41 protein-coding genes and 4 pseudogenes are annotated in these 44,088 nt (G+C 72.6%); 16 read left to right on the forward strand and 29 right to left on the reverse strand.

Features of this window, described 5'->3' with window-relative positions; genetic code table 11:
- From AOQ53_RS11460 to AOQ53_RS11475, 4 genes and pseudogenes are all read right to left on the reverse strand, one after another.
- Positions 1–419: pseudogene (locus tag AOQ53_RS11460) on the reverse strand (hypothetical protein); the annotation flags it as partial.
- On the reverse strand, positions 416–1,483 hold the full coding sequence (locus tag AOQ53_RS11465; RefSeq protein ID WP_059416909.1) for a tetratricopeptide repeat protein: 1,068 nt from the start codon (positions 1,481–1,483) through the stop codon (positions 416–418). The pseudogene AOQ53_RS11460 and the gene AOQ53_RS11465, both read right to left, overlap by 4 nt.
- Positions 1,484–1,651: 168 nt before the next feature.
- Positions 1,652–2,329, reverse strand: a complete 678-nt coding sequence (locus AOQ53_RS11470; protein ID WP_059416910.1) for an AIM24 family protein — start codon at positions 2,327–2,329, stop codon at positions 1,652–1,654.
- Positions 2,330–2,405: 76 nt separating this feature from the next.
- Positions 2,406–3,860, reverse strand: coding sequence for a CAP domain-containing protein (locus AOQ53_RS11475; protein WP_059416911.1), 1,455 nt, complete (start codon positions 3,858–3,860; stop codon positions 2,406–2,408).
- A gap of 177 nt (positions 3,861–4,037) precedes the next feature.
- Here AOQ53_RS11475 and AOQ53_RS11480 point away from each other — a divergent pair.
- Both AOQ53_RS11480 and AOQ53_RS11485 read left to right on the forward strand, forming a co-directional pair.
- Positions 4,038–4,505, forward strand: a pseudogene (locus AOQ53_RS11480) (glycosyl hydrolase family 95 catalytic domain-containing protein); the annotation flags it as partial.
- A 40-nt stretch (positions 4,506–4,545) separates the two neighbouring features.
- On the forward strand, positions 4,546–5,790 hold the full coding sequence (locus tag AOQ53_RS11485) for an SGNH/GDSL hydrolase family protein (RefSeq protein WP_059416913.1): 1,245 nt from the start codon (positions 4,546–4,548) through the stop codon (positions 5,788–5,790).
- Positions 5,791–6,069: 279 nt separating this feature from the next.
- Here the strand turns inward: AOQ53_RS11485 and AOQ53_RS11490 are convergent, their stop codons facing one another.
- The 5 genes from AOQ53_RS11490 to AOQ53_RS11510 form a co-directional block, all read right to left on the reverse strand.
- Positions 6,070–9,042 carry a helix-turn-helix transcriptional regulator gene (locus AOQ53_RS11490; RefSeq protein WP_059416914.1) on the reverse strand — a complete coding sequence of 991 codons (2,973 nt, stop codon included), beginning with the start codon at positions 9,040–9,042 and terminating at the stop codon, positions 6,070–6,072.
- A gap of 75 nt (positions 9,043–9,117) precedes the next feature.
- Positions 9,118–9,471, reverse strand: coding sequence for a UBP-type zinc finger domain-containing protein (locus AOQ53_RS11495; protein ID WP_059416915.1), 354 nt, complete (start codon positions 9,469–9,471; stop codon positions 9,118–9,120).
- Positions 9,468–10,913, reverse strand: coding sequence for an ATP-binding protein (locus AOQ53_RS11500; RefSeq protein WP_059416916.1), 1,446 nt, complete (start codon positions 10,911–10,913; stop codon positions 9,468–9,470). Before AOQ53_RS11500 ends, AOQ53_RS11495 begins: the two co-directional genes overlap by 4 nt.
- Complete coding sequence (locus AOQ53_RS11505) at positions 10,910–12,586, reverse strand: FAD-dependent oxidoreductase (protein WP_059416917.1); 1,677 nt, start codon at positions 12,584–12,586, stop codon at positions 10,910–10,912. Before AOQ53_RS11505 ends, AOQ53_RS11500 begins: the two co-directional genes overlap by 4 nt.
- 106 nt (positions 12,587–12,692) lie before the next feature.
- Complete coding sequence (locus tag AOQ53_RS11510; RefSeq protein ID WP_059416918.1) at positions 12,693–13,046, reverse strand: VOC family protein; 354 nt, start codon at positions 13,044–13,046, stop codon at positions 12,693–12,695.
- A gap of 61 nt (positions 13,047–13,107) precedes the next feature.
- On the opposite strand from AOQ53_RS11510, the gene AOQ53_RS11515 reads away from it, so the two are divergent.
- A complete protein-coding gene (locus AOQ53_RS11515) occupies positions 13,108–13,989 on the forward strand; it encodes a universal stress protein (RefSeq protein ID WP_059416919.1) in 882 nt (293 codons plus the stop codon).
- Positions 13,990–14,073: 84 nt separating this feature from the next.
- Here AOQ53_RS11515 and AOQ53_RS11520 read toward each other — a convergent pair whose 3' ends face one another.
- From AOQ53_RS11520 to AOQ53_RS11530, 3 genes are all read right to left on the reverse strand, one after another.
- On the reverse strand, positions 14,074–15,306 hold the full coding sequence (locus tag AOQ53_RS11520) for a DUF4032 domain-containing protein (RefSeq protein WP_059416920.1): 1,233 nt from the start codon (positions 15,304–15,306) through the stop codon (positions 14,074–14,076).
- A gap of 41 nt (positions 15,307–15,347) precedes the next feature.
- Positions 15,348–16,094 (reverse strand): MBL fold metallo-hydrolase, encoded by a 747-nt coding sequence (locus AOQ53_RS11525; RefSeq protein WP_059416921.1) that lies wholly within the window; start codon positions 16,092–16,094, stop codon positions 15,348–15,350.
- A gap of 113 nt (positions 16,095–16,207) precedes the next feature.
- Positions 16,208–16,831 (reverse strand): alpha-ketoglutarate-dependent dioxygenase AlkB family protein, encoded by a 624-nt coding sequence (locus AOQ53_RS11530; RefSeq protein ID WP_059416922.1) that lies wholly within the window; start codon positions 16,829–16,831, stop codon positions 16,208–16,210.
- A gap of 102 nt (positions 16,832–16,933) precedes the next feature.
- Between AOQ53_RS11530 and AOQ53_RS11535 the strand changes: the two genes are divergently transcribed.
- Both AOQ53_RS11535 and AOQ53_RS11540 read left to right on the forward strand, forming a co-directional pair.
- Entirely contained in the window at positions 16,934–17,569 is a 636-nt protein-coding gene (locus AOQ53_RS11535; protein WP_059416923.1) for a TetR/AcrR family transcriptional regulator, read from the forward strand.
- Positions 17,570–17,585: 16 nt separating this feature from the next.
- A complete protein-coding gene (locus tag AOQ53_RS11540) occupies positions 17,586–19,259 on the forward strand; it encodes an FAD-binding dehydrogenase (protein ID WP_059416924.1) in 1,674 nt (557 codons plus the stop codon).
- A gap of 23 nt (positions 19,260–19,282) precedes the next feature.
- Here AOQ53_RS11540 and AOQ53_RS11545 read toward each other — a convergent pair whose 3' ends face one another.
- Positions 19,283–19,633, reverse strand: a complete 351-nt coding sequence (locus AOQ53_RS11545) for a DUF488 domain-containing protein (protein ID WP_059416925.1) — start codon at positions 19,631–19,633, stop codon at positions 19,283–19,285.
- A gap of 150 nt (positions 19,634–19,783) precedes the next feature.
- Here AOQ53_RS11545 and AOQ53_RS11550 point away from each other — a divergent pair, with 150 nt between their 5' ends.
- Positions 19,784–20,227 (forward strand): DUF6098 family protein, encoded by a 444-nt coding sequence (locus AOQ53_RS11550; protein WP_059416926.1) that lies wholly within the window; start codon positions 19,784–19,786, stop codon positions 20,225–20,227.
- Between the two features lie 58 nt (positions 20,228–20,285).
- Here AOQ53_RS11550 and AOQ53_RS11555 read toward each other — a convergent pair whose 3' ends face one another.
- Positions 20,286–20,537 (reverse strand): WhiB family transcriptional regulator, encoded by a 252-nt coding sequence (locus AOQ53_RS11555; protein WP_059416927.1) that lies wholly within the window; start codon positions 20,535–20,537, stop codon positions 20,286–20,288.
- 102 nt (positions 20,538–20,639) lie between these two features.
- Positions 20,640–20,892, reverse strand: a pseudogene (locus AOQ53_RS46080) (saccharopine dehydrogenase C-terminal domain-containing protein); the annotation flags it as partial.
- A gap of 3 nt (positions 20,893–20,895) precedes the next feature.
- Here AOQ53_RS46080 and AOQ53_RS11560 point away from each other — a divergent pair.
- A pseudogene (locus AOQ53_RS11560) lies at positions 20,896–21,465 on the forward strand (TetR/AcrR family transcriptional regulator C-terminal domain-containing protein); the annotation flags it as partial.
- A 3-nt stretch (positions 21,466–21,468) separates the two neighbouring features.
- Here the strand turns inward: AOQ53_RS11560 and AOQ53_RS11565 are convergent.
- Positions 21,469–22,368: a LysR family transcriptional regulator ArgP gene (locus AOQ53_RS11565; protein ID WP_059416928.1), complete on the reverse strand. Its 900-nt coding sequence runs from the start codon at positions 22,366–22,368 to the stop codon at positions 21,469–21,471.
- Between the two features lie 66 nt (positions 22,369–22,434).
- On the opposite strand from AOQ53_RS11565, the gene AOQ53_RS11570 reads away from it, so the two are divergent.
- Together AOQ53_RS11570 and AOQ53_RS11575 are read left to right on the forward strand one after the other, a co-directional pair.
- Positions 22,435–23,052 (forward strand): LysE/ArgO family amino acid transporter, encoded by a 618-nt coding sequence (locus AOQ53_RS11570; protein WP_059416929.1) that lies wholly within the window; start codon positions 22,435–22,437, stop codon positions 23,050–23,052.
- A gap of 81 nt (positions 23,053–23,133) precedes the next feature.
- Complete coding sequence (locus AOQ53_RS11575) at positions 23,134–24,420, forward strand: MFS transporter (protein WP_059416930.1); 1,287 nt, start codon at positions 23,134–23,136, stop codon at positions 24,418–24,420.
- Between the two features lie 4 nt (positions 24,421–24,424).
- Here the strand turns inward: AOQ53_RS11575 and AOQ53_RS11580 are convergent, their stop codons facing one another.
- From AOQ53_RS11580 to AOQ53_RS11590, 3 genes are all read right to left on the reverse strand, one after another.
- Positions 24,425–24,880: a cyclic nucleotide-binding domain-containing protein gene (locus tag AOQ53_RS11580; protein WP_059416931.1), complete on the reverse strand. Its 456-nt coding sequence runs from the start codon at positions 24,878–24,880 to the stop codon at positions 24,425–24,427.
- A gap of 258 nt (positions 24,881–25,138) precedes the next feature.
- Positions 25,139–26,617 (reverse strand): aminotransferase class I/II-fold pyridoxal phosphate-dependent enzyme, encoded by a 1,479-nt coding sequence (locus tag AOQ53_RS47685; protein ID WP_059416932.1) that lies wholly within the window; start codon positions 26,615–26,617, stop codon positions 25,139–25,141.
- 69 nt (positions 26,618–26,686) lie between these two features.
- Positions 26,687–26,908, reverse strand: coding sequence for a hypothetical protein (locus tag AOQ53_RS11590; protein ID WP_059416933.1), 222 nt, complete (start codon positions 26,906–26,908; stop codon positions 26,687–26,689).
- Positions 26,909–27,214: 306 nt separating this feature from the next.
- Between AOQ53_RS11590 and AOQ53_RS11595 the strand changes: the two genes are divergently transcribed.
- The 6 genes from AOQ53_RS11595 (at position 27,215) to AOQ53_RS11620 (ending at position 31,396) form a co-directional block, all read left to right on the forward strand.
- Positions 27,215–27,649, forward strand: a complete 435-nt coding sequence (locus AOQ53_RS11595) for an ATP-binding protein (RefSeq protein WP_059416945.1) — start codon at positions 27,215–27,217, stop codon at positions 27,647–27,649.
- Between the two features lie 207 nt (positions 27,650–27,856).
- Positions 27,857–28,720 (forward strand): RNA polymerase sigma factor SigF, encoded by an 864-nt coding sequence (locus AOQ53_RS11600; RefSeq protein WP_059416934.1) that lies wholly within the window; start codon positions 27,857–27,859, stop codon positions 28,718–28,720.
- Between the two features lie 29 nt (positions 28,721–28,749).
- A complete protein-coding gene (locus AOQ53_RS11605; RefSeq protein ID WP_059416935.1) occupies positions 28,750–29,016 on the forward strand; it encodes a DUF5133 domain-containing protein in 267 nt (88 codons plus the stop codon).
- 112 nt (positions 29,017–29,128) lie between these two features.
- Complete coding sequence (locus tag AOQ53_RS11610; RefSeq protein WP_236711663.1) at positions 29,129–29,989, forward strand: ANTAR domain-containing protein; 861 nt, start codon at positions 29,129–29,131, stop codon at positions 29,987–29,989.
- Between the two features lie 104 nt (positions 29,990–30,093).
- Positions 30,094–30,933, forward strand: coding sequence for a DUF1206 domain-containing protein (locus AOQ53_RS11615; protein ID WP_059416946.1), 840 nt, complete (start codon positions 30,094–30,096; stop codon positions 30,931–30,933).
- Positions 30,934–30,961: 28 nt separating this feature from the next.
- Positions 30,962–31,396, forward strand: coding sequence for a hypothetical protein (locus tag AOQ53_RS11620; RefSeq protein WP_059416936.1), 435 nt, complete (start codon positions 30,962–30,964; stop codon positions 31,394–31,396).
- A 252-nt stretch (positions 31,397–31,648) separates the two neighbouring features.
- Here AOQ53_RS11620 and AOQ53_RS11625 read toward each other — a convergent pair whose 3' ends face one another.
- The 8 genes from AOQ53_RS11625 to AOQ53_RS11665 all read right to left on the reverse strand — a co-directional run bounded on the left by AOQ53_RS11625 (position 31,649) and on the right by AOQ53_RS11665 (position 41,109).
- Entirely contained in the window at positions 31,649–33,889 is a 2,241-nt protein-coding gene (locus AOQ53_RS11625; RefSeq protein ID WP_059416937.1) for an FUSC family protein, read from the reverse strand.
- An 84-nt stretch (positions 33,890–33,973) separates the two neighbouring features.
- Complete coding sequence (locus tag AOQ53_RS11630) at positions 33,974–35,344, reverse strand: NAD(P)/FAD-dependent oxidoreductase (RefSeq protein ID WP_059416938.1); 1,371 nt, start codon at positions 35,342–35,344, stop codon at positions 33,974–33,976.
- Between the two features lie 216 nt (positions 35,345–35,560).
- A complete protein-coding gene (locus tag AOQ53_RS11635; RefSeq protein ID WP_059416939.1) occupies positions 35,561–37,291 on the reverse strand; it encodes a PP2C family protein-serine/threonine phosphatase in 1,731 nt (576 codons plus the stop codon).
- On the reverse strand, positions 37,288–38,712 hold the full coding sequence (locus AOQ53_RS40830; RefSeq protein ID WP_078945271.1) for an ATP-binding SpoIIE family protein phosphatase: 1,425 nt from the start codon (positions 38,710–38,712) through the stop codon (positions 37,288–37,290). The genes AOQ53_RS11635 and AOQ53_RS40830 overlap by 4 nt, the downstream gene beginning before the upstream one ends.
- Positions 38,712–39,152 carry an anti-sigma regulatory factor gene (locus AOQ53_RS11650; RefSeq protein ID WP_059416940.1) on the reverse strand — a complete coding sequence of 147 codons (441 nt, stop codon included), beginning with the start codon at positions 39,150–39,152 and terminating at the stop codon, positions 38,712–38,714. The genes AOQ53_RS40830 and AOQ53_RS11650 overlap by 1 nt, the downstream gene beginning before the upstream one ends.
- A complete protein-coding gene (locus AOQ53_RS11655) occupies positions 39,152–39,571 on the reverse strand; it encodes an STAS domain-containing protein (protein WP_059416941.1) in 420 nt (139 codons plus the stop codon). The genes AOQ53_RS11650 and AOQ53_RS11655 overlap by 1 nt, the downstream gene beginning before the upstream one ends.
- Complete coding sequence (locus AOQ53_RS11660; RefSeq protein WP_059416942.1) at positions 39,568–40,455, reverse strand: STAS domain-containing protein; 888 nt, start codon at positions 40,453–40,455, stop codon at positions 39,568–39,570. Before AOQ53_RS11660 ends, AOQ53_RS11655 begins: the two co-directional genes overlap by 4 nt.
- Positions 40,456–40,707: 252 nt before the next feature.
- Complete coding sequence (locus AOQ53_RS11665; RefSeq protein WP_059416947.1) at positions 40,708–41,109, reverse strand: STAS domain-containing protein; 402 nt, start codon at positions 41,107–41,109, stop codon at positions 40,708–40,710.
- 341 nt (positions 41,110–41,450) lie between these two features.
- Between AOQ53_RS11665 and AOQ53_RS11670 the strand changes: the two genes are divergently transcribed.
- Positions 41,451–41,822 carry a hypothetical protein gene (locus tag AOQ53_RS11670; RefSeq protein WP_059416943.1) on the forward strand — a complete coding sequence of 124 codons (372 nt, stop codon included), beginning with the start codon at positions 41,451–41,453 and terminating at the stop codon, positions 41,820–41,822.
- A gap of 51 nt (positions 41,823–41,873) precedes the next feature.
- Here AOQ53_RS11670 and AOQ53_RS11675 read toward each other — a convergent pair whose 3' ends face one another.
- Entirely contained in the window at positions 41,874–42,308 is a 435-nt protein-coding gene (locus tag AOQ53_RS11675; RefSeq protein WP_010033269.1) for an ATP-binding protein, read from the reverse strand.
- A 116-nt stretch (positions 42,309–42,424) separates the two neighbouring features.
- The coding region (locus AOQ53_RS11680; RefSeq protein ID WP_059416944.1) for an AMP-dependent synthetase/ligase at positions 42,425–44,088 on the reverse strand (1,664 nt) is incomplete at its 5' end.

A 44,088-nucleotide genomic window follows, 5' to 3' on the forward strand; every position in this document is an offset into this window, starting at 1 on the left:
ACGAGTGTGCGGCAGCGGTGGAGGATCTGGTGAGGGGCGGTAAGGGGGTCGGGTGCGGCCGGGTGGCCGGGGCTGCGCGAGGGGTTGGAGCCGTGAACGTGGCCGGGGGCGCCCGTGTGCTCGGGGCTGCCCGAGGGGCTGGAGCCGCGTGCGTGGCCGGGAGTGCCCGGGTGGCTGGAGACGCCTGCCTGGCCGAGGGTGCCGCGCTGCCTGGAGGCGCCCGTGCGGCCGGCGTCGCCTGCATGGCCGGGGCCGGCCGCATCGTCCGAGTCGTCGAGGCCGCCCGCGTGGTCCAGGCTGCCCGTACGGTCGGCCGCGTGAAGGCCGCCCCCCTGGCGGCCGTCCGCGTGCTCCTGCCGCTCGTCGCGGGCGACCCCGCCCCGCCGCGCCGCCTCTACCGCCGTGGAGGAGGCCGTCACCGTGCCACCTCCGCCACCCTCGCCTCGACGAGCCCGGCATCCGATATGCCGAGTTCGTCGTACGCGCGGGTCACCATCTTGCGGGCGTGCTGGAGGCCGATCCGCTCCAGCGTGCCGGCGAGCTCGGACAGTTCGGCCGCCGTCTCGGCGCGGTCGCGGCCCAGCCGAGCCAGGCACTTGGCGAGCCCCAGGCGCGACAGCGCCTCCCCGCGCGGCTCGCTCATCTCACGGAACTCCGCGAGGGCCTGCTCGTACAGGGCGCGCGCCTCGGTGTAACGCCCGGCTCGGTACAGGACGTTGCCGCGCATCTTGTGGTTGTAGGCCAGCGCGCTGGACAGCCGCATCGCGCGGCACGTGGCCTCCGCCTCGCTCAGCAGCTCCAGGGCCCGCTCGGTGTCCCCCTCACGCACGGACACGACGTCGGCCAGACCGCGCAACGCCCAGGCGTGACCGCGCCGGTCGTCGGCGCGCGCGGCGATCTCGGCGGACTCCTCGAACAGGGCGTACGCGGTGTCGAAGTCCCCGGTGTTGCGGTGCATCTGCGCGATGCCCTCCAGCGCCCACACCGTGTGCCGCGCCTCCCCGCGCCGCCGGGCCTCGGCGAGTAACTGCTCGTGCAGCCGGCCGACGGCCTCGTAGTCGCCCTGGATGCGGCCGGTCTCGGCCAGGCCCGCCAGCGAGTAGCCGCGCACGACGATGTCCCCGCCTCGTTCGCCCAGGTCCGCCCCGAGTTGGAGCAACCGACGGGCCAGCCGGAACGCCCCGCGCTGGCGGGCCAGCGTGCCGCCGCTCCACAGCGCCCAGGCCATCGCCGCGACGTCCCCGGCCCGGCGGGCGGCCCGGTAACTCGCCTTCCACGCCCGGTCCGCGTCCTCGACCCGGCCCAGCCGACGGTGCGCCTCGGCCACCGCGAGTCCGGAACGCGCCGCCTCCCCGGGTTTCCCCGCGCGCTCGGCCGCCCTCAACTGCTCGGTGCCGGCGGCCAGGACGTCGGTCAGGGAGGAGTTGACGGACAGGGTGGTGAGCGCGCCCTGGTACTCCGGGGCGAATGCCTTGCCGTACATCGGTGCCTTTCGTCCATTGTGCGCACCGTGTATACACAGGGTGTATACACGGTGCGCAGGGAAGGGTGGAAACCTGCCCTGGCCACAAGGGCCAGGGCAATCACCTGTTGTGGATCAAGACGTCGACTGCACGGACGGGGTTGCCTGTGACGCGCAGATCACCGGGGCTCAGTGCTGACCGGCCTTCTGCGGTGTCGCCTCGCTCGGCCGCACGACGACGTATCCCTCGCCCTGGAGCGCCAGTTGCACGGCCTCCCCGGAGCCGCCGCGCAGCATGGAGCCGATGGACTGGGAGCGGTGCAGCGACGTCTGGAGGCCGGCCGTCCAGCCGACGACCGCGTCGGTGTCGACATACACCGGATACTGCGGAGAGACCGGGATGACCAGCGGATTGCCCTCGCACACCAGGCCCAGTTCACCGTGTCCCGTGAAGACGCTGTTGAACAGGCCGCCGCCGGTGATGCCGGCGCCCTTCACGGTAGCGATGCGGTAGGACAGCGTGGCGTCGAAGCACAGGACGTTACGGCCGTTGACCGTGAACTCGTCGCCGGGTTCGACTTCGACGATGAAGCAGTTCTGCGCTTCGTGGGCGAACCAGGCCTCGCCCTGCCCGCGCACGGCCATCAGTGGAAGTCCCTCCCCGGTGACCGCGCGCTTGAGCATGCCGCCCACGCCCTGACCCTTGCGCTCGAACTGGAGGTTGCCGCGGTAGGCGATCATCGCGCCCTGTCGGGCCAGCATCTCGCCGTTCACCGTGTAGCGGAGGCACTTGGCGTTCTCGACCGTCATACCCGGTGCGACGGCCGGCTGTGCCATGTGCCGGCTGGAAAAGAGGTCACCCTTCATATGCGCATCCTCGCCCGGAGCATCCCCCTCCGCCAAGATCGGGGCGAGTGTCGGCAGGGCGCGCGGTGGCGCGGTGTCAGCCGCCGAAGAGTTGCGTCCAGTACGTTCCCGCCCGGCCGCCGCCCGCGAAGCCGACGCCGAGGTGCGTGAAGCCGGGTTTGAGGATGTTGGCCCGGTGGCCGGGGCTGTTCATCCAGCCCTCCACCACTTCGGCGGCGGAGCGCTGGCCGCAGGCTATGTTCTCGCCGATGGAGCGCCGGGTGGAGCCCGCGGCCGCGGCCCTGTCCCAGGGCTGGCTGCCGCCGGGCGCGGTGTGCGAGTAGAAGGCACGGGCCACCATGTCCGCGCTGTGCGCCTGGGCGGCGGCGGTGAGCAGGTGATCGGCGGCCAGGGGCGGGAGCCCGGCCCGGGCGCGCTCCCGGTTGGTGAGGTCGGTGACGGCCGCCGCCGCGTCCGCCAGCCCGTCCGGTGTGAGGGGCCTGGCCCAGAGCGCGGTCCAGTACGTGTCGTCGGTGGGTCCGTCGTGGACGTGGGCCACTCCGGCGTGGGTGAACGACGGGTCGTGCAGGACGCGGCGGGCCCCGTCCGTGCGCAGACAGTACGCGACGAACTCGGTTGTGGTGCGCGGGCCGGACACCAGGTGCTCGCCGACGGTGAGGTACGCGTACCCGGCGCCGACGACCCGCTGGTAGACGGAGACGCCGTCCCGGCTCTCGACTCCGAGACGTCCGGACGCGGCCATGGCGGCGGCGTGGGCCCGCGCCGCGGACACGAGCCGCGGGTCGAGCGATACCGGTGGTGAACCGACGGCGGCGCGAGCGGAGTTGACCAGGGTGGTGAAGCCGTCCGGGTCGGGGGCGGACGGTACGGAGGCAGAGGCTCCGGGGGAGGGGCCGACGCCGATTGCGCTCCCGGTCAGGCGCCGCGCGGCCGGGGCCGGCATCGGCGCGTGGGTGGGGGTGAGAGCCGCTCGCTGCGCGCCGCTGTCGAGGGAGCCCGGCCGCGCGCCCGGCGCACCGGCCGCCGCCGAGTCCGGCCCGGTCGCGGGCGTGTCGTCCACGATGTCGACGCCGAAGTCCCTGGCGAGTCCCGCCAGTCCGTCGGCGTACCCCTGGCCCAGGGCCCGCAGCTTCCAGCGGTCGCCGCGCCGGTAGAGCTCCGCGAGCAGCAGGACCGTCTCCTGGCGGGGGTGCGGTGGGGTGAACCGGGCGAGCGGGCGGCCTGACGCGTCGGTGACGTGCAGCGTGGCGGAGGGCAGGCGGCCGAGGGCGGTTCCGGGCTCGGCGGGGCTGACGGCGACGGTGACCCGGGTGGCGCCGGTACGCAGCCTCGCCGGGTCCACGGTGAGCGCGTCGCCCCGCAGCGTCGCTCCCGGCGCGGCCGGCTGGTTGTAGAAGACGAAGTCGCCGTCGTCCCGCACCTTTCCGCCGTCGTCCGTGACGAGCGCGGACACGTCGAACGGGCCGGCCACCCGGATGGTCACCGCCCCGCCCGGAAGCGGCAGATTGCCGCCGGAGACCAACTCGTTCATCACGCCCCCCTGCTGTCGTCGTACCGGCCTCCCCGTGGGACGCGGATGCCCGGACAACGGCCGTGGCGGCGCGAGGGTTCCCCCGCCGGCCCCGGTCCACGACCAGGAAGCCGGCGTCCACCTGCGGCCGTCTCCAGCCCCTGCGCGCAGAAGTACGTCGACTCGCAGGCGCGGATGTTCGCATGGGCCAACGCCTGGCGCAGCGCCTGCTGGGCCCGGCTGAAGGACGCGGACAAGGCCTACCGGCTGATCGCGACCAACCTCCGCCCCTCGACAGGGGGCGGCAACGGCACCGCCTTCAACCTCTTCGACATCCACGAGGTGGAGCAGGGCCGGGGCATCTTCCAGATCGACGCCAACCTCGGCACCCCGGTCGCGATGATCGAGATGCTCGTCCAGTCGCGGCCGGGCCATGTGGAACTGCTGCCCGCCCTGCCCCCGGCCTGGGCGGACGAGGGCCGGGTGCGCGGAGTCGGCGTGCGCGGCGGCTTCGTCCTCGACCTGCGCCGGCGGCACGGCAGACCCACCGAGGCCACCCTGCACAGCGTCGGAGGCCGCACCACTACCGTGTCGTACGCCGGGACGGCACGAAGTGCCCGACTCGCTCCCGGTGACTCCGCGACGCTGCGGGATCTCGCCCCCTGACACCGCCCGCCCGTACACACCGGCCGAAGGAGCGCACACGATGCCACGCACCGCACGCCCCCGCGGCCGCACCGCCCTGGCCATCCTCTCCTGCTGCCTCTTGCTGGGCTGCGGTTCCGGCGGGACACCCCAGGGCGACGAGCCGGCCCCGCCGGCCGGCGCCCCGACGGGGACCGGGTACGGCGTGGTCACCTGGGCCTCCTCCGCCGACCGCATCGGCGCGGCGGCCGACGGCCGCGGCTACCGGCTGGTCGTGCACACCAGCGTCGGCGGCACCGGCCTCAGGGTGCGGCTGTCCAACGCCTTCGGGGACCAGCCGGTGACGTTCGACAACGTCCACGCGGGTCTCCAGCGCGAGGGGGCCGCACTCGTCCCCGGCAGCAACCGGCGCCTGACCTTCGGCGGCGCCCGCTCCGTCACGGTCCCCGCCGGCGGCATCGTCTACAGCGACCCGCTGCCCGGCCACGTCCCCGCCGCGAGCAAGCTCGTGGTCAGCCTCTACGTCCCCCGGGCGGGAGGAGCGCTCACCGGGCACTGGATGGCGATGCAGACGTCGTACACCACCGACGGCGACCACACCGCGGAGGAGAGCGGCGCCAACTGGGCGCAGCGGACCGGCTCCTGGTTCTACCTCGACGCCGTCACCGTGCGGCCGGGGACCGCGACGGGCGCCGTGGCCGCCCTCGGCGACTCGATCACCGACGGCTGGCAGTCCACGACCGACCTCGACCGCCGCTGGCCCGACCATCTTGCCCGCCGGCTGCGCACGTCCCCCACGACGGCCGTCGAGGGAGTGGCCAACGCGGGTATCGCCGGCAACAAGGTCCTCACCGACGGCCCCGGACAGAGCGCCCTGAACCGCCTCTCGCGGGACGCCCTCTCACTGCCTGGCCTGCGCACGGTGTTCCTCTTCCAGGGCGTCAACGACATCAAGGCCGAGCCCGGCGCCACGGCCGACGAGCTCATCGCCGGGTACCGCACGCTGGCCGACCGGGTGCACGCGGCCGGAAAGTGTGTCGTCGCCGCCACGATCGCCCCGTACAAGGGCTGGCGGGAATGGGACCCCGCCGGAGAAGCCGTGCGCCGGAAGGTCAACGCCTTCATCCGCACCAGCGGCGAGTTCGACGCGGTCACCGACTTCGACCGCATCCTGCGCAGCCCCTACGACCACGAGCGGATCCTCCCCGCCTTCGACGGCGGCGACCACCTGCACCCCAACGACAAGGGGATGCAGGCGATGGCCGACGGCGTCGACCTGGAGAGCCTCGACTGCGGAAGCCGCTAGGCGGTCCGCGAAGTCCCGCCTGCCCCGCGACGCCCGGCACGCACTCTCACCGCACCGGGCGGACGCCCGCGTACGACCAGTACGCGGACGTCCGCCCGGTACTCCCTCAAGCTCTTCGAGCAGGGGGTGCCCCCAAGCTCTTCGAGCAGGGGGTGCCCCAGAGCACGCACCGAACGCCGCAGGGCCCGCCCTCCGGGCGGACGACGGGACTTCACGGACACCCCCTAGCCCGGGTCGGGGGTACGCGAACACGTTCGCCCCTCCTGCGCGTCCGGCCGGTCAGCCGGACGCCGACGGCTCCGGGCTGATCAGACCCTCCCTGTAGGCGATCGCCACCGCCTCGCCGCGGCTCGACGCGCCCAGCTTGGCGAGGATGTTGGAGACGTGGACGCTCGCCGTCTTGCCGGTGATGAACAGCTCCTCGCCGATCTGCCGGTTGCTGCGGCCGAGCGCGAGCAGCCGCAGCACCTCCTGCTCGCGTGCGGTGAGCACCCCGGCGCGCTCGTCGGCGTCCGGCGTGTCCGCCAGGCGACCGCGCCGGACCAGGGCGTCCACCTGCTCCCGCAGCGGCGTGGCGCCGAGGCGGTCGGCGGTCTCCCGGACCTCGCGGGCCTCGGCCGCCGCCTCCTCACGACGCCCGGCCGCGACCAGGGCCTCGGCGTACCGCAGCCGGCAGCGCGCCTGCTCGTAGACGTCGCCGTAGCCGAACGCCGTCAGCGCCTTTGACCAGGCCGCGGCGTCCGGCCCCGAGACGGCCCGGATCCACTCCGCCTCGGCACGGGCCAGCCACGCCTGCCCCTCGGGGCCCTGGGGAGCGCCGTCCTCGCCGTGGGTGGCGGTGGCCCGCGCCAGCTCCACCAGTTCGGCCGCCGTGTCCGTCCAGCGGCGGGCCCTCGCCTCGTCACCGGCCGACCGTGGCTCGGCGGCCGCGTCGGCCACCGCGGACAACGCCAGGGCGGCGAGCCGGACCGTGACGTCCGGGCGGGCCCCCGCCTCGTCGGTGAGGGCCGCGACCGTGGACCGCGTCCACCGCACCGCGTCCCCGGGGTCACGGCGCAGCGCCGCGGCGTCGGTGAGCACGATGCCCGCGACCAGGGTGGCCATCCAGTCGAAGGGCCCCTCCAGCAGGGCACGCGCCCGGTCGGCGGCCGTCATGTCGCCCCGTGCCAGGGCGACATACAGCGCGGGACCGACCGTGTACCCGCCGGCGGCCGGCAGCAGCTCGGCATCGGCCGCCGCCGCCCGCACACACTCGTCCCAGCGGCCCAGCACATGCAGCACCACCAGCCGCAGGTACCGCATCTCCAGCGGATACGGGGACGACAGCAGCCCGGCGCGCCGGGCCCGGTCCAGGCCTTCCGTCAGCCAGGGCACGCACTCCGCCAGCGCACCGGACTCGTAGCAGCCCATGGCGAGGTTGAACAGGGCACGCAGCTCCACGGCCGCGTTGCCCGAGCTCCGGGCCAGCTCCCGGGCCCGCAGCAGCCGCTCACGGCCCTCGGCGCCGCGCCGCCCGCCTCCGTCGAAGACGGCCAGGGAGATCAGCAGGTCCGCCTGCGCGTCGGTCACCCGCAGTTCCTCGGCCACGCTCATGGCCCGCCGGGCGACCCGCAGCGCTGTCTCGTTCTCCCCGACGTGGCGTGCGGCCATGGCGTGCGTGGCCGCCGCCCACACCCAGGTACGCGACGGAGGATCCTCGGGGATCATCGCCAGGGCCTCGCTGCTGTAGGCGAACGCCGCCGTAAGGTGGTCCACGCTCAGCAGGTTCCCGGCAAGGGTGTAGCGGACCCGGGCGGCGAGTTCGGAGTCGGCGTCCTGGCCGAGGTCCGCCAGCGCGGACCGTGTGAGAGAGACCGCCCGGTGCAACTCCCCGGCGTGCGCGGCCGCCGCCGAGGCCCGCAACGTCAGCGTCACCCGGTCGACGCCTCCGCCCGACGGCCGCGCTTCGGCACCCACCGCCGGCCACAGGTCGAGGGCCGCTTCGAGATGCCGCTGCTCCTCGGCCGGCGCACCCACCCGCTGGGCGTGGTCGGCTGCCTCCAGGGATGCGGTCAGCGCCTCGGCGAGGTCATGGCTCTCCCGGTAGTGGTGGGCACGCTCGGCAGCGCTCTCCGCGGGCCGGTCCTGCCCGGCGAGCAGCCGGGCGAACGCGCCGTGCAGCCGCGCCCGCTCCCCGGGGAGCAGATCGGCGTAGACGGCCTCACGGGCGAGGGCGTGCCGGAAGGAGTACGTGTCGTCGTCCCCGGCGACGAGCAGCTGCCGCCCCACCGCCTCCCGCAGCGCCGACTCCAGCTCCTCCTCGGGCAGTCCGACCGCCTCCCGCAGCAGCGCGTGCTCCACCCGGCGCCCGGCGACGGCCGCGGTCCGCAGCACTTGCTGCGCCGTGTCGGACAGCTGCTCGAAGCGGATCAGCAGCACCTCGGCGAGCCCGCTGGGCACCCCACCGGACTCCGTGTCCGTCGCCGCGAGCAACTCCTCCGCGTAGAAGGCGTTCCCCTCGGCCCGCTCCACGATCCGCCGCACCGTGGCCTCCGCCAGCGGACGCCGTTCGAGCTGCCGCACCAGCCGGGCCACATCGGGATCGCCCAGCGGCCGCAGCTCCAGCCGCTCCACGGCGGGCAGCCGTATCAGCTCCGCGAGCAGCGGCCGCAGCGGGTGGCGACGGTGCAGGTCGTCCGCCCGGTACGAGGCGAACACCGCCAGCCGGTGCCTCAGAACACCCCGGCCGAGCAGAAACCGCAGCAGATCCCGCGACGACTGGTCGGCCCAGTGCAGATCCTCCAGCACGAGCAACAGCGGCGCGACATCCGCCACATCGGCCAGCAGGCCCGCCATCCCCTCGAACAGCCGCAGCCGCCCGTCGACGTCCCGCGCGGAATCGCTCCCGGCCCCCAGCATCCGTCCGACCACGGGATGGGCGGCCAGAGCGGGCGCGAACCGCTCGTCGGCGGCGAGCACCCCCAGGATCTCGGTGAACGGCAGATAGGGCAGACCGACGTCGCCGAGGTCGACGCAGTGCCCGGTGACCACGGTCATGCCCGCTTCGGCGGCCCGCCCCCCGACCTCATCCAGAACCCGGGTCTTGCCCACACCGGCGTCCCCGGCGATCAACACGGCCCGCGATTCACCGGCACGAGCACGTTCCAGAACGCCGGAGAGCCGGTCGAGTTCGGCTTCCCGCCCGACAACCGGCGTGATGAAGGAAATGTTCGGCACTCGACCAACTCTCCTGGGGGCGCGGGGCTGTGACATTGTGCGGCTCCGCCGCGTGGGCGCGATCAACCACATACAACCCGCAGCCGCCCCCAAACAGAAACCCCCGAACTCCTAGGCCCGCAAAACCCTCGCCCAATCATCCGGCACCCGCCCCGCAGGCCCCGGCGCCGGCTGATCCGCAGGATGACTCACCGGCGGAGCCAGCTCGGGCCCCGACTCGTACAACTCGTTCGTCGAGTAGTCCCAGTACCAGCCCTCGCCCGGCTCGAAGCTCTGCACCAGAGGATGCCCTGTCTCCCTGAAATGCCCCGTCGCATGCTTCGCGGGCGAACTGTCACAACACCCCACATGCCCGCACTGCGCACACCGCCGAAGGTGGAACCACCACCCCCCGGCCGTCTCGCACTCCGCACACCCGCTCCCGCTCGGCGGAACACCCGGGTCGATCCCGTTCTCACCCCTCATGCCGACTCCTCCTCGACCGCTGTCAGCGGAAGCAGCACCTGGAAACGTGTGTCCCCCGGCTCCGACTCCACCTGAATGCTGCCGTGATGCTTGTTGACCACGATCCGCCAGGAGATGTCGAGTCCGAGCCCGGTTCCCTCACCCACCGGCTTCGTCGTGAAGAACGGGTCGAAGATCCGGCCACGGTCCTCCGCCGGGACACCGACGCCCGTGTCCCGGAACTCCACCAGCAGCCGGTCGTGGTCCCGGGCCGTCCGTACGGTCAACGTCCCGTCCCCGCCCGCGCTGTTCATCGCCGAGACCGCGTTGTCGATCAGGTTCGTCCACACCTGGTTGAGCTCCGCCGGGTACGCCGGGATCCTCGGCAGCGTCCGGTCGTAGTCCTTGACGACCTTGATCCGCCGGCCGATCTTGCCCGACAGCATCAGCAGCGTGCTGTCGAGGAGTTCGTGCACATCGGCGTGCTGGAAGGGCGCCCGGTCGAGCTGGGAGTACTGCTTGGCCGCGTCGACGAGATGCGAGATGCGCGTGGTCGAGTCGTTGATCTCGTCCATCAACAGCTCGGTCTCGACGGTGTAGTTGAGCCACCCGATCGCGCTCGGCAGGAGCTCCTCGTCCACCGCCGCGGCCACCTGGTCCAGCCAGTCCTCGTCGAGACCGGCCTGGACGAAGGCGGGCGCGATCCGCCAGCCGTCCAGGATGCCGTGGTCGTCGAGCCAGTCGGTGAGCGCGTCCTCCCGGTCGGAGGCCTCCAGCGGACTCAGCGTCGGGGCCTTGGCGACCCGCTCGGCGGTGCGTTCCTGGAGGTCGATGAGGTTCGCCATGACCTCGGGGGAGTACGAACCCTGCGCGATGACCGCCAGCTTGTGCCGCATCTTGCCCACCCGCTCCCGCAGCGTCGCGGTCGCCCGCACGGCCGCCGCCGCGGGGTTGTTGAGCTCGTGGGTGAGGCCGGCGGACAACGAGCCGAGCGCCAGCAGCCGTTCGCGCTGCCCGATGGCCCGCTGGGTGTTCTTGGAACCGAAGAAAAGCCCCTCCAGCAGATGCACCGCCATCGGGAACCACTCCTGCATGATGCCCGCGAACGTGTCGGCGGGCAGCACGAAGAACCGCGTCGGCTCGGTGACGCGCATGGAGTTGTTGTAGACCTGCCGCACCCGGTCGCCCAGATACGCCTGCATGGACCCCGCGTACACCCCGCGCTGGGAGGTCCGGGCCACCTCCACGTCGTCGGCGCCGACCCGGCGGTACAGCACGACCGTGCCCTCGAGCAGCACGTAGAAGCAGGTGGCGGGTTCGCCCTCGGTGTACACGGGGCCGGGCTCGTACTGCTCCACGCGCCCCTCGGCGCACAGCCGTCCCAGCTGCTCGGGGGTCAGCTTCTCGAACAGGAACAGGGAGCCGATCTCCTGCGGGGCGCACGGCACGGGTTGCCCGCTCATGACTGCTCCAGATACCGGTGGACGAGCATCACGGCCATGGCTCCCTCTCCGACGGCGGACGCGACCCGCTTGGCGGACTCGGAGCGCGCGTCGCCCGCCACGAACACGCCGGGCACATTGGTCTCCAGGTGGTAAGGCGGCCGGTCCAGCTCCCAGCCCTCCGGCGGGCGGCCGTCGGGCGTCAGGTCGGGCCCGGTGAGGATGAACCCCCGCTCGTCACGCAGCACCGTGCCGTCCAGCCAGTCGGTCAGCGGGGCCGCCCCGATGAACACGAACACCCACTGCGCGTCGACCTGTTCGGTATGCCCGCTGTCCACGTCCCGCAGGGTGAGCCGCTCCAGGTGGCCGTCACCGTGTGCGGCCTCGACGACGGTGCGGCAGCGCACCTGGATGTTGGGGGACTCCTCGATCTGCTGGATGAGGTAGTGCGACATCGACGCCGACAGCGACGCACCGCGCACCAGCAGCGTCACCGACTTGGCGCCCCGGGACAGGTACATCGCCGCCTGCCCGGCGGAGTTGGCGCCGCCGACGATGTACACGTCCTGCCCCTGGCAGGAGGGGGCCTCCGTCAGGGCCGACCCGTAGAACACCCCGCACCCGGTCAGGTCCTCGCAGCCGGGCGCCTCCAACTGGCGGTAGGACACGCCGGTCGCCAGGATCACGCTGTGCGCGGCGATCGCCGAGCCGTCCGAGAACCGTACGATCCGGGCGGCGCCGTTGACCTCCAGCGCCGTCACCTCGCGCGCGGTGAGGATCTCGGCGCCGAACTTCGCCGCCTGCCGCCGTGCCCGGTCGGTGAGCTGGGCTCCTGACACGCCGTCGGGGAAGCCCAGGTAGTTCTCGATGCGTGAGCTCTGCCCGGCCTGCCCGCCGGTCGCGGACCGCTCCACGAGCACCGTCCGCAGCCCTTCGGAGGCGCCGTAGACCGCCGCGCCGAGCCCGGCCGGACCGCCGCCGATCACGACCAGGTCGTAGAAGTCGGCCGTCGGGGTCGTCGCCAGCCCGACCCGGCCGGCGAGGTCGACGGCCTCCGGCTCGACCAGCGGCGTCCCGTCCGGCGTGATCACCACCGGCAGCCGCATCCCGTCCTCACCGGCCGCGGCCAGCAGCCGCCGGCCCTCCGGTTCGTCGGAGGAGTACCAGCGGTACGGCACCTGGTTACGGGCCAGGAACTCCCGGACGTCCGAGGAGCGCGCCGACCAGCGGTGTCCGACGACCTTCGTGCTGGGCACGGGCCGGTGGTCGCCGGCCCGCCACGCCTGGAGCAGATCGTCCAGGACCGGGTAGAGCTTCTCCTCGGGCGGGTCCCACGGCTTGAGCAGGTAGTGGTCGAGGTCGACGACGTTGATCGCGTCGATCGCCGCGTTCGTGTCCGCGTACGCCGTCAGCAGCACCCGCCGGGCACCCGGGTAGACGTCCAGGGCCTGTTCGAGGAACTCGATGCCGTTCATCTGCGGCATCCGGTAGTCGGCCAGGATCACGGCCACGAGATCGCCGCGCAGCTTCAGTTCCCGCAGCGCGTCGAGCGCGGACTCGCCGGACTCCGCGCGCACGATCCGGTACGACGCGCCGTAACGCCGCCTCAGATCCCGCGCGACGGCCCGGGAGACCCCCGGGTCGTCGTCCACGGTCATGATGACGGTCCGCGCCGCATCGGCGGCCTGTGCCATACGTCCCCCACACCGGGCGGTCGACTCACGGCACGGCACCCCGGGGCACCGCGCCGACCTGCGCCCATCGTATGTTCGATCGCCGCGGCGCGCTCCGATACGGAGATCAGCTCCGGCGGGCCCCCGGCACGCAGAACTCGTTGCCCTCCGGGTCGGCCGGCGTCACCCACGACTGCTCGCCCTGTCCCACGTCGGCGTGCCGCGCGCCGAGCGCGAGCAGGCGGGCCACCGCGGCCTCTTGGTCGTCGGGCCGGAAATCGAGGTGGAGGCGGTTCTTGACCGTCTCGCTCTCCGGCACGGTCGTGTAGAGCAACCCCGGCAGCCGGTCCGGGGCGGGCCGGATCTCGAACTCGGCGGGTGCGTCGTTCACCACGGTCCAGCCCGGCGCCTCGGCCCACCAGCGGCCGAGGGCCACGGGATCGGCAGAGTCCACCATTACCTGCTCCCACCCCGCGGCCATGCGGGCAGGGTAGTGAAGACTGATCACCGTCGCAGTGACATTTTCACAAGGAGGCAGCCGGATGACACGCCCGATCACCGCAGGGTTCGACGGATCGCAGGAGAGCCTCGCGGCTCTCGCCTGGGCGGCCCGCGAGGCGGTGCGGCGCGACCGGCTGCTGCGCGTGGTGCACGCCTGGCGGTTCCAGCCGCAGGAGGCGCTCGAAGCGGGGATCGCCGGGGACGCGGACAGGCAGGGCGAGTTGGTGCACAGCGCGGTGACCGAGGCCGTCGGGACCCTCACCGAACGGCACCCGGACCTGGACGTGACCACCGACGTCGTGGAGGGCGCGGTCGTCGACACCCTGGTCGCCGCCGCTGCCGACGCCGAACTGCTGGTGCTCGGCTCGCGCGGGCACGGGCCGGTCGTCGGCTTCCTGCTGGGCTCGGTCGGCCAGCAGGTCATCGCCGAGACCACCCGGCCCGTCGTGCTCGTCCGGGCCGGTGACCAGCCCTCGGTCGAGGCCGCCGGGCGGGAGATCGTCGTGGGCCAGCAGGGCGACCCGCAGGACAGCGCCGACGCGCTGCGGTTCGCGTTCGAGACGGCTGCCGCGCGCGGGGCGACAGTCCGTGTCGTACGGGCCTGGACCCTGCCGCCCGTGTTCGCCTACAGCCCCGGCTCGCTGAAGCTCCTCGACGAGGCCGGGGGACTGGAGCCGTACGAGAAGAAGGCACTGGCCGCCGCGGTCCGGCCGTGGCGGGAGCGTTTCCCCGACGTGCCGGTGGAGGAGCACGTCGAGATGGGCAGCGCCGGGCAGGTGCTGCTGTCCGTGGCCGGGACGGCCCAGCTGATGGTCGTCGGCAGACGGGCGCACCGTACGGCCGTCGGCGCCCGGATCGGCTCGGTGGCGCACGGGGTGCTGCACCACGCGGACTGCCCGGTGGCCGTGGTCCCGCACCTGTGACACGGACGCGGCTGCCTCGGCCCGCCGACTGCGGTCCGCGGTGCCCGGGCCCCGTTCCTGGCAGCAGGCCCCGGCGCGCGTGCCTCACTCCGCCGTCGGCTGAAGCGTCTTGCGGGCCTTGGGGAGGATGTTCTTGATGTAGTCCTCGACCGCCGTTTCGATGCCGATGTCGTGCTGGGCCCGCTCGGACAGGTACCAGCGGTGTTCGAGGAGCTGGTGGTAGATCTCCGCCGGGTCCATGGAACCGCGCAGTTCGGGCGGCACGGCCCGCACGGTCGGCCGGAACACCTCCCGCACCCAGCGGTGGGCCAGCACCTCGGGGCGGGCACCGAGGGGATCGCCCGGGGCGTAGTCGTCCTGGGTCGCCATCCAGCTCTCCAGGTCGTTCAGCAGCCGCCGGGCCTGGTTCTCCTCGGTGTCCAGCCCGGTCAGGCGCAGCAGCTGGCGCTGGTGGTGGCCCGCGTCGACGACCTTGGGCACGAAGGTGACCGTGTCGCCGTTCGAGGCGTGCTCGATCTGCATCTCGGCGACGTCGAAACCGAGGTCGTTCAGGCGGCGGATCCGGCGTTCTATGTAGTGGTACTTCCCGGCCGGGTAGACGGAGGTGCGGGTCAGTTCGTCCCACAGGCCGCGGTAGCGGGCGCAGATCTCCATGCCGAACTCGACCGGGTCCACGGACGGGTGCAGCGCCCCGGACGCCTCCAGGTCCAGCAGCTCCCCGCTGATGTTCACGCGGGCGAGGTCCAGGTCGTACTCGCGCTGCCCGGAGCTGAGCTGCGGATGCAGGTCACCGGTCTCGGCGTCCACCAGATACGCGGCGTAGGCGCCCGCGTCGCGGCGGAAGAGGGTGTTGGACAGCGAGCAGTCGCCCCAGGCGAACCCGGCCAGGTGCAGCCGCACCAGCAGCACGGCGAGCGCGTCCATCAGCCGGTGCATGGTGGCCGGGCGCATGGTCGTCTCGAACATCGAGCGGTACGGCATCGACCCGCCCAGGTGCCGGGTGATCAGCACGCTCTCCAGCGGGGCGCCGTCCGCGTCGGTACGGCCGGTGACCACGGCCAGCGGATCCACCGCCGGGATGCCGATCCGGTCCAGGTCGCGCAGCAGCCCGTACTCGCGCTGCGCGGGCCGCTCGGCCAGCTCCTTGACGGCGATCACCTCGTCACCGGCCCGGGAGTAGCGCACCACGTGCCGGGAGATACCGCGCGGCAGCGGCACGAGGTACTCCTCCGGCCACTCCTCCAGGGGCAGGTCCCACGGCAGCTCCAGCAGAAGCGCGGGATGCTCCGGGTTGGTCGCGCTGATCTGAAGTGCCATGCGCCGGGTGTCCTTGTCTCGCCGCTGATCGTCACCTCAGATTAGAGGGCGCGCTCCCGGGCGCGGTGCGCGGCGTCCTTCACCGAGCCGCGGTGGACCGGACCGTGCCCGGGCAGCAGTAGCTCGTCCTCCAGCTCGGCGAGGACGTCCAGGGAGGCCACGGCACGCGGGCGCTCGTGGTGGAACATGTCCGGCAGCAGCTGCGGCCCGTCGACCCGCGAGGTGGGGTGCCCGCTGACCAGGGCGTCGCCGGAGACGAGCACGCCGGTGCCCGGCAGGTGGTAGGCGCAGTGCCCGTCGGTGTGGCCCGGCGTGTGCACCGGCACCGGCCGCCCGGGCAGGTCCAGGGCGCCCGTCTCCGGGAACGGCTCGGGGGCCGTGACCGGGTTGTGCGTCGTGCCGCCGGAGCGCAGCGCGTGCACCACCCACGGCAGCACACCCGGCCGCCAGCTGTTCCTCAGCACCGCCCCGACGGACACCTGGTGCAGGAACTCCCGGCGTGCGTGCGGTACTTCGGCCTCGTGCAGGTACACGGGCGTGCCGTACGTTGCGCGCAGGTACTCGGCCGAACCCAGGTGGTCGTTGTGCGCGTGCGTGATCAGCACCGCCGCGACCGCCTCCGGGGAGCTTCCCACCTGCGCGAGCGAGGCGAGGAGCTGCTCCCGGTCGCCGGGGTAGCCGGTGTCGACCAGCGTGACGGCGTCCCCCTCCGCGAGGATCACCCAGTTGGTGTTGGAGCCGTGCACCAGGTAGGTGCCGTCCGCGACTTGGTGTACGTCTGCCCGCATGATCGCCCCGCGTTGGTGTGGTCCCAGCCCGACGAGAGAAGGAAAGCAGACCCCACGGCAGGTGGAATGGCGGGGTCCGCCTCAACGGACCGGCGGGGCATGGCCGTTCGGGCTCAGTGCACGCCGTGCGGGCGGAACTGGATACTGATGCGCGGCTCCGTCGCGCGGGTGCTCTTGGGAACGGAGTGCTCCCAGGTGCGCTGGCAGGAGCCGCCCATCACGATCAGGTCGCCGTGGCCCAGTGGCCGGCGCACGGTGTCGCGACCGCCCCGCATCGGACGCAGCAGCAGGTCGCGGGGCGCTCCCACCGACAGGATGGCGACCATCGTGTCCTCGCGTGCACCCCGCCCGGTCCGGTCGCCGTGCCAGGCCACACTGTCCCGGCCGTCGCGGTAGTAGCACAGCCCGGCCGTGGTGAACGGCTCGCCCAGTTCCTCGCCGTAGTGGGCGCTCAGCGCGTCGCGCGCCTCGGTCAGGACCGGGTGCGGCAGCGGGTCCTCGGCGCCGTAGAAGGCGAGCAGCCGGGGAACGTCGACGACGTGGTCGTACATCGTGCGCCGCTCCGCCCGCCACGGCACCTCGGCGGCCAGCTGTTCGAACAGCACGTCGGAACCGCTGAGCCACCCGGGCAGGACGTCGAGCCAGGCGCCGAAACCGAGATGGGTGCGGCTGATCCCGTCGAGAGGTCCGAGCCGCAGCTCGTCCGTCTGGTCGAAGAGAGAGCCCTGGAGGTGCATGGCCCCAGGATACCTCGTAATCGAAAGTTTGTTCCATGAAAATGTGGGGCTTTCGATACATCGGTGTATCGAATACAGTCATGTATTGAAAGGAGGCCGGGCATGGTGGAGGGATCGACCGGGCGTGTGACCAGGCGCCGTGTCCGCACCCGGGCCAACCTCCTGGACGCGGCGTTCTCCGTGTTCGCGGCCAAGGGCTTCGGGCACGTCTCGATCGAGGAGGTCTGCGAGGCCGCCGGCTACAGCAGAGGCGCCTTCTACTCCAACTTCTCCAGCCTCGACGAGCTGTTCTTCGCCCTCTACCGCGAGCGGGCCGACCTGATCGCGGAGCAGGTGTCCGGGGCCCTCGCCCTCGACGGGCCCGGCCTCGACGTGCCGGCCGCGGTGGACCGCGTCACCGACGTGCTGCTCCTCGACCGGGACTGGCTCCTGGTGAAGACGGACTTCCTGGTGCACGCCGCCCGCGACCCGGACGTGGCCCGGAGCCTGCTGGAGCACCGGGCGCGGCTGCGGCGGGCGATCGCCGACCGGCTCGCCCGGGCCCGCGGGCACACCGCACTGCCCGCCGTGCTGGGCGACACGGACGGTGCCGCCCACGCCGTGGTCGCGGCCTACGACGGCGTCACCACGCAACTGCTGCTGGACCGGGACGTCGAGCACGCCCGCGCCTGGCTGAAGCAACTGCTCACGGCCCTGCTGACCGACGGCAGCGGCACCCCCGATCACAGGCGGAACTGAAGAAGGGAACGTCGCCATGGATGCCGACGTCATCGTCGTCGGAGCGGGCCTCGCGGGCCTGGTCGCGGCCCACGAACTGACCAGCAGGGGCAGGAGGGTCGCCCTCGTCGACCAGGAGAACGCCGCCAACCTCGGGGGACAGGCCTTCTGGTCCTTCGGCGGGCTGTTCCTCGTCGACTCGCCGGAGCAACGGCGCCTCGGCATCAAGGACTCCTTCGACCTCGCCTGGAGCGACTGGCGGGGCAGCGCGGGCTTCGACCGGCTGGACGACGAGGACTCCTGGGCCGTGCGCTGGGCGCGCGCCTACGTCGAGTTCGCCGCGGGGGAGAAGCGGTCCTGGCTGCACGGGCACGGCATCACGTTCCTGCCCACCGTCGGCTGGGCCGAGCGCGGCGACCTCACGGCGCACGGGCACGGCAACACGGTGCCCCGCTTCCACATCGCCTGGGGCACCGGCACCGGTGTGGTGGAACCCTTCGTCCGCTACGCCAAGCAGGCCGCGCGCGACGGACTGCTCACCTTCCACCACCGCCACCGCGTCGACGAACTGGTCATGGACGACGGCAGCGCCCGAGGCGTGCGCGGCACGGTCCTGGCCGAGGACTCCTCACCCCGGGGCGTCGCCTCCAACCGCGACGCCATCGGCGAGTTCGAACTCACCGCCCAGGCCGTCGTCGTCACCAGTGGCGGCATCGGAGCCAACCACGACATCATCCGCCGCTACTGGCCCGAGCGCCTCGGCACCCCGCCGCGGGAGATGGTCACCGGCGTACCGGCCCACGTCGACGGACGGATGCTCGACATCAGCGCCGAGGCGGGCGTACGGCTGGTCAACCGGGACCGTATGTGGCACTACACCGAGGGTCTGCAGAACTGGGACCCGATCTGGCCCGGCCACGGCATCCGCATCCTGCCCGGACCGTCCTCGATGTGGTTCGACGCCCTCGGCCGCCGCCTGCCCGGGCCGTACCTGCCCGGCTACGACACCCTCGGCACCCTGAAGCACCTGCGCACCACCGAGGACATCGCCGGGTACGACCACTCCTGGTTCATCCTCACGCAGAAGATCATCGAGAAGGAGTTCGCCCTGTCGGGCTCCGAGCAGAACCCCGACATCACCGCCAAGGACCGCGCCGGGTTCCTGAAGGAACGCATCCTCGGCAAGGGCGCGCCCGGGCCGGTCGACGCCTTCCTGCGCAAGGGCGCCGACTTCGTGACCGCCCCCAGTGTCGAACAGCTCGTCGAGAAGATGAACGAGCTCACCGGCAAGCCGCTGCTCGACGCGGCCGGTATCAAGCGCCAGATCGAAGCCCGCGACCTCCAGATCGCCAACCCCTACGCCAAGGACGCCCAGGTGCAGGGCATCCGCAACGCCCGCCGCTACATCGGCGACCGCCTCGGCCGGGTCGCCACCCCGCACCGCATCCTCGACCCGGCGGCCGGCCCCCTGATCGGCGTCAAGCTGCACATCCTCACCCGCAAGACCCTCGGCGGCATCCAGACGGACCTGGACTCCCGCGCCCTCGGGACCGACGGCAAGCCGGTGGAGGGGCTGTACGCGGCCGGCGAGGTCGCCGGATTCGGCGGCGGCGGTGTCCACGGCTACAACGCGCTGGAGGGGACCTTCCTCGGCGGCTGTCTCTTCTCGGGGCGGGCGGCGGGGCGGGCGGCGGCGAAGCAGACCGCCTGACCGTGCCCGGACGGCCCGCCTCTTCAGCTCTGCACGAGGCGGGCCAGCACCGTGGCGTGGCTCCGTTCCGGCGTCCTCGACGCGGTCAGCAGCGTCACATCGCCCTTGCGGGCCAGGTCACGGACGTGGTCGAGGAGCCCGGCCGCCTCGTCGGCGGCGAGTTCCGCCTCGTACCGCCCGGCGAACTCCTCGTACGAGCCCTCGCCGGCGTGGTACCAGCGGCGCAGCTCCGTCGACGGGGTGATCGCCTTCGGCCACTCGTCCACCCGCGCCGCGTCCTTCGCCAGCCCCCGCGGCCACAGCCGGTCGACCAGGACACGCACCCCGTCATCCGGCTCCGGCGGATCGTAGACGCGACGTACGCGGACGCTCATGCTCGGCCCCTTCTGCTGCTGCGACGGGCGGGTGTGCCGCGAGCGTAACGCCGACCGGGCACCGGCACCCGCCCGCGCCGAAGGGCCGATTCCGCTCGCGCCGAGCGGGTACTCCGTCCGCCTGACGGCGTCGAGGGAGGAGGACACGACATGAGTGGATCGGACGACCTGCCGGTCGTGCGCACACTCGCCGAGCTCACCGAGCTGGTCGAGCGGCACCAGGGCCTGTACGTCCGCTGGTCGCGCGGCCCCGCGACCGATCTGCGCGACGTGTCCAGCACCGACGATCTGACGGGCGTGTCCATGCCGGGCCTGTCCGCCAACCCGCTCGACGTCGAGAACTGGTGGGAGGACCGGCCCGTCCGGGTGTGGGTGGCGCGTCGTCTGCACGACTACGCCCATCTGCCGCACGAGAAGGGGCCCGGTGTGCGGGCCTGGGTGCTCGCGGGCAAGGAGACCTCCCGCGGACCCGACAACGAACCGCTGGTCACCGACGCCCGGCCGATGTGCTGGATCGACCAGCAGGTGATCGACGAGGCGAAGGCGGAGGTGTCCCGGCAGGAGAACCCCTGGGGGCCGCTGCGTCGCAGGTGAGGCTCCCAGGGGGAGTAGGGGGCGCCGGCCGGGGGCGGCGCCCCTGGGCGGAGTGGTGTCAGCCGGAGCGCCGCCGGGCCGCCGCCCGCCGCTTCAGCGCACGCCGTTCCGTCTCGCTGGTCCCGCCCCACACACCGATGGACTGCCCCGTGTCCAGCGCCCACTGCAAGCACTGCTCCTGGACGGGGCAGCGTCGGCACACCGTCTTGGCCTGCTCCGTCTGCAGCAGGGCCGGGCCGGAGGTGCCGATCGGGAAGAAGAGCTCGGGGTCCTCGTGCCGGCAGGCAGCGTGGTCTCGCCAGTTGTCCATCGAAGTCACCTGCGATCGCAGTAGAAACGTGCCCGTTCGGATGCCTACTCCTTTTCGGGTCACCTGTCGACGCGTGGTGAAACAGCGCCGCCCCGGACACGCTCACTGCTCGCGCATGCCCCAGGGCGAGCCGTAGACGGTCAGCGGGCCCAGGAAGGGCGGGCCGGGAAGGCCTCCGGCCGAGCACGCCCGCGCTGGGCCAGGCGCCCGTGGCGAGGAGTTCGAGCGCGACGACGGAGTTGACGGCGGTCTGCCGCACCACGGCCTGAGAGCCGTACTCCGTCATGGACCACTGGTTGTCGGCCACGTGGTAGACGTACACCTCGCGCGGCTTGCCGCCCCGCACGCCCCGCACCACCGCAGGCTCGGTCTGGCCCCGGACGCCGACCCGAGCACGCGCTAGCGGCACTTCCGGGACATGGACGACCCGACGCTCGCCATCGGCGACGCGCTGACCGGGCAGGCGCTCCGCGGCTGGGCGCCGGCGGGGGAGTGGCGGGCGGGCCTACGGGCCGTCGGGCCGCGCATCCACGCCGCGTACCTGGAGCATCCGCAGGCGGCCGTGCTCACCGCGAGCCGCGTCTCGGGCCGGGTCCACGAACTCGCGGCCGACGAGACCCTCCTGGACATCCTGCGCACGGCGGGCTGCCCGGTGCCGGACGCCGTGCGCGTCTACCACGCCTTCGCCGACACCACACTGGCCTTCGCCGCGCTCGACGCCGCATCCCCGGCCCTGCCCAGAGCCTCGCTGCGGGCCGACGAGGAGATGTGGTGCTCGACGTACGCCCGCCTGCCCGCCACCACCCATCCCCGCATCGCGGAGGCGGCACCCGTGCTCGCCACCCGCATACTCACGAGCGCCTATCCGACGGCCCTGGACATGCTGCGGGACAGTGCGGCCGCCCGGCTGGACAGTGTCCGGGAGTAAGCGTCACGCCCGCAGTGCCTCCCCGGCGGTCGCCGTCACCGTCTGAGCCACCTGCGCCAGCGCGGGCGAGTCGAGCTTCCACTGCTGCCAGTACAGCGGCACGTCCACCGTCCGGCCCGGGGCGAACCCGACCAGCCGTCCGGTGCGCAGCAGCGGGTCCGCCTGGGCCTCGGGCACCAGGCCCCAGCCCAGTCCGGCGGCCACGGCCTCGACGAAACCCTCCGAGGTCGGCACGTAGTGCCGCAGCGCGCTCGCGCTGCTCCGTCCCCGGGTGAGCCGGCGCACGAAGCCGTCCTGGAAGTCGTCCCGCCGGTCGAAGGCCACCACGGGCAGGTCGGGGAGCACCTGTTCCAGCGGCCCGTCGAGGTGGCGCGCGGCGAATTCCGGCGCGGACACCAGGATGTAGCGCATCCGCCCCAGCGACCGGACGGAACAGCCCGGCACGGGAACCGGCGACGAGGTCACCGCGGCCATCACCACCCCTTCCCGCAGCAGCGCCGCCGTGTGGTCCTCGTCCTCGCGGCGCAGTTCGAAGTAGAGCCGCAGCTCCTCCGGTACGCGCGTGAGCACCCGGAGGAACCAGGTGGCCAGCGAGTCCGCGTTCACCGCCACCGAGATCCGGGTCGGCTCCCCGGTCCCGCTCAGTCCGAGTTCCGCGTACGCGTCGCGCTCCAGCCGCGCCACCTGCCGGGCCAGCCGCACCAGCACCTCGCCCGACTCGGTCGGCCGCACCGGCTTGGTCCGCAGCAGCAGCACCCGCCCCGTGCGCTGCTCCAGCGCCTTCACGCGCTGACTGATCGCCGACGGCGTCACATGCAGCGCGGCCGCCGCCGCGTCGAACGTCCCCTCGTCCACGACCGCGAGCAGGGTCCGCACCTGGTCCAGAGGCAGATCAGTCATCATATCCGCTAACGATACGTAAGAATCTTTAGCTGTACCTGGGACGAGCGTGTCCGTAGCGTCACGGCCATGACCAGCACCTTCACCGCCGCAGCCGCGGGATTCGGCACCGGCCTGTCCCTCATCGTCGCCATCGGCGCCCAGAACGCCTTCGTCCTGCGCCAAGGGGTCCGCCGCGAGGCCGTCCTGGTTGTCGTCGGCATCTGCGCCCTGTCCGACGCCGCCCTCATCACGCTCGGGGTCGGCGGTGTGGGCGCGGTGGTGGTGACGTGGCCGGGCGCGCTGACGGTGATCGGCTGGATCGGCGGCGCGTTCCTGCTGTGCTACGGCGCCCTGGCCGCCCGACGGGTGTTCCGGCCGGACGGCGGCGCGCTGCGCACGGACGGGGCGGCGGCAGGGTCGCGGCGCCGGGCGGTGCTCACCTGCCTGGCGATGACCTGGCTCAACCCGCACGTCTACCTCGACACCGTGTTCCTGCTCGGCTCCGTCGCCGCCGACCACGGCCCGCTGCGCTGGACGTTCGGTCTCGGTGCCGTGCTGGCCAGCCTGTGCTGGTTCACCGCCCTCGGCTTCGGCGCCCGGATGCTCGGCCGTTTCCTCGCCAAGCCCGCAGCCTGGCGGGTCCTGGACGGCCTGGTCGCCGCCACCATGATCGTGCTCGGTGCCGTGCTCGTCGCCGGAAGCTGAGACCGGCCGCTGCGCGCTGGGCGACCGGTGCGATAGTGATCCCCGCCCAGAAAGATGTAGCGGACATCGGGGAAGCGGCGAGTGGACAGCGAGAGCAAGACGGCACAGCAGGACCCGGAGCCGCACGCGCCCCGGCGGCGCGGCTGGCGGCGCTGGGCCATGGACACCCGCCCCCTGCGCCGTCCCGCCTACCGACGGCTGTGGGGCTCGACCATCGTCACGGCCGTCGGCAGTCAGCTCACCGCCGTCGCCGTGCCCAAGCAGATCTACGACATCACCGGCTCCTCGGCTTGGGTCGGCGCCGCGAGCCTGGCCGGCCTGGTGCCGCTGATCGTGTTCGCGCTGTGGGGCGGGGCGATCGCCGACACCATGGACCGGCGCAAGCTGCTGCTGATCACCAACAGCGGCATCGCCGTCACCTCGCTGCTCTTCTGGCTCCAGGCCTTCACCGGCCTGGAGTCGGTGGCCGCGCTCATGGTGCTGCTCGCCGTGCAGCAGGCGTTCTGGGGCCTGAACGCACCGGCCCGCAACGCCTCCATCGCCCGCCTCGTCCCCGAGGACGAACTGCCCGCAGCCAACGCCCTCGGCTCGACGGTGATGCAGACCGGCCAGGTGGCGGGTCCGCTGCTCGCCGGTGCCCTCATCCCCGTCGTCGGGCTGCCCGAGCTGTACCTCGTCGACGCGCTGGCCCTGTGCGTGACGGTGTGGGCGGTGTACCGGCTGCCGTCGCTGCCGCCCCTCGGCACGGCGGCCCGCCGCGCGGGTGTGAAGGAGATCGCCGCCGGATTCCGTTACATCTCCGGGCACACCGTGCTGCTGCTGTCCTTCCTCGCCGACATCATCGCCATGGTCCTCGGCATGCCCCGGGCCCTGTTCCCGCAGCTCGCCGCCCAGACCTACGCGCCGTACGGCGAGGGGCTGGCGCTCGGTCTGCTGTTCGCGGCGATCCCCATCGGTGCTGTGCTCGGCGGACTGTTCTCCGGAACCTTCTCCCGGGCCCGCCGGCACGGCTGGATGGTCATCGGGTCGGTGGTCGTCTGGGGTGCGGCCATCACGGGCTTCGGGGTGAGCGGCAATCTGTGGGTGGGGGTGGCGTTCCTCGCCGTGGCCGGGGTGGCCGACATGGTGTCGATGGTCTTCCGCGGGGCGATCCTGCTGTCCGCCGCGACCGACGAGATGCGCGGGCGCATGCAGGGCGTCTTCACCGTCGTCGTGGCGGGCGGCCCGCGCCTCGCCGACGTGCTGCACGGCACCGCGGGCTCCGCCTTCGGCCCCCGCACCGCCGTCGCGGGCGGCGGACTGCTGGTGGTCGCCCTGATGCTGGCGCTGGCCGCGGCGGTCCCGGCGCTGCGGCGCTACCGCGTCTGATGCCTCACAGGGCGCCTCGCCGGTGCAGCGTGTACTGCTCCATCAGCTTGCCCCGGGTCATCTCCAGCCGGTGCGCGAGCACCTCGGCGACGTTCCGCACCAGCATCAGCCCGAGCTCCGGATCCTCCTCGCACAGAGCCAGCACGGCCCTCGCGTCGAACTCGTAGGCCCGTACGGGGCTGAACGCCACCGCGCCGAAGTCCCAGGTGTACGGCGGGAACAGCCAGGACCAGCCGAGCAGGTCGCCCGCGCCGAGGCTGGCCACGGTCACCCGCTGGAGCGAGTTCACTTGCTGGTCCAGGGAGACCGCGCCGGAGCGGATGACCCAGAAGCGGTCGGCCGTGCCGCCCGCCTCGAAGATCCGGGCGTCCTCGGGGAAGGACACCTCCCGGGCGAGCGTCATCAGTCGCTGCCGCTGGGGCGGAGGCAGGGCGGTCAGGAGTTTGATCGCTTTGGTCATGCGGAGCTCCTCGCCGGGCGGTCGGCTTCCGGTGGTTTCCCTACGCCCATTTCAGCCGCTGCCGGGGCCCCGGGCACCTCGGCGTGCGCAACTTTCCCGGGGCATGAAAAAGCCCTGGCTGGACGGGGGAGACCAGCCAGGGCCGTAAGCGGTGGTGCGGAGGACGGTGGGTCGACTCCGTCACCACGTATGAATGAACCGTAAACCATCGATGGGGCGTGCGCGCCCCCGGGACCGGGTTGCGTGACCCGTTTCACTTCAGTCCGCGTCCCCGGCGAGGACCCGGACCGTCTCCAGCTCCGGGTTCGTGGGGTCGGGCAGGTGCATGCCCGCGGCCAGTCCGGTCCGCAGGTACGCCAGCACCGGCTCGGTGAGGCGCTCACCCGGCAGGACGGCCGGGATGCCGGGGGGATACGGCGTGATCATCTCCGCCGCGACCCGCCCGGCGGCCCGCGCCACCGGCACGTCCTCCGCCGGGCCGAAGAACGCGTCGCGGGGCAGCACCGCCTGTTCCATCCGCAGCTCCGCCGGCGACGGCACCTCCACCCGCGGCGCCCGGGGCAGGTCCCGCGCGGTCTGCGCCAGGTCCCGCAGCGCCTCCAGCAGCTGCCCGGTCGTCTCCCGGTCGTCGCCGTGGGTGATCTGCGCGCCGATGCGCCGGTGGTCCACCAGGTGCGCGTCGATCTGCCGGTGCTCGCGCAGCCAGTCCGCCGCCTGGAAGCCCGTGATCCCGAGCCCGTCGAGGTCGATGACGCCGGGCAGCGGGTCGAGGTCGTCGGACAGGCCCGGGCCGCAGAAGTCGTCGCGGTCGTTGACGTGCAGCCCGTCGATCTCCTCGATGGCGCACCGGACCTCGGCCGCCAGAGCCAGCGCGCCGCCCATCAGCTCCTGGCCGTGCAGCGCCATCTGACGTCGCCAGCCGTCCAGACCCGCGAAGATCAGCACCGACGGGCTCGTGGTGCCCAGCAGGTCCGCGCGCATCCCCAGCAGCGCCGGCGGGACCAGATCACCCTGGAGATGGAAGACCGAGCCCTGCTCCAGACCGCTGCCCATCTTGTGGATGCTGGTCACGCAGATGTCCGCGCCCGCGTCCATCGCCCAGGAGGGCAGATCGGGGTGGAACGGCAGATGCGCACCCCAGGCCTCGTCCACGATCAGCGGCCGCGAGCGCCGGTGGCACACCTCGGCGACCGCCCGCAGATCCGCGCAGCCGCCGTACGGCGTGGGGCTCGTGACCAGCGCACCCCGTGCGTCCGGGTGGGCGTCGAAGGCCCGGTCGAAGTCCTCGGCGGACGGGGGATGGGCCAGGTGCCGTTCGGCGTCCCAGCGCGGCTCGATCCAGACGGGCTCGATACCGGAGATGATCAGCCCCGCCACCACCGACTTGTGGGCGTCACGCCCGATCAGCAGCTTCTCGTGAGGCCCGGCGACCGACAGCATCGCGGCCTTCACCGACAGGGAGCTGCCGCACGTGCTGAAGAACGTGTGCTCGGCGTGCACCGCGTCGGCCATCAGCTCCTGGGCGCGTTGCAGCACCCGCCCCCGGGTGAGCCGGTCGTCCAGACCGCCCGAGGCCAGCACGTCGCCGTGGAAGACCGCGTCACCCAGGACCTCCCGGACCGCGGGGTCGGCGCCGCGGGCCTGCTTGTGCCCGGGTGGTGTGAACGACAGGTGCCCCTTGCGGCGGTACGCGTCCAGGGCTTCCAGGACCGGTGCTCCGGTGTGGTCGACTGTCATGCGCACCGGGTTCCCGGCACGTGACCTCACAATCCGCCCGTGCCCGTCACCGGGCCGCGGCCCTCCTGGTCAGCCCTCCGCGGCGTGTTTGCCCGGAGTCACGATCTCGTCCAGCACCCTGAGCACCGCCTCGTAGGACATCTGCCGCACGGTCGCGTCCCGGGCTCCCTGTGGGTCGGTCGCGCCCAGTTCCTCGCTCCTGCTCCGCCATGTCCGTTCCTCGTGCACCGCGCAGGCCCTCGCGCGCTGGATGCGCCGCAGCAGTTCGTCGGAATCCACCACATCGGTCATGGACACCGCGTACCCCGAGGACGCGTGGTGATGGCATCGATTCACGGTCGTTGGCATCGATTCACGGCCGTCCCGGAACTCCCAGGGGCCTTTTCGGGCTCTTTTTCCGGCAGTGGGGCGGACCGAGGTTTGCAGGTGCGGGGAGAGGTGAGCCGAACAAGGAGACCTGCGGTGCTCGCGCGATACGCGCCCCGAAAGCCGCGGGCGGTGGAAGGGAACACCGAACAGCGGGTCCGTGAGCCCACGGCGTGCCCGGGCGCGCGGTCCGGACCCGGCTCATGTCCTGACCGAGCAGGGAGCTTAATGATGTGCGAGGAGCACATGATCGAATCGGTATTCGAACCGCCCGGTGTGAACCGGGCCCGGCCGTGCAAACCCGCCGAGGCACGCCGGGCCGTGGAGCGCGCCGTGGCCGAGCGCTGCCGCACCACCCACACCGCGTGTGACGCGAACGCCCTGTCCGACGCACTGCTCGTCGCTTCGGAGCTGACGACCAACGCGATCCTGCACGGCGGCGGAGTCACCGACTTCCGGGTCGACATCGACGGCCCCGGCGTACGTCTCTCGGTGAGCGACCGCAGCGACGAACTGCCGGTGACCGCGCCGCCCACCGATCCGCACGGACGGCTGCGGCACGGCGGTCACGGCTGGCCCATCGTCTGCCGGCTCTCCCGCGACGTCCGCGTGTCCGACCTGCCCGCCGGCGGCAAGTGCATCACCGCCGTCGTGCCCCTTTCCTGAACGCCCGTGTACCGGTTCCCTCCAGATCGCACAGCAAAGTGGAGTTTGTTCCACCGGGGGCAGGGCAGACGCAATCTCGTGCTTCGGACCGGAGGCGCGCCAGCGGGAGCGGTATGCATGACTGCCCCGGAGGCCCTCCAGGCGATCCGGGCAGCGACCGTCCCGCGGTAAGTCCCTGAGATCATCGTTGTTCAGGAGCGAATCCGCATGCTCATCGAAACGCCCACCAACCGTCCCGGCACGCCCGAAACGACGACCACCGCCACCCGGCGGCGGCACGACGACGCTCCCGACACCGCGGCCCTCTTCGCCCGGCTGGCGGAGATGGAGGAAGGGCCCGACCGGGAAGCCGTCCGCGACGAGCTCGTGACGCTGTGGCTGCCCATGGCCCACCGCATCGCAGGCCGCTTCCGCGACCGCGGAGAGTCGATCGAGGACCTCCGGCAGGTTGCCGCCCTGGGGCTGGTCAAGGCCATCGACCGGTTCGACCCGAGCCGGGGAGCCTTCGAGAGCTACGCCGTCCCCACCATCACCGGCGAGGTCAAGCGGCACTTCCGGGACCGCATGTGGGCCCTGCGGGTCCCCCGCCGTGTGCAGGAACTGCGCAACAAGGTGCGGGTGGCACGCCGTGAACTCACCCAGAACCCGGGCAGCCCCGAGCCCTCCGTGGCGGACATCGCCGCCCACACAGGCCTGAGCGAGGAAGAGGTCAACGCCGGGCTCGAAGCCCTGGAGAGCTTCAGCACCCTGTCGCTGGACGCCGAGCTCTCGGCCGACGACGACGGCTACAGCCTCGCGGACACCCTCGGCGCGGCCGACTCGTCCTACGACGTCGTGGTCGACCGCGAGTCCGCCAAGGAGGGCCTGCGCCGCCTGCCGGAACGCGAACGGGCCATCCTCTACATGCGTTTCTTCGAGGACATGACACAAAGCCGCATCGCCGACCACCTGGGCATCTCCCAGATGCACGTCTCCCGCCTCATCAGCCGCAGCTGCGCCCGCGTGCGCGACGAGGTCCTGGGGCAGCGGACGGGCACCCGCGGCACCGACGGCACCTCCGAGACGGCCTGACCACCCGACCCCAGAGGAGCGAGGAATCAATGCTGATGCCCCACCCCGCCGTGCTGCGCCGCCTCGTCAACGAGTACGAGGTACTGTCGGCCGCCGTGGCAGCGAGCGAACAGGCCGATCCGAGCACACGGCTACACGACCTGGCGTACACGTTGTGCGTGTCCACCGGCACCCGGGACGTCGAGCGCGCCCTGGAGGTCGCTCACCAGTGGCTCGCGACCGCACCCGCACCGGTCCGCGAGATCACCCCGTCGACGGTCATCGAGAGGCGCATGGCGACCCCGGAGCCCGCGTGATCCGAGTGTGCGCGTGACATGACGGGGAAGGCGTGGCAACGCGGGGGCCCGGCCGACGGCGGCAACCGCGGCCGGGCCCCCTCATGTCACGCCACCGAGACCGGGGAGTTCCATGTCCACAGCGGGACCGGCAGCCGCCGACGACGACAGCGAACTGGAGCGCCTGCGCGCCGAGGTGCGCGACCTTCGTGCCAGGGCTCGCGTGTACCCGCTCATCTCCCAGGCACAGGGCATGCTCCAGGAGCGGTACGCGCTGCCCGACGGGGAGAGCGCCTTCGCGCTGATGCAACGGGCGTCCCAGCGGTACAACGTCAAGCTGCGGACCCTGGCGGGGTTCCTGGTGACCGCACCGTGCCCCGACCGCCGGGAGCGGCTGTGGTTCCCGAGCCGCGTCCGCCGACCGGAACCCGCCCTGACCTTCACCTCGGCCCCCCGGTCCGGGTCCGGCAGCCGCGGTGCCGTCCTGAAGGCCGTGCTGAGCCACGCCCTGGCGGTGACCGGCGCCGACATGGGCAACGTCCAGCTCACCGGCCGGGCCCGCGGCGGCCTGCGCATCGAGGAGCACACCGGACACCCCCCCCCGAGTTCGTCGACTTCTTCGCCCACGTCGGCGACGACGGAACCGCCTGCGCGCGGGCCGCCCGCGACGTCGCCCCGGTCACCGTGCGGGACGTGGAGAGCGACCCGCTGTTTCAGCGAACCGGCGCGCCAGGCCATCCTCGCGGCGGGCAGCAGAGCCTGGCACAGCGTCCCGCTGACCACCGCGTCCGGACTGTGCGTCGGCATGGTCTCGGCCCACCTGGACCGGCCCGTCCAAGGGCTGACGACGGCCCAGGCCAAGGCCCTCGACACCGTGGGCGGCCAGGCGGGCCGGTGGCTCGCCTGGCACGACCACACGGTGGTCCTGGACGCCCTTGAGCATCTGCACGCCCTCGGCCGCGCCGGCCGGGGATCGAGCTTCCGGCGGTCCTGAATCGGACGTGGCAGGCCCCCGCTGTGACCGGAATCCCCTGGTCCGGCGGCCGTGGCGGGTGTGGGGTGGCCCGGCCGGGGCATCCGGAGTGCCGGGAGGTCGACATGAACATGAGTGCGATGGCGCAAGGCGGTCGGATCCGGGCCCGGCGAGCGGCGCGGGGTTCGGTGACCGAGGGGGCGGCACGGGCGGGTCTGGCCGCCCGGGGTGTGATCTATCTGCTCGTCGGGGCCCTCGCCCTGCAGATCGCCTTCGGCGACACGGGCGAGCAGGCCGACCGCGGGGGAGCCCTGGCCGAACTGTCGCAGAAGCCGTTCGGCGCGGTGATGCTGTGGGCGCTGGGCATCGGCCTCGTCGGCATGGCCCTGTGGCGGCTGTCCGAAATGCTGTTCGGCTCCGTCGGTCAGGACGGCCGCAGTGCACGCAAGCGGCTGCTGGCGACGGCCCGCTTCGTGTTCTACGTCTTCGTCGCCTACTCCGTGCTGTCGTTCGCGGCGAACCGCGGCCAGAGCGGCGGCGGTTCCAGCGACCGGCAGTCCCAGGACGCCACCGCCAGGGCACTGGAGATGCCCGCAGGCCAGTGGCTGGTCGGCGCGGCCGGCCTCGCGATCGTCGCGGTCGGCGGGTGGATCGGCGTACGGGCGGTGCTCCGCAAGTACCAAGACAAGCTCCGGCTCGGGCAGATGAGCCCCCGGACACGGCGCCTGGTGGACGTCACCGGCGTGGCCGGCGGCGCTGCCCGCGGGCTGGTGTTCGCAGTGGCCGGCGTCTTCGCCGTCCGCGCTGCGGTCGACTACGAACCCGACCGGGCCAAGGGCCTGGACGACACCCTGCGCAGTTTCGCCGACACGCCCCTCGGCCCCTGGCTGCTGGTCTGCGTCGCGGCCGGGCTGGTGCTGTTCGGGGTGTTCTCCTTCGCCATGGCCCGCTGGCGCCGGGTCTGAGCCGCGTCATGCGGGGAACACGAAGCGAATGAGCGATTCCGAGATTCCGCATGGCGACGGCCGGCCCGTGGACGTGTACCTGGACCTCCTGCGCATCCGGATGGACACGGAGGACTACCGCCTCCTGATGCGCGTGGTGGAACCGGTCCTCGAGGCGATCGACGAGGAGCGCCTGTCCAGCCTCGACTTCGCACTCGACTCGGGGGCCAACGACGAACTGCCCCAGGAGGTCCGTGACGAGGTGGCCCTCGTCATCGCCACCGCCGTCACCGGCCGCCTGGACAACGAAGTGATCGAACTCGACGTCGACGAGACCGGCCCGGTCAGGATCGTCACGGACGCGTCCACCGCGTCCGACCCGGTCCGCCTCGGCGAGATCGCCGACTACATCAAGGAACGGCACCGGCAGACGGAGGAGCTGCGCGGCATCGCCGAGGTGAGCGGACTGCCCACCGACTTCTGAGCGGCCACGGCCCTCAGGGGTCCTTGCACTGTGCCCGCCCGGGTCGCGCGGCCTGGCACCGCACCTTCCGCGTTGCCGAAACGCCCACGTGGCTCCTCCCTCAAGCTCTCGGCTTCTCCCCCGAGTTCTCGGCTTCGCTCGAACAGGGGGACCCCCCACGAGCAGAGGGCCCCATCGAGGGCGCTCCGGCGCCTTGCGATGCACGGCACCAGACCACGCGACCTGATCGGGCGGGCATGGTGCAAGGACCCCTCAGGCCAGGGGTTCCGCCATCGGCACGCCCAGCGGCCGCGCGAGACCCACCACGGCCTCGTCCAGCCGCTCCAGATGCCGCAGCACGCGGTCGGTGATCCGGCCGTAGCGCGGTGTGCCGGCGTCGGACCCCAGCAGCGAGGCGATGCTCGGCCCGGTCTCGACCCGTGCGGCGGCGTGCTCGTCCGCGACCCGGGCCGCGATGGTCTCGATGTTGCGCACGGTGCGCCCCGCGGCCCCGCGCAGCCGTGGATCCGCCGCGATCGAGGGGTGCGTGGGCAGCAGCTCGGCGGTGGCCGCCAGCGTCCGCGCGTGGTACGCGCACGTCTCCAGCAGCGCCACCACGTACCGGGCCGTGTGGCGCCGGGCCCGCAGCGGCGTGACCGGATGGGTCAGCGGCTGCGTGGCGGCCCGCAGGTCGGCCAGTGCCTGGTCCAGGTCGCGTGCCTTGTCCAGCAGCTCGTCCGCCGGTCCGCCGCTCAGCTGGCCGACCGCGGCCTCGGTGACCTCGGCCAGCCGGTCCAGGACGGTGCCGAGCAGCTCGTTCGTACGGCGGTCGGTCCGCACCGGCAGCACCAGCGCCGCCGCGACCACCCCACAGGCGGCACCGAGCGCCGTCTCCTCCACCCGCAGCAGGAGCACGTCGAGGCTGTAGGTGTGCAGCAGCGTGTACAGCAGACCCAGCATCGCCGTCACGAAGAACGACATCAGCGTGTACGACAGCGGCGCCACGTAGAACATCGCGAAGATCAGCAAGAGGACCAGGCCGAACGCCGTCCAGGTGTGCTGTCCGACCAGACCCGCCAGGATGATGCCCGCCACCACGCCGAACACCGTGCCCAGCAGCCGGCGGTAGCCCTTGACGAGGATCTCGCCCGTCGAGGCGGTGTTCAGGAAAACGATCCAGCACGTCAGCACCGCCCAGTACCACCGCTGCGTGGACAGCAGCTCGCCGCCCACGATCGCCAGCGTCGAGCCGACGGCGACCTGCACTGCCGCGCGCGTGGTGGGCCGCCGCAGCCCTGTCTCCTTCTCCTCCGCCGGCTCCTCGCCGCCGTCGATCGCGGCGTCCTCCGCGTCCAGTTCCTCACGGGAGCGGGCCGTCGCGGGGGTGTCGTCCGACTCGTCCTGCGGGCCGTCCAGCGCGATCCGCAGCCCCAGCACCGAGCGAGCGGCCTCGCCGATGCCCCGGAACGCGTCCTGCACGGCGGCGGGCGCGGGCGGCAGGTTCTCCTCGTCCCGGTAGCCGAGGAGACGGTTGCGCACATGGGCCAGGGCGGTCCCCGATTCGCCGCTCCCGGCCCGCAGCACGAGAGCGCGCAGCGCCTGGAGATCACGGCGGAGCGTGGCGGTGGCCTCGTCCGGCGCGGCCGGCTGCCCCACCGACGGCGCGGGAGCGCCCGGCAGGTGCAGGGTGAGCGTGTCGGCCCGTTCGGCGCTGCGGGAGGTCAGCAGCAGCAGACCGAGCCGCTCGGCGGCGATCTCGGCGTCCGCGATACGGCGCTGCACGAGACGGGCCGCCGACTCGTCCGGGGTACCGTCCTCCAGCTGCGCCTGGATCATCATCGCCGTCTCGTGCAGCCGCGCCGTGCCCTCGCGCACGGCCTCCAGGGCCTTGTCCATCTCGTCCGGGCCGGCGTCGAGAAGGTCGAGCTGCGCGGACACCAGCTGGGCCAGCCGGGCGCGGAAGGCCAGGCGCAGCCGCAGCAGGACGCCCGTGGGGGTGGCAGGCACGATCGCGAAGCGCAGTACGGCACTGGAGCAGAACGCCAGGGCGATGGCACCGCACAGCGGGGGCAGCGAGGAGACCTCGGCGCCGACGAACAGGGACAGGAAGTAGACCTGGAAGCCGATCAGCCCGAGCGCGGTGCCGCGGTCGCCGAACCGGCGGCCGTAGACCGCGCAGAAGATGAGGACGACGAAGAAGACGTCACCGACGTACAGACGCGCGTTGAGCACCGCGCCCAGCGTCACGGAGACCAGCGCCACCGGAAGGCCCAGCGCCAGCGTCACGGCCTGCGCGCCGAGCTGCTTCTCCCTGATGGCGAAGGTGGCGACCATCGCCGCCATGGCCCCCGCCACCAGCAGGTGCACATCGGCCCCGAGCAGGGCGAGCACGGCCAGCGTGAGGGCGATGGCGCCGACCGTCCGCAACCCGGCCGTCAGACGCAGCAGCCCCGGGTCGGACGCCGCGATCCGGTCCCGCAGTCGTGCCCGCACCGAGCGTCCCGCTGCCCTCACGCCGCCGCACTCTCTTCCGACTCACACCAAGATCCGCACCTCAGCATGACATGCCACGAGCGGAAGGCCCTCTCCGGCCCGGTCCTACTCCTGCCGGGCGGTTCCCTCGACGTGTGCCCGCACCTGCTCCGGCGTCAGATAGGCGTCGGTGTACTCGAAGTCCTTCAGCCTGGCGGCCTTGCGGGCCTGGAACCCGGTCCGCACGAAGTCGTCGCCGGCGACCGCGTTGAGGAGCCAGTTCGTCATCACCCGGGTCTTGGCGACGTTGGTGCGCAGCGCCGACCAGTGGTAGCCGCGTGCGACGGCCTGGGCGGGCACGCCGCGCAGTTCGATGCCCAGCGGCTTGGAGACCGCGTCGGTGCCGCCGAGGTCGACGACGAGCCCGAGGTCCTTGTGGACGTACGGCCGCATCGGCCCGCCCCGCAGCGACGCGATGACGTTGTCTGCGACATGCCGGCCCTGGCGCAGGGCATGCTGCGCCGTGGGCGGGCACATCGCCCCGTCCCCCTTGGCCAGGTCGGGCACGGCGGCCGAGTCGCCGAGCGCGAACACCCCGTCGTTGCCGGGCAGGTTCATCTCGGGGGCGACCGCGAGCCGCCCCTTGACGGTCTCCGCGCCCAGCGTGGCGATGAGGGGACTGGCGACCACCCCGGCCGTCCAGATGAGCGTGCGGGTCGGGATCACCCGCCCGTCGGTGAAGGTGACCTCCTCCGGGCCCGCCTTCGCGATGGAGACGCCGAGGGAGATCTCGATGCCCCGCCGGCGCAGGATCTCCTGCGCGCTGCTGCCGAGCTTCTCGCCGAGCTCCGGCATCAGCTTCGGCGCGATGTCGATCAGATGCCACTTGATCAGGCCCGGGTCCAGCCGCGGGTAGCGCTTCACGGCGGCGTGCGTCAGCCGCTGGAGGCACGCCGCGGTCTCGGTGCCCGCGTAGCCGCCGCCGACCACCACGAACTGGAGCCGCGAGGCCCGCTCGACCGGGTCCTGGCTCGCATCGGCCAGGTCCAGCTGCGAGATGACGTGGTCACGGATGTACGCAGCCTCGGCGAGCGTCTTCATCCCGAACGCGTGGTCCGTCAGCCCCGGGATGTCGAAGGTCCGGGTGATGCTGCCGGGGGCCAGCACGATGTAGTCGTACGGCTCGTTGACGATCTGGTCGGTGATCGTGCGGATGACGCAGACCTTGGACTTCAGATCGACGCCGATGGCCCCGCCCGGAATGATCCGCGTGCGGTACTTCTTGCTGCGGCGCAGCGAGACGGCGATCGACTGCGGCGTCAGCACGCCGGAGGCGACCTGGGGGAGCAGCGGCAGGTAGAGCTGGTAGGCGAACGGCGTCACCAGCGTGACGTCGGCCTCGTCCGGGGAGAGTTTCCGTTCCAGACGGCGGACGCACTCCACGCCGGCGAAGCCTGCGCCAACCACCAGGATCCTGGGTCGTGTCACGGTGTTCATCCCTTCCTGCGGCTCCAGGCGGTCTGCCTCGAACGCCTATCGACTGCCCCTGGATCGCTGGTTCGCACCCCATTGATCCCACCGCGTCTTGGACCGGCACGCCAGTCGGACGCGGCAGGCAGACGAACGCGTCGATCACCACCATGCCCGCCCCGTGGCCGAAAAGCACCAGGCGGGAGTGAAGAACGCGTGCACACACGGTCGGCCGGCCTGCCGTCAGGATTCGGCGTCCCCTTGGAGATGACACAGCAGCAGACACACGTCGTCGTCGCGCTCCGAATCACTCAGCAGCGGATGCAGGATCCGGTCCGCCGAGCCCTCCAGGTCCGCGTCCAGCTCCGCCGAACGGAACCCGCCGAGCGCCGAGGCCAGCCGCTCGATGCCCGGGTCTATCCCCTGCGCGCGCCGTTCGACCAGCCCGTCCGTGTAGAGCGCGAGTGTGGAGCCGGGCGACAGACGGACCGTGTGGTCGCCGATCTCCTGGGTGAGGGGGATGCCCAGCATGGCGCCGGGTTTGGCGTCGAGGGTGCGCACGGTGCCGTCGGGCAGCCGCAGCACCGGCGGCGGATGGCCCGCGGCGGCCCAGGTCAGCGTGGGCTCGTCCGGGTGGAGCCGGGCGATGACGGCGGTGGCGTACAGGTCCGGCTGGAGATGGTGCAGGAACCGGTGCAGCCGGGTCAGCAGCCGGCCCGGGCTGTCGCCGTCGACCGCGTACGCCCGCAGCGCGGTGCGCAGCTGGCTCATCATGACGGCCGCGTGCAGACCGTGCCCGGTGACGTCGCCGACGACGGTGATGAGACCGCCGTCCCGCTGGGGGAACGCGTCGTACCAGTCACCGCCGATGTTCAGACCGTGCGTGGCGGGCAGATAGCGCGCGGCCAGGCTGAGACCCGGCGTGGCCGGCAGATCCGTGAGCAGGGCGCGTTGCAGCGTCTCGGCGATGTCGCGGTTGTGCTCGAAGCGCCGGGCGTTGTCGATCGCGATGCTGGCCCGCCGGGTGAGCTCGATCAGCATCACCGCGTCGTCCGGGTCCCAGCGCGCACCGGGCGGCGACAGGGTCAGCACCCCCAGCGGCGCCCGCCGCGTCGGCAGCGGAACGCACAGCATCGGCCGCGCGGGATCCAGCGCGGACGGCGGCTGGTCGTCGACGCCGGGCAGGCCGCCGGGATGGTCGGCCGCGTACTGCGGCCGCCCGGTCCGGGCAGCGACCACGGCGGCGGCCGGATGCGGAGCCGACCGGTGCTTGTCGTCCTCGTTGTCGAACAGCCAGACGTCGACACTGCGGGCGTACTCAGGCACCAGCAGGTCCGGCAGCCGGCGCACGATCTCCTCGTGGTTGAGCGAGGCCGTCAGCACGGCGCTCGCGTCCGCGAGGAACGTCAGTCTGCGGCGGGCGCTCTCCGCCTCGTTGCGGGCCCTGCGCTCGGCGGCGAAGGCCTCGCGCTGGGCCCGGCCCGCCGCGTCCAGCTCGGCGTGCAGCGCCAGGACGCCCTGGTTCGTCTGGTGCAGTTCCTCGCGGTGGAAGGCGACCAGATCCTCCTGCTCGCCGAGCTTGTCCAGCACCACGGCCGTGTCCTCGTCGGCGCCGAGCAGCGCCTCCGCGAGGGCGGCGGGATCGTCCTCGACGGCGCCGCCCTCCGTGGCCCGGGCCGCCTCGGGGCAGGGGACCGTGACCTCCCACGGCGGCTCCCCGGCGGCGGCGGACGCGTCCGGCGACGGCGTCACCACGGCGTGCAGCAGCCCCTCCTCGGCGGGGGACCCGGCCATGTCCAGGGTGAGCAGCCAGGTGCCGCCCTTGGTGAGGCACTGCCGCAGGTGGGCGCTGAGAGCGGCGGCCAGCCTCGTCCGTTCGACGGTGGGCACACCGTACGCGGCGGCCAGGCGCGCGAGGGCGATGCGGGCGCGCGCCGCATCGGTGACGGTGGTGATCTGCCAAGTGCGCATCATGGGTGTTCCGGCGGGGTCGGAGTCAGCACGGCCACGGCGGTGTCGTCCCGCACCGGACGGGCGGGACTGCTCGCGTCACGTATCGCCAAGGCGGCCGTCACGGCCGGGTCGGCCGCGGGCAGACCGGCGTCGGACGGCGGCGTCCAGCGGCTGGGCAGGCCGTCGGTGTGCAGGACGAGCAGCCGGTCGGCCGCCCAGTCGGCCTCCTCCTCGCGGAGGGTGGTGGGCCGGTGCACGCCGACGATGCCGGGCCGCGACAGCAGCGGACGCCAGGTGCCGTCCGTGCGCAGCCGCGCCCCCACGTTTCCTATGCCGGCGAACCGCAACCGTCCGGCCCGCACATCGAGCTGGGCCAGGGCGACGGCCGCGCCCCGGGTGCCCTTCAGCGCGTCGTGGAGCCGTTGCAGCGACTCGGCGGGGGAGAGGTGAGCCCAGCGGTGCAGCGCCGCCACCGCCGCGGACGAGGCGCGGGCCGCCTCGGGGCCGTGCCCCAGACCGTCCGCCAGCATCAGCGTCAGACGGTCCCCGGAACGCACCCATGCCCAGGCGTCACCCGAGTACTCGGCTCCGCCGTAGGGGATGTTCACGCCTCCGGCGCGCACGCCGGCGACGGGCAGGGACCGGTCGCCCGGAACACCGGACCGCTCGTCACGCCCCGGTGCGCCGGGGCCCCGCACGTCGCCGCCCGGAACGCCCGAGACATGCTGGGAACCGGGCTCGTTTTCGACGGCACCACTGTGCCCGGGCACGCTCCCAGTGGGCCCGGCGAACCCCGGTGAGCCGCCGGGCACCGCCGCGTGCCCCGTCAGGGCGCCGCACGCCACGGCTCCCACGGGCGCGTCGCCGCCCCGTGAGGCACCGTCCGGCCACCAGCCGCCGGTGGAGGCCCCGCCCTCGGACCACGCCGGGGTTCCGGGAACAGCCGTCCCATCCGCCGGACCTCGGCCGCCCGACACCACGTCGGCCCCCACCCGCGCGGCCGGACCGCCGCCACCCCGGGGCGTGGTGCCCACGCGGGCCACCGTGACCGTGCCGCGGCCGGGCGTGCTGTGCAGGGTGAAGTCGTCGGCGAGACGCTGACAGGTGCCGAGGCCCGCGCCGAGCGAGCTGGTCGTGGAGAAACCGTCGCGCAGGGCCGCCGGTACGTCAGCAATGCCCGGGCCGTGGTCGATCGTGGCGATCTGTACGACCCGGGACTCCGCACGACCCTCCCGCGGCGCCGGCGGCGCCACCACCTCGATGAGCACCTGACCACCCTCGGCGTGCTTGAGCAGATTCGTCGCGAGCTCGGTCGCGACCAGCGCGGCGGCCGCGGTGCGCCGCTCGTCGAGACCGGCCAGCGCGGCCGCGCCCTCCGCGGCGACCCGCGCGTCGCGCACCCGCGTCGAGTCGCGCACCGGGACGTCCCACACGCGCGGCATCAGGCCTCCTCGCGGGGCCGCGGCGGCTGGGCCACCCAGCAGGTCACCCGCACGGTGGTGCCGTCGCCCGGCGTGCTCTCGATGTCGAAGTCGTGCACCAGGCGCCGCGCGCCGCTCAGCCCCATCCCCAGCCCGCCGCCGGAGGTGTAGCCGTCGCTGAGCGCCTGGTCCAGGTCGGCGATGCCCGGCCCCTCGTCGGTGAAGGCAAGCCGGAGCCCCTGCGCACCCCCGCTGCTGAGGTGCGTCGCCTCCATCTGTCCGCCACCGCCGTGCACCAGGGTGTTGCGGGCCAGCTCGCTGGCCGCCGTGACCAGCTTGGTCTGCTCCACCAGGCCGAAGCCGAGCCGGGCCGCGGCCTGCCGCACGTGCTGTCGCACCCACACCAGGTCCATGTCCGACCGGATGGGCAAGCAGGCCTCCACGCCCGCGGCAGTGTGCATCACGGACTCTCCTGACGCGGGCCGCCCGGGCGGTACGCCGGGATCTGCTGCGAGAGGAGCTCCATGCCCGCCTCCGTGCTGAGTGCCGTGGTCAGCCCGGGCAGGGTCAGGCCCAGTTCCGCCAGGGTGATGGCGACCGCCGGGCGCATGCCGGCCACCACGGTCCGCGCGGCCAGCAGCTTGGCCTGCGCGGCGATCTCGGCCAGCACCCGGCCGAGGAACGAGTCGACGATCTCCACACCGGAGATGTCGATGAGGACACCACGCACCCCGGTACGGGAGATGGTCTCCGCGAGATCCTGCTGGAGCTGCTGCGCCGTGCTGTCGTGCAGGTCTCCCTGGAGCGTGACCAGCAGGACGTCGCCGAGTCGGAGAACCGGCACGTGACCCGTGACGGGACGGGAGTACGCGTCGCTCACCGCTGGCCCGCACCCGGGTTCACGATGTCCGCGCCGAGCTCGTGCAGCGCGTAACCCAGCGCGTCGGCGAGGCTCGCCCGGGTGATCACGTCGAGGTCCAGACCGAGGTGGACGATGGTCTGCGCGATGGCGGGGCGGATGCCCGAGACGATGCACTGGGCGCCCATCAGCCGCGCCGCGGCGACCGTCTTCATCAGGTGCTGCGCCACCAGCGAGTCCACCGTCGGCACCCCGGTGATGTCGAGGATCGCGAACCGGGCGTGCTGGTCGACGACGGCGTTCAGCAGCGTCTCCATCACCACCTGGCTGCGGGCACTGTCCAGCGTCCCGATCAACGGCACCGCCACGACGCCGTCCCACAGCCGGATGACGGGCGTCGCCACCTCCATCAGCTGGAGCCGCTGCCGGTCGCTGAGTGCCTGCCACTCGCTCAGCGCCGTCTGCATGGCGACCAGCCGCAGGGTGCCCATCAGCACGGTGAGCGCGGTCGAACACGCCCGCAGATGCTCGGGTGGCGCCTCCTCCAGATCGGCGGCCAGCAGGTTCTCCACGGGCGGCCGCAGGGCGGCCAGCTCGCTGGCGACCTGGGTGTTCGACAGTCCGGCCCGCGAGCGGGCCGCGCCCATCCGGGCCAGCTGCTCGCGCACCCCGCTGAATCCCGCGGCGTCCGGGTCCTCCACCTGTTCCGAGTCGGCCACCTGGGCCAGTGCGTCCACGACGACCTTGCTCGCCTCCACCGCCTCGTCGCGCGAGACGGTGAACACAGTGCGGAACAGGGGCTCGTCCGCCCATCGCTGGGCGATCTGCTCACGCCTGCGGTGCAGGAAGTCCCTGACCTCGTGTGTCGGCATGGCGAGCTGTCCGTCCGCTTCGTGCTCCGGCACCTGGTTCTCTCCTCATCCGCGTTGCGTCGACCGAGCCCGCATCAGGCAACGGGACGGTGCTGTGACACTTGCCGGGCGACAACTCTAACCATGCGCCGACCTCGTACGACACCGGATCCGGCGCAACCGATGCGGTTCGGGACAACGGGGTTGGCCACCGCCCTCACCGGCGCGCGCAAGGATGAAACACCGTCCGGGCGGGGCGGAGCGAGGGCACCGGAACGCCCCGTCCGCTGACGGCGCGCCGGCCCGTCAGGCGCTCTGTGCCCCCGGCTCCTCGGGGGTGTCCGGCACCTCGTCGGCGCGGGCCAGAGCCTCGTCGACGCTCTCCGATATCGGCACCGTGATGCTGACGCCGGTCAGGTCGAGGACGCGCCGCACGGCCGGCGTCGGGCTGATGACGTGCACGCTGCCGGCGGTCCTGCGGGTCTCCTGGTACACCCGCAGGATGATGTTCATCCCGGACGAGTCCATGAAGGGGACGGACGAGAGGTCGAGCAGGAAGTGCCGTCGGCCGTGGTGGAGTTGGTTGGCCAGATGGGCCTGGAACTCGGTCGCGGTGTCGACGTCCAGGTAGCCGTCGACCGTGATCAGGGCCACGTCCTCCCGGGGCAGTTCGACTTCCACGGACAGCGGGTTCTGGGCGAGGGGCACGGGTACCTCCATCAAGTGCTACGGCCTGGGCAGATCACCTCTGTGGATGACCGCGGTGCGGGACGATGCCGGTCGTGGCGCGGGCTCTGCTGCTGTTTCTCACGTTCCTCCCTCCGCTACCGGGCTCCGAATTCCACCGCGCCCCCGCGATTACCCCGGAAACCGCCCTCCATGCCCCCCGGGTGAGGAACCCTGCCGAAGCCCGCCGCCGACGACGTACGGTGGTACGTGTGTGCGCCGAATGCGCTTGCGGCAGGAGGGTAACTGGCTGTGGAGCAGGATGGGCGGCAACCGCCCGCCGGGCTCTATGATCCGCACACCGTCAGGGAGGATGGAGCAGCGTGGCCATCGACAGAATCTGGTCGTACGCGCCGGACAGCGGTCACATCGAGGGGCAGGACCTGGCCGGTTTCACCGTCGCCGCGACCGATGGCACGATCGGGCACGTGGACCGCGAGGACGCCCCGCACGGCATGCGGCACCTGGTCGTCGACACCGGCGTCTGGGTGTTCGGCCGCAGCGTCCTGGTGCCGGCCGGAGTCGTCACCGGCATCGACACGCAGGGCCGGAGGATCACACTGGCCTGCACCAGGGCAGACGCCAAGGCGGCACCCCGCTTCCAGACCGACAGCGAGACCCGGGACCGGGGTTATCTCGCGGCCGTGGGCGACTACTACCACCGGCTGCCACCGCGCGCGACGGCTTCGGCATGACTGAGCCCTGAGCCGTTCACGGGCGCGCCGCGCCCGTGAACGGCTCAGGGCTCACCAGGGCAGGAACACGTGTACGTCCTTGCCGCGCTCGTCGCTCACCACGCTGACCTGGTCGCACAAGGTGTGGATCAGGTGCCAGCCGATGCCGCCGCCCCCGCTGCGCGGATCGAACGGGCGCGGAGCCGGCTCCGTGGAGCTGGTGTCGTGCAGGACCACATGCACGCCGTCGAAGGTCCGGCGCATCCGCAGCGCGAACGGACCCGGGGCGTACTGGACCGCGTTGGCGGCCAGTTCCGTCACCACCAACAGGATGTCGTCCCAGTACTCGGGGGCAGAGGGAGGCGAGGAGCGTGACAGATCACGCAGGAACTCCTCCGCGGCCAGCCGCGCTCCCGTCACGTCATGCGGCTCGCCCACGAAGCTGTTCGTGCGGCTCGGGATCTCCTCGGAGGTCAGTGCGTCATCCCCACGCGGCTCGGTTGACATATCGCCTTTCCGGCCCGGCGTCAGCAAGGGCTGTCGTCAGGGCTGTCGTCCTTTCTCTTGCGTCGCCACTGTTGCGTGTTCCCGAGGGGCCGAGGCCTACGCGTCCGGTTCCGTGCTCAGCGGAACACGTTGTCCGCCTCGTCCCAGTTCGATGGTTCGTCCCGGAGGCTCGGCCGCCCGGGACGCCTGCGTGACTCGTACATCGCGTCGATCTCGGACGCGTAGTGCCGCACGATCTCGTCCCGGCGCAGCTTCATCGAGGGCGTCAGCAGCCCGTTGGTCACGTCGAACGGCTCCGGCAGGACCCGGAACACCCGGATCGACTCCGACCGGGACACGGCGCTGTTGGCCGCGGCCACGGCACGCGCCACCTCCTCCCGCAGCGCGTTCTCCTCCCGCGCCTCGCGCATCTCTCCCTGAAGCGCCAGCGCCGCCCGCCATTGCGCCAGGAACTCCGGATCCAGCGTGATCAGGGCGCCGACACAGGGCCGGTTGTCGCCCACGACCACCGCCTGGTGGATGAGCGGGTGCATCCGCAGCCGCTGCTCCAGGGCGGCCGGGGCGACGCTTTTGCCGCTGCTGGTGATGATGATGTCCTTCTTGCGGCCGGTGATCGTCAAGTAGCCCTCGGAGTCCAGCTGTCCGAGGTCCCCGGTGGCCAGCCAGCCGCCGCGCAGCGCGGCCCGGGTGGCGGCCTCGTCACCGGCGTATCCCTGGAACACCGACGGGCCGCGCACCAGGATCTCCCCGTCCTCGGCCACCCGGATCTCCGTGCCCGGCAGGGCCTGCCCGACGGTCCCGGACTTCTCCCGGCCCAGCGGCTGCATCGTCACCCCGCCGCCGGTCTCCGTCAGGCCGTACCCGTCGTTCACGTAGATGCCGATGCCCTCGTAGAAGAGCGACAGGTCGCGGCTGAGGGGAGAGCCGCCGGACGTCGCCCGCCGCACGCGGCCGCCCAGCGCGGCCCGCAGTCTGCGGTACACCGTGCGCTCGTACAGGGCATGCTGGAGCCGCAGGTCGAAGCCGGGCCCGCGGCCCCGGCCCAGCCGCTGGCGTTCCAGGGCCCCGGCGAAGTCCCGCGCCGTCTCCGCGGCCCGCTCGAAGAGACCACCGTGGCCCCCCTGCTGGGCCGTGCGCAGGAAGTTCTTGTAGATCTTCTCGAAGACCGACGGGACCGCGTAGAAGTACGTGGGCCTGAAGGAGCGCAGCGCCGACGACAGTGCCTCCCCGCCCAGCTCGGCCTGGTGTCCCATCAGCAGGCCGCCGCGCAGGCACAGGCCCTGGATCATCAGCCCGTACACATGGGAGAAGGGCAGGAACGCCAGCACGGAGCCCTGCTCCCCGCGCGGTGCCGCCGTGTGCCCCCAGCCCGTCAGCAGCGTGTCGCAGGGGGCGGCCAGGTTGCGGTGGCTGAGGGCGCAGCCCATGGCGTGGCCGGACGTGCCGGAGGTGCCGGAGGTGTAGGCGATGACGGCCGTGGAGTCCGGCAGCACGATGCGGCGCATCGAATCGACCGTGGCCTGCGGGACGAACTCCCCGCGCGCGGTCAGTTCCTCCAGGGCGCCCGCGTCCAGCTGCCAGACGTGGCGCAGCAGCGGCAGCGACGCGCACACCGAGCCGACGGTCATGACGCCCTGCTCGTCCTCCACCACCACGGCCACACAGCCGGCGTCCCGCAGGATCCACTCGACCTGGTCGCGCGAGGACGTCGGGTAGACCGGGACGACCTCGGCACCCACGGCCCACAGCGCGTAGCACAGGACCGTCCACTCGTACCGGG

The sequence above is a fragment of the Streptomyces azureus genome (assembly GCF_001270025.1).
In the GTDB taxonomy this organism is placed as follows: domain Bacteria; phylum Actinomycetota; class Actinomycetes; order Streptomycetales; family Streptomycetaceae; genus Streptomyces; species Streptomyces azureus.

Coding starts and splice junctions, on each gene's coding strand:
- AOQ53_RS11515 (WP_059416919.1), top strand. CDS start 13,108: ATGACACGCCCGATCACCGCAGGGTTCGACGGATCGCAGGAGAGCCTC.
- AOQ53_RS11545 (WP_059416925.1), bottom strand. CDS start 19,633: ATGAGCGTCCGCGTACGTCGCGTCTACGATCCGCCGGAGCCGGATGAC.
- AOQ53_RS11550 (WP_059416926.1), top strand. CDS start 19,784: ATGAGTGGATCGGACGACCTGCCGGTCGTGCGCACACTCGCCGAGCTC.
- AOQ53_RS11555 (WP_059416927.1), bottom strand. CDS start 20,537: ATGGACAACTGGCGAGACCACGCTGCCTGCCGGCACGAGGACCCCGAG.
- AOQ53_RS11605 (WP_059416935.1), top strand. CDS start 28,750: ATGCTGATGCCCCACCCCGCCGTGCTGCGCCGCCTCGTCAACGAGTAC.
- AOQ53_RS11525 (WP_059416921.1), bottom strand. CDS start 16,094: ATGCGGGCAGACGTACACCAAGTCGCGGACGGCACCTACCTGGTGCAC.
- AOQ53_RS11615 (WP_059416946.1), top strand. CDS start 30,094: ATGAACATGAGTGCGATGGCGCAAGGCGGTCGGATCCGGGCCCGGCGA.
- AOQ53_RS11650 (WP_059416940.1), bottom strand. CDS start 39,152: ATGCACACTGCCGCGGGCGTGGAGGCCTGCTTGCCCATCCGGTCGGAC.
- AOQ53_RS11465 (WP_059416909.1), bottom strand. CDS start 1,483: ATGTACGGCAAGGCATTCGCCCCGGAGTACCAGGGCGCGCTCACCACC.
- AOQ53_RS11580 (WP_059416931.1), bottom strand. CDS start 24,880: ATGACCAAAGCGATCAAACTCCTGACCGCCCTGCCTCCGCCCCAGCGG.
- AOQ53_RS11520 (WP_059416920.1), bottom strand. CDS start 15,306: ATGGCACTTCAGATCAGCGCGACCAACCCGGAGCATCCCGCGCTTCTG.
- AOQ53_RS11485 (WP_059416913.1), top strand. CDS start 4,546: ATGCCACGCACCGCACGCCCCCGCGGCCGCACCGCCCTGGCCATCCTC.
- AOQ53_RS11530 (WP_059416922.1), bottom strand. CDS start 16,831: ATGCACCTCCAGGGCTCTCTCTTCGACCAGACGGACGAGCTGCGGCTC.
- AOQ53_RS11570 (WP_059416929.1), top strand. CDS start 22,435: ATGACCAGCACCTTCACCGCCGCAGCCGCGGGATTCGGCACCGGCCTG.
- AOQ53_RS47685 (WP_059416932.1), bottom strand. CDS start 26,617: ATGACAGTCGACCACACCGGAGCACCGGTCCTGGAAGCCCTGGACGCG.
- AOQ53_RS11630 (WP_059416938.1), bottom strand. CDS start 35,344: ATGAACACCGTGACACGACCCAGGATCCTGGTGGTTGGCGCAGGCTTC.
- AOQ53_RS11600 (WP_059416934.1), top strand. CDS start 27,857: ATGCTCATCGAAACGCCCACCAACCGTCCCGGCACGCCCGAAACGACG.
- AOQ53_RS11565 (WP_059416928.1), bottom strand. CDS start 22,368: ATGATGACTGATCTGCCTCTGGACCAGGTGCGGACCCTGCTCGCGGTC.
- AOQ53_RS11505 (WP_059416917.1), bottom strand. CDS start 12,586: ATGGCACAGGCCGCCGATGCGGCGCGGACCGTCATCATGACCGTGGAC.
- AOQ53_RS11540 (WP_059416924.1), top strand. CDS start 17,586: ATGGATGCCGACGTCATCGTCGTCGGAGCGGGCCTCGCGGGCCTGGTC.
- AOQ53_RS11470 (WP_059416910.1), bottom strand. CDS start 2,329: ATGAAGGGTGACCTCTTTTCCAGCCGGCACATGGCACAGCCGGCCGTC.
- AOQ53_RS40830 (WP_078945271.1), bottom strand. CDS start 38,712: ATGCCGCGCGTGTGGGACGTCCCGGTGCGCGACTCGACGCGGGTGCGC.
- AOQ53_RS11495 (WP_059416915.1), bottom strand. CDS start 9,471: ATGAGGGGTGAGAACGGGATCGACCCGGGTGTTCCGCCGAGCGGGAGC.
- AOQ53_RS11595 (WP_059416945.1), top strand. CDS start 27,215: ATGTGCGAGGAGCACATGATCGAATCGGTATTCGAACCGCCCGGTGTG.
- AOQ53_RS11590 (WP_059416933.1), bottom strand. CDS start 26,908: ATGACCGATGTGGTGGATTCCGACGAACTGCTGCGGCGCATCCAGCGC.
- AOQ53_RS11675 (WP_010033269.1), bottom strand. CDS start 42,308: ATGTCAACCGAGCCGCGTGGGGATGACGCACTGACCTCCGAGGAGATC.
- AOQ53_RS11490 (WP_059416914.1), bottom strand. CDS start 9,042: ATGTCACAGCCCCGCGCCCCCAGGAGAGTTGGTCGAGTGCCGAACATT.
- AOQ53_RS11535 (WP_059416923.1), top strand. CDS start 16,934: ATGGTGGAGGGATCGACCGGGCGTGTGACCAGGCGCCGTGTCCGCACC.
- AOQ53_RS11510 (WP_059416918.1), bottom strand. CDS start 13,046: ATGGCCGCGGGGTGGGAGCAGGTAATGGTGGACTCTGCCGATCCCGTG.
- AOQ53_RS11635 (WP_059416939.1), bottom strand. CDS start 37,291: ATGATGCGCACTTGGCAGATCACCACCGTCACCGATGCGGCGCGCGCC.
- AOQ53_RS11620 (WP_059416936.1), top strand. CDS start 30,962: ATGAGCGATTCCGAGATTCCGCATGGCGACGGCCGGCCCGTGGACGTG.
- AOQ53_RS11475 (WP_059416911.1), bottom strand. CDS start 3,860: ATGAACGAGTTGGTCTCCGGCGGCAATCTGCCGCTTCCGGGCGGGGCG.
- AOQ53_RS11500 (WP_059416916.1), bottom strand. CDS start 10,913: ATGAGCGGGCAACCCGTGCCGTGCGCCCCGCAGGAGATCGGCTCCCTG.
- AOQ53_RS11610 (WP_236711663.1), top strand. CDS start 29,129: ATGTCCACAGCGGGACCGGCAGCCGCCGACGACGACAGCGAACTGGAG.